The sequence below is a fragment of the Photorhabdus sp. HUG-39 genome (assembly GCF_963878365.1).
Taxonomy (GTDB): Bacteria; Pseudomonadota; Gammaproteobacteria; order Enterobacterales; family Enterobacteriaceae; genus Photorhabdus; species Photorhabdus kayaii.
On record NZ_CAWNWY010000026.1, the window covers coordinates 1 to 57,671 of the forward strand.

49 protein-coding genes (1 of these 49 running past the window's edge) are annotated in these 57,671 nt (G+C 45.0%); 15 read left to right on the forward strand and 34 right to left on the reverse strand.

All coding sequences use genetic code 11. The annotated features are described in order from the left end of the window. Positions 1–166: 166 nt before the first annotated feature. From acnB to AAC155_RS16240, 8 genes are all read right to left on the reverse strand, one after another. Positions 167–2,764 carry a bifunctional aconitate hydratase 2/2-methylisocitrate dehydratase gene (acnB, locus tag AAC155_RS16205; protein ID WP_113043319.1) on the reverse strand — a complete coding sequence of 866 codons (2,598 nt, stop codon included), beginning with the start codon at positions 2,762–2,764 and terminating at the stop codon, positions 167–169. A gap of 464 nt (positions 2,765–3,228) precedes the next feature. Continuing rightward, on the reverse strand, positions 3,229–4,668 hold the full coding sequence (gene lpdA / locus AAC155_RS16210) for a dihydrolipoyl dehydrogenase (RefSeq protein WP_113043320.1): 1,440 nt from the start codon (positions 4,666–4,668) through the stop codon (positions 3,229–3,231). A 206-nt stretch (positions 4,669–4,874) separates the two neighbouring features. Further along, positions 4,875–6,467 (reverse strand): pyruvate dehydrogenase complex dihydrolipoyllysine-residue acetyltransferase, encoded by a 1,593-nt coding sequence (gene aceF / locus AAC155_RS16215; RefSeq protein WP_113043321.1) that lies wholly within the window; start codon positions 6,465–6,467, stop codon positions 4,875–4,877. Between the two features lie 14 nt (positions 6,468–6,481). Further along, positions 6,482–9,145 carry a pyruvate dehydrogenase (acetyl-transferring), homodimeric type gene (aceE, locus tag AAC155_RS16220; protein WP_113043322.1) on the reverse strand — a complete coding sequence of 888 codons (2,664 nt, stop codon included), beginning with the start codon at positions 9,143–9,145 and terminating at the stop codon, positions 6,482–6,484. Between the two features lie 189 nt (positions 9,146–9,334). Next, complete coding sequence (gene pdhR / locus AAC155_RS16225; protein WP_036777528.1) at positions 9,335–10,099, reverse strand: pyruvate dehydrogenase complex transcriptional repressor PdhR; 765 nt, start codon at positions 10,097–10,099, stop codon at positions 9,335–9,337. Between the two features lie 1,045 nt (positions 10,100–11,144). Continuing rightward, on the reverse strand, positions 11,145–11,417 hold the full coding sequence (locus AAC155_RS16230; RefSeq protein ID WP_113043324.1) for a lipoprotein: 273 nt from the start codon (positions 11,415–11,417) through the stop codon (positions 11,145–11,147). A 345-nt stretch (positions 11,418–11,762) separates the two neighbouring features. Further along, a complete protein-coding gene (locus AAC155_RS16235; protein ID WP_112876763.1) occupies positions 11,763–11,984 on the reverse strand; it encodes a helix-turn-helix domain-containing protein in 222 nt (73 codons plus the stop codon). Between the two features lie 8 nt (positions 11,985–11,992). Continuing rightward, positions 11,993–12,571, reverse strand: coding sequence for a hypothetical protein (locus AAC155_RS16240; protein ID WP_113043325.1), 579 nt, complete (start codon positions 12,569–12,571; stop codon positions 11,993–11,995). Positions 12,572–13,595: 1,024 nt separating this feature from the next. Between AAC155_RS16240 and AAC155_RS16245 the strand changes: the two genes are divergently transcribed. The 7 genes from AAC155_RS16245 (at position 13,596) to AAC155_RS16275 (ending at position 21,162) form a co-directional block, all read left to right on the forward strand. Next, positions 13,596–14,162 (forward strand): fimbrial protein, encoded by a 567-nt coding sequence (locus AAC155_RS16245; protein ID WP_113043326.1) that lies wholly within the window; start codon positions 13,596–13,598, stop codon positions 14,160–14,162. A 100-nt stretch (positions 14,163–14,262) separates the two neighbouring features. Continuing rightward, positions 14,263–14,982, forward strand: coding sequence for a fimbrial biogenesis chaperone (locus AAC155_RS16250; protein WP_113043327.1), 720 nt, complete (start codon positions 14,263–14,265; stop codon positions 14,980–14,982). Beyond that, positions 14,982–15,554, forward strand: a complete 573-nt coding sequence (locus tag AAC155_RS16255) for a fimbrial protein (RefSeq protein ID WP_113043328.1) — start codon at positions 14,982–14,984, stop codon at positions 15,552–15,554. Before AAC155_RS16250 ends, AAC155_RS16255 begins: the two co-directional genes overlap by 1 nt. A 102-nt stretch (positions 15,555–15,656) precedes the next feature. Beyond that, a complete protein-coding gene (locus AAC155_RS16260) occupies positions 15,657–16,322 on the forward strand; it encodes a fimbrial biogenesis chaperone (protein ID WP_229015590.1) in 666 nt (221 codons plus the stop codon). Between the two features lie 75 nt (positions 16,323–16,397). Next, entirely contained in the window at positions 16,398–17,135 is a 738-nt protein-coding gene (locus AAC155_RS16265) for a fimbrial biogenesis chaperone (protein WP_223121465.1), read from the forward strand. A gap of 83 nt (positions 17,136–17,218) precedes the next feature. Further along, a complete protein-coding gene (locus AAC155_RS16270) occupies positions 17,219–19,861 on the forward strand; it encodes a fimbria/pilus outer membrane usher protein (protein ID WP_113043331.1) in 2,643 nt (880 codons plus the stop codon). Between the two features lie 146 nt (positions 19,862–20,007). Then, complete coding sequence (locus AAC155_RS16275) at positions 20,008–21,162, forward strand: hypothetical protein (RefSeq protein WP_113043332.1); 1,155 nt, start codon at positions 20,008–20,010, stop codon at positions 21,160–21,162. Positions 21,163–21,424: 262 nt separating this feature from the next. Here AAC155_RS16275 and ampE read toward each other — a convergent pair whose 3' ends face one another. Continuing rightward, the gene (gene ampE / locus AAC155_RS16280) at positions 21,425–22,279 is read right to left on the reverse strand and encodes a beta-lactamase regulator AmpE (RefSeq protein ID WP_113043333.1); all 855 of its coding nucleotides are present in this window, start codon (positions 22,277–22,279) and stop codon (positions 21,425–21,427) included. A 511-nt stretch (positions 22,280–22,790) separates the two neighbouring features. On the opposite strand from ampE, the gene nadC reads away from it, so the two are divergent. From nadC to yacG, 7 genes are all read left to right on the forward strand, one after another. Then, positions 22,791–23,681 carry a carboxylating nicotinate-nucleotide diphosphorylase gene (gene nadC, locus AAC155_RS16285; protein ID WP_113043334.1) on the forward strand — a complete coding sequence of 297 codons (891 nt, stop codon included), beginning with the start codon at positions 22,791–22,793 and terminating at the stop codon, positions 23,679–23,681. A gap of 197 nt (positions 23,682–23,878) precedes the next feature. After that, complete coding sequence (ppdD, locus tag AAC155_RS16290) at positions 23,879–24,301, forward strand: prepilin peptidase-dependent pilin (protein WP_011147801.1); 423 nt, start codon at positions 23,879–23,881, stop codon at positions 24,299–24,301. 41 nt (positions 24,302–24,342) lie between these two features. After that, positions 24,343–25,785 carry a type II secretion system protein GspE gene (gspE, locus tag AAC155_RS16295; RefSeq protein WP_113043335.1) on the forward strand — a complete coding sequence of 481 codons (1,443 nt, stop codon included), beginning with the start codon at positions 24,343–24,345 and terminating at the stop codon, positions 25,783–25,785. Between the two features lie 2 nt (positions 25,786–25,787). After that, positions 25,788–26,987 carry a protein transport protein HofC gene (gene hofC / locus AAC155_RS16300; RefSeq protein ID WP_112895349.1) on the forward strand — a complete coding sequence of 400 codons (1,200 nt, stop codon included), beginning with the start codon at positions 25,788–25,790 and terminating at the stop codon, positions 26,985–26,987. 103 nt (positions 26,988–27,090) lie between these two features. Further along, a complete protein-coding gene (coaE, locus tag AAC155_RS16305; protein WP_113043336.1) occupies positions 27,091–27,714 on the forward strand; it encodes a dephospho-CoA kinase in 624 nt (207 codons plus the stop codon). Further along, positions 27,707–28,459, forward strand: coding sequence for a cell division protein ZapD (zapD, locus tag AAC155_RS16310; RefSeq protein ID WP_113043365.1), 753 nt, complete (start codon positions 27,707–27,709; stop codon positions 28,457–28,459). The genes coaE and zapD overlap by 8 nt, the downstream gene beginning before the upstream one ends. Before the next feature lie 30 nt (positions 28,460–28,489). Continuing rightward, on the forward strand, positions 28,490–28,687 hold the full coding sequence (gene yacG / locus AAC155_RS16315) for a DNA gyrase inhibitor YacG (RefSeq protein ID WP_113043337.1): 198 nt from the start codon (positions 28,490–28,492) through the stop codon (positions 28,685–28,687). A gap of 38 nt (positions 28,688–28,725) precedes the next feature. Here the strand turns inward: yacG and mutT are convergent, their stop codons facing one another. The 3 genes from mutT to secM form a co-directional block, all read right to left on the reverse strand. Continuing rightward, a complete protein-coding gene (gene mutT / locus AAC155_RS16320) occupies positions 28,726–29,118 on the reverse strand; it encodes an 8-oxo-dGTP diphosphatase MutT (RefSeq protein WP_113043338.1) in 393 nt (130 codons plus the stop codon). Between the two features lie 112 nt (positions 29,119–29,230). Further along, a complete protein-coding gene (gene secA / locus AAC155_RS16325) occupies positions 29,231–31,942 on the reverse strand; it encodes a preprotein translocase subunit SecA (RefSeq protein ID WP_113043339.1) in 2,712 nt (903 codons plus the stop codon). A gap of 83 nt (positions 31,943–32,025) precedes the next feature. Beyond that, positions 32,026–32,550, reverse strand: a complete 525-nt coding sequence (gene secM / locus AAC155_RS16330; RefSeq protein WP_113043340.1) for a secA translation cis-regulator SecM — start codon at positions 32,548–32,550, stop codon at positions 32,026–32,028. A 32-nt stretch (positions 32,551–32,582) separates the two neighbouring features. Here secM and AAC155_RS16335 point away from each other — a divergent pair, with 32 nt between their 5' ends. Next, positions 32,583–33,110: a DUF721 domain-containing protein gene (locus AAC155_RS16335; protein WP_113043341.1), complete on the forward strand. Its 528-nt coding sequence runs from the start codon at positions 32,583–32,585 to the stop codon at positions 33,108–33,110. Between the two features lie 143 nt (positions 33,111–33,253). Here the strand turns inward: AAC155_RS16335 and lpxC are convergent, their stop codons facing one another. The 22 genes from lpxC to AAC155_RS16445 form a co-directional block, all read right to left on the reverse strand. After that, the gene (gene lpxC, locus AAC155_RS16340; protein ID WP_113043342.1) at positions 33,254–34,171 is read right to left on the reverse strand and encodes a UDP-3-O-acyl-N-acetylglucosamine deacetylase; all 918 of its coding nucleotides are present in this window, start codon (positions 34,169–34,171) and stop codon (positions 33,254–33,256) included. 98 nt (positions 34,172–34,269) lie between these two features. Next, positions 34,270–35,430 (reverse strand): cell division protein FtsZ, encoded by a 1,161-nt coding sequence (gene ftsZ / locus AAC155_RS16345; protein WP_113043343.1) that lies wholly within the window; start codon positions 35,428–35,430, stop codon positions 34,270–34,272. A 62-nt stretch (positions 35,431–35,492) separates the two neighbouring features. Next, positions 35,493–36,749: a cell division protein FtsA gene (gene ftsA / locus AAC155_RS16350; RefSeq protein WP_011147813.1), complete on the reverse strand. Its 1,257-nt coding sequence runs from the start codon at positions 36,747–36,749 to the stop codon at positions 35,493–35,495. A gap of 41 nt (positions 36,750–36,790) precedes the next feature. Further along, positions 36,791–37,597, reverse strand: a complete 807-nt coding sequence (gene ftsQ / locus AAC155_RS16355) for a cell division protein FtsQ (protein ID WP_113043344.1) — start codon at positions 37,595–37,597, stop codon at positions 36,791–36,793. A gap of 1 nt (position 37,598) precedes the next feature. Beyond that, positions 37,599–38,519 (reverse strand): D-alanine--D-alanine ligase, encoded by a 921-nt coding sequence (locus tag AAC155_RS16360; RefSeq protein ID WP_113043345.1) that lies wholly within the window; start codon positions 38,517–38,519, stop codon positions 37,599–37,601. After that, on the reverse strand, positions 38,512–39,987 hold the full coding sequence (murC, locus tag AAC155_RS16365) for a UDP-N-acetylmuramate--L-alanine ligase (protein WP_113043366.1): 1,476 nt from the start codon (positions 39,985–39,987) through the stop codon (positions 38,512–38,514). Before murC ends, AAC155_RS16360 begins: the two co-directional genes overlap by 8 nt. Before the next feature lie 55 nt (positions 39,988–40,042). After that, positions 40,043–41,110 (reverse strand): undecaprenyldiphospho-muramoylpentapeptide beta-N-acetylglucosaminyltransferase, encoded by a 1,068-nt coding sequence (gene murG / locus AAC155_RS16370; protein ID WP_113043346.1) that lies wholly within the window; start codon positions 41,108–41,110, stop codon positions 40,043–40,045. Beyond that, entirely contained in the window at positions 41,107–42,300 is a 1,194-nt protein-coding gene (gene ftsW / locus AAC155_RS16375; RefSeq protein ID WP_113043347.1) for a cell division protein FtsW, read from the reverse strand. Before ftsW ends, murG begins: the two co-directional genes overlap by 4 nt. Beyond that, complete coding sequence (gene murD, locus AAC155_RS16380) at positions 42,300–43,610, reverse strand: UDP-N-acetylmuramoyl-L-alanine--D-glutamate ligase (protein ID WP_113043348.1); 1,311 nt, start codon at positions 43,608–43,610, stop codon at positions 42,300–42,302. Before murD ends, ftsW begins: the two co-directional genes overlap by 1 nt. A 2-nt stretch (positions 43,611–43,612) precedes the next feature. Continuing rightward, positions 43,613–44,695 (reverse strand): phospho-N-acetylmuramoyl-pentapeptide-transferase, encoded by a 1,083-nt coding sequence (gene mraY / locus AAC155_RS16385; protein ID WP_011147820.1) that lies wholly within the window; start codon positions 44,693–44,695, stop codon positions 43,613–43,615. After that, positions 44,689–46,068 carry a UDP-N-acetylmuramoyl-tripeptide--D-alanyl-D-alanine ligase gene (murF, locus tag AAC155_RS16390; protein WP_113043349.1) on the reverse strand — a complete coding sequence of 460 codons (1,380 nt, stop codon included), beginning with the start codon at positions 46,066–46,068 and terminating at the stop codon, positions 44,689–44,691. Before murF ends, mraY begins: the two co-directional genes overlap by 7 nt. Further along, on the reverse strand, positions 46,065–47,552 hold the full coding sequence (murE, locus tag AAC155_RS16395; protein WP_113043350.1) for a UDP-N-acetylmuramoyl-L-alanyl-D-glutamate--2,6-diaminopimelate ligase: 1,488 nt from the start codon (positions 47,550–47,552) through the stop codon (positions 46,065–46,067). Before murE ends, murF begins: the two co-directional genes overlap by 4 nt. Beyond that, positions 47,539–49,308: a peptidoglycan glycosyltransferase FtsI gene (locus tag AAC155_RS16400; RefSeq protein ID WP_113043351.1), complete on the reverse strand. Its 1,770-nt coding sequence runs from the start codon at positions 49,306–49,308 to the stop codon at positions 47,539–47,541. Before AAC155_RS16400 ends, murE begins: the two co-directional genes overlap by 14 nt. A 28-nt stretch (positions 49,309–49,336) precedes the next feature. Next, positions 49,337–49,657, reverse strand: a complete 321-nt coding sequence (gene ftsL / locus AAC155_RS16405) for a cell division protein FtsL (protein ID WP_041380284.1) — start codon at positions 49,655–49,657, stop codon at positions 49,337–49,339. Next, the gene (rsmH, locus tag AAC155_RS16410) at positions 49,654–50,598 is read right to left on the reverse strand and encodes a 16S rRNA (cytosine(1402)-N(4))-methyltransferase RsmH (RefSeq protein ID WP_113043352.1); all 945 of its coding nucleotides are present in this window, start codon (positions 50,596–50,598) and stop codon (positions 49,654–49,656) included. The genes ftsL and rsmH overlap by 4 nt, the downstream gene beginning before the upstream one ends. Positions 50,599–50,600: 2 nt before the next feature. Beyond that, a complete protein-coding gene (gene mraZ, locus AAC155_RS16415; protein ID WP_011147826.1) occupies positions 50,601–51,059 on the reverse strand; it encodes a division/cell wall cluster transcriptional repressor MraZ in 459 nt (152 codons plus the stop codon). A 596-nt stretch (positions 51,060–51,655) separates the two neighbouring features. Further along, complete coding sequence (gene cra / locus AAC155_RS16420) at positions 51,656–52,663, reverse strand: catabolite repressor/activator (RefSeq protein ID WP_113043353.1); 1,008 nt, start codon at positions 52,661–52,663, stop codon at positions 51,656–51,658. A gap of 87 nt (positions 52,664–52,750) precedes the next feature. Continuing rightward, entirely contained in the window at positions 52,751–53,242 is a 492-nt protein-coding gene (gene ilvN, locus AAC155_RS16425) for an acetolactate synthase small subunit (RefSeq protein WP_167405300.1), read from the reverse strand. A gap of 2 nt (positions 53,243–53,244) precedes the next feature. Next, entirely contained in the window at positions 53,245–54,972 is a 1,728-nt protein-coding gene (gene ilvI, locus AAC155_RS16430; protein WP_113043354.1) for an acetolactate synthase 3 large subunit, read from the reverse strand. Positions 54,973–55,642: 670 nt separating this feature from the next. Then, complete coding sequence (locus tag AAC155_RS16435) at positions 55,643–56,209, reverse strand: RBBP9/YdeN family alpha/beta hydrolase (RefSeq protein WP_113043355.1); 567 nt, start codon at positions 56,207–56,209, stop codon at positions 55,643–55,645. 80 nt (positions 56,210–56,289) lie between these two features. Next, a complete protein-coding gene (locus AAC155_RS16440) occupies positions 56,290–56,463 on the reverse strand; it encodes a hypothetical protein (protein WP_158536584.1) in 174 nt (57 codons plus the stop codon). A 26-nt stretch (positions 56,464–56,489) separates the two neighbouring features. Continuing rightward, positions 56,490–57,671, reverse strand: partial view of an AMP-dependent synthetase/ligase gene (locus AAC155_RS16445; protein ID WP_191214919.1) — the 3' portion only. It continues 618 nt past the right edge of the window; the window shows 1,182 of its 1,800 coding nt (coding positions 619–1,800); its start codon lies off the right edge, out of view; the stop codon is at positions 56,490–56,492.

The following is a 57,671-nucleotide window of genomic DNA, read 5'->3' on the forward strand; positions in this document are numbered from 1 at the left end:
GAGAGCGTTTCTGGCGGGAAAGTCTGGAGAGGGGGGGATCTTAACATGGTGGCAAGCTCCGTTGAGTGAACGGAACTTAATTAAAACAAAATGCCGGATAAAAAACCAGCACTTTGTCAATAATCTGAATGGGAGGTTTTTTACCTCCCATTCATTGGTATCGGAATTACACCGCAGTTTGGAAAATCACATCATCCGCTTTTTCAGTGTATTGGTTCAGTTGATCAAAATTGAGATAACGGTAAGTATCTTCCGCAGTCTCATCAACTTTATCCATAAATTGCTGGTACTCTTCCGGTGTAGGTAGGCGTCCCAACAAAGAAGCCACAGCCGCCAGTTCAGCCGATGCCAGGTAAACATTCGCCCCCGTCCCCAGACGATTCGGGAAGTTACGAGTCGAAGTGGAGACCACGGTTACACCGTCAGCAACGCGTGCTTGGTTACCCATACACAAGGAACAGCCAGGAATTTCAACCCGCGCCCCACTCTTACCAAAGATGCTGTAATAACCTTCCTCCGTGAGTTGAGCTGCATCCATTTTCGTTGGTGGAGCAACCCACAAACGAGTGGGTAATTGACCTTTATGTTGATCCAATAATTTACCGGCTGCACGGAAATGACCAATGTTAGTCATACAAGAACCGATAAAAACCTCATCGATTTTACTGTTAGCCACATCAGACAGTAAACGGGCATCATCTGGATCATTCGGTGCGCATAGAATAGGCTCTTTAATTTCAGCCAGATCGATTTCGATAACCGCGGCATATTCTGCATCAGCATCAGCTTCCAACAATTGAGGATCTTTCAGCCAATTCTCCATGCCCGTTACACGACGTTCTAAAGTACGGCGATCACCATAACCTTCAGCAATCATCCATTTCAGCAATACAATATTGGATTGCAGATATTCAATAATCGGTGCTTTATCCAATTTAATGGTACAGCCCGCCGCAGAGCGCTCCGCAGACGCATCCGCCAATTCAAATGCCTGCTCGACTTTCAGATCTGGCAAACCTTCAATTTCGAGGATACGGCCAGAGAAGATGTTTTTCTTACCTTTCTTTTCAACCGTCAGAAGCCCTTGCTGAATCGCATAGTAAGGAATCGCATGAACCAAATCACGCAAAGTAATACCAGGCTGCATCTGCCCTTTAAAACGAACCAGCACAGATTCTGGCATATCCAAAGGCATCACCCCCGTCGCAGCAGCAAACGCTACCAGACCAGAACCAGCCGGGAAGGAAATACCAATCGGGAAACGCGTATGAGAATCACCGCCCGTACCAACGGTATCAGGCAACAGCATACGGTTCAGCCATGAGTGAATAATGCCATCACCCGGACGCAGAGAAACCCCGCCACGATTCATGATGAAATCAGGTAAGGTATGGTGAGTCGTGACGTCAACTGGCTTAGGATAAGCAGCCGTATGGCAGAATGACTGCATTACCAAATCCGCAGAGAAACCCAAACACGCCAGATCTTTCAGTTCGTCACGGGTCATGGGACCAGTTGTATCCTGAGAACCAACAGAGGTCATTTTAGGTTCACAGTATTCACCAGGGCGAATACCCACCGTGCCACATGCCCGACCAACCATTTTCTGAGCCAGGGAGAAACCGCGACTACTTTCTTCAACCGCTTTCGCCTGACGGAAGACATCACTCGGTGGTAAACCAAGAGACTCACGCGCCTTACTGGTCAAACCACGGCCGATAATCAGTGGAATACGGCCCCCCGCACGCACTTCATCCAACAATACATCTGTTTTCAGTTCAAATTCAGCCAGTAACTCATTGGTTTCGTGGTGACGTACTTCCCCTTTATAGGGGTAGATATCAATTACCTCCCCCATATTTAATTTGTTCACGTCCAGCTCAATTGGCAGCGCACCGGCATCTTCCATCGTATTGAAGAAGATTGGCGCAATTTTACCGCCCAGAACAACACCACCACCACGTTTGTTTGGCACAAATGGAATATCATCGCCCATAAACCATAACACTGAATTAGTGGCCGATTTGCGGGAAGAACCTGTACCAACCACATCACCGACATAAGCCAGCGGATAGCCTTTCTTATTCAGCTCTTCAATCTGTTTGATTGGGCCAATAACACCAGCTTGATCCGGGACAATCCCTTCGCGAGCATTTTTCAACATTGCCAGAGCATGCAGAGGAATATCAGGGCGTGACCATGCATCCTGCGCAGGAGATAAGTCGTCAGTGTTTGTTTCACCCGTCACTTTAAATACTGTGACTGTAATTTTTTCTGCCAATTCAGGGCGTTCCAGATACCACTGCGCATCAGCCCAAGATTGCATAATTTGTTTGGCTTGTGGATTACCTGCTTTTGCTTTTTCTTCTACATCATAGAAGTTGTCAAACATCAACAAAGTATGAGAGAGCGCTTTAGCTGCAATTGGGGCCAGTTTTTCATTATCCAGAGCATCAATCAAAGGATGAATATTATAACCACCTTGCATCGTTCCAAGCAGTTCAACCGCCTTTTCTGGCGCGATTAGCGGTGAAATGGTTTCATCTTTCGCAATGGCGGCAAGAAAACCGGCTTTTACATAGGCCGCTTCATCAACGCCAGGGGGAATACGGTTAATCAGCAGATCTAACAGGAAATCTTCTTCACCTTTTGGTGGGCTCTTCAGTAACTCAACCAGCGCCGCCGCTTGTGTCGCGTCCAATGGTTTAGGGACAACACCTTGGGCTGCACGCTCGGTTACGTGCTTGCGGTATTCTTCTAGCACGACTTTCTCCTCGCTCTCATTGTCATTTTATCTACCCGGCTCTGCACCCGCCTTAGAACCTGCCTCACCAGACTATCGTCTTTGCGCAACAATATGTGTTTTCGCAACAAATAGCCCCTCCAGGGACAGGTTGTTAGTTATGGTTCCGGGTGCCAGGTCAGAGGATTGCCGACATAACTTAACAAGTGCAAATCAAGTTATGCCCAGCTTCGGGCGCTCAGCATACCAAAATTTGAATGCGATGTTAATTCGTTCACATAAAAGTAACATTAACTGATAGTAATATTCTGAATTAACAGCAGACAAAACTATTAAAACAGATTATTCCGCTGATTTTTGCCAGTAGCACCCACAAAAGCCATACTTTTTATACTGTACTTTTCCAAACAGGTCATACTAGATAAAAAAACGGCTTTCAATAAATGAAAGCCGCTTCGGTGAATTACATTAATCGATTTAAGAAATTACTTCTTTTTCTTTGCCTTCGCATTCGGCAAATCAGTAATACTGCCTTCAAAGACTTCAGCAGCCAGACCTACCGATTCATGCAATGTTGGGTGAGCATGGATGGTCAATGCGATATCTTCCGCATCACAACCCATTTCAATTGCCAGACCGATTTCACCCAACAATTCACCACCGTTAGTACCCACAATAGCACCACCGATAATACGATTACTTTCTTTATCGAAAATCAGTTTGGTCATACCATCAGCACAATCAGAAGCAATTGCGCGGCCAGAAGCTGCCCATGGGAAAGTAGCCGTTTCATAGCTAATGCCTTTCTCTTTCGCTTCTTTCTCAGTCAGGCCAACCCATGCAACTTCGGGTTCAGTGTAAGCAATGGATGGAATCACTTTTGGATCAAAGTAGTGTTTCTTACCAGAAATAACTTCCGCCGCAACGTGACCTTCATGAACACCTTTATGCGCCAACATAGGCTGACCAACGATGTCACCAATAGCAAAGATGTGCGGTACATTGGTGCGCATTTGCTTATCAACGTGGATAAAGCCGCGGTCGTCAACGTCGACACCCGCTTTACCTGCATCCAGCATTTTACCGTTAGGTACACGACCGATAGCAACCAGAACCGCGTCATAACGCTGTGGTTCTGTCGGTGCGTTTTTGCCTTCCATCGTGACGTAGATACCATCTTCTTTGGCTTCTACTACGGTAACTTTGGTTTCCAGCATCAGATTGAATTGTTTGCTGATACGTTTGGTAAAGACTTTCACCACATCTTTATCAGCCGCAGGAATAACCTGATCCAACATTTCAACAACATCAATCTGAGAACCCAGAGCGTGGTAAACGGTTCCCATTTCCAGACCGATAATACCACCGCCCATGACCAACAAGCGGCCAGGAACTGTTGTCAGCGCCAAAGCATCTGTAGAATCCCAAACGCGCGGGTCATCATGAGGAATAAATGGCAGTTGGATAGGACGGGAGCCCGCGGCAATAATGGCGTTATCAAAATTAATCGTTGTTGCGCCACCTTCACCTTCACCTTCACCTTCAACAACCAGCGTGTTCGCCCCTGTAAACTTACCAACACCATTAACCACTTTAACTTTACGGCCTTTAGCCATACCAGCCAAACCACCGGTTAGCTGATTAATAACTTTTTCTTTCCAAACACGGACTTTTTCGATGTCAGTTTTGGGTTCACCAAAAACGATGCCATGATCTGCCAACGCTTTAGCTTCCTCAATCACTTTTGCTACATGCAGCAATGCTTTGGAAGGGATACAACCAACGTTAAGACAAACACCACCTAAGGTAGAGTAACGTTCCACCAGAACGGTTTCCAAACCTAAATCCGCGCAACGAAAAGCAGCAGAATACCCTGCTGGACCTGCCCCAAGTACCACTACTTGGGCTTTAATTTCAGTACTCATCATGACCTCTTAATTGTTTGTCCGGCGGGTCAGGCGCCAAAAACGATATATTCCACCGGGACCTACACACCGCGAGCAGTTTACAGAATTGTTAATAACCTGAAAAGTGCGTTAACGTGACAGAACTCGCAACAAACTCACCAGATGTAAGCTGTCTCTCTGTCACCGCAATAACAATCAGGCCGGCACATGGCCGGCCTTTGAGATTACATCACCAGACGGCGGATATCGCTCATCGCATGATTAATAAATGTGATGAAACGCGCACCATCAGCACCATCGATCACACGGTGATCGAAAGAGAGTGACAGAGGTAGCATCAGGCGTGGAACAAACTCTTTACCATTCCATACCGGCTTCATTGATGAGCGGGATACGCCCAGGATAGCCACTTCTGGTGCATTAACGATTGGCGTAAATGCTGTGCCACCGATACCACCCAGGCTTGAAATAGTGAAGCATCCCCCCTGCATATCAGATGCAGTCAGTTTGCCTGCACGCGCTTTCTTAGATATCTCAGTCAGCTCGCGGGACAATTCGATGATGCCCTTCTTATTAACATCACGGAACACTGGAACCACCAGACCATTAGGTGTATCCACGGCCACACCAATGTTGATGTATTTTTTCAGCGTCAGTTTCTGACCATCTTCCGAGATAGAGCTGTTAAAGCGCGGCATCTCTTCCAGCGCTTTTGCTACCGCTTTCAGGATGAATACCAATGGCGTGATCTTCACACCAAGCTGTTTCTTCTCAGCTTCCTGATTCTGCTGCTTACGGAAGTTTTCAACTTCAGTAATATCCGTTTCGTCGAACTGTGTAACATGTGGGATCATCACCCAGTTACGGCTCAGGTTAGCGCCAGAGATTTTCTGAATACGACCCAGCTCAACTTCTTCAATTTCACCAAATTTACTGAAATCCACTTTCGGCCAAGGCAACATACCCGGCAGACCACCACCGGCTGATGCAGGAGCAGATTCTGCACGTTTAACCGCGTCTTTCACGTAAGCCTGAACATCTTCACGCAGAACACGGCCTTTACGCCCTGTACCTTTCACTTTAGCCAGGTTAACGCCGAATTCACGCGCCAGACGACGGATCACCGGCGTTGCATGAACATAAGCACTATTTTCAGCGAAATCATTTTTATCTTCTTCCGCGAAGCTTCTGCTAGCAATAACCGGTGCTGCCGCTTTCTCTGGTTCAGCCGCTGGCGCAGAGGCAGCCGGAGCAGCAGGCGCTGCACCCGCAACTTCAAAGACCATAATCATAGAATCGGTTTTCACTTTATCACCGACCTTGATTTGAATTTCTTTAACGATACCTGCGAATGGCGCGGGGACTTCCATAGAGGCTTTATCGCCTTCTACGGTGATCAGCGATTGTTCAGCTTCCACCGCATCGCCAACTTTCACCATCACTTCGGTAACTTCGACTTCATCGCCGCCGATATCCGGTACATGAACATTCATAGCCGCAGAAGCTGCTGGTTCTGGCTCTGCCATACGCGAAGACAATGTTATCGCTGCTGGCTCTTCCGCTGGCGCAGCTGCTACAGCACCTTCCGCGGAATCAAAAATCATAATCAGTTTGTCGGTTTCAACTTTATCGCCAACCGCAATGATGATCTCTTTAACAACACCCGCCTGAGGGGATGGAACTTCCATAGAAGCCTTATCACCTTCCACGGTGATCAGCGATTGTTCAGCTTCCACTGTATCGCCAACTTTCACCATGATTTCGGTGACTTCAACTTCATCCGCACCGATATCCGGTACCTTAATTTCGATAGCCATTGATTCTTTACCTCTTATGCCAGACGCGGGTTAACTTTTTCTGGGTTAATGTTGTATTTTTTGATTGCTTCTTCCACAACACTCACATCGATTTCGCCGCGCTTAGCCAATTCACCCAAAGCAGCAACCACCACGTAAGAAGCATCAACTTCAAAATGATGACGCAGGTTTTCACGGCTATCGGAACGACCGAAACCGTCAGTACCCAATACGCGGAATTCGCTTGCAGGGATGAAGTTACGAATTTGTTCTGCGAACAGCTTCATATAGTCAGTAGAAGCCACTGCCGGTGCTTCATTCATGATCTGAGCAACATAAGGTACACGTGGCGTTTCTGTTGGATGCAACATGTTCCAACGTTCACAATCCTGACCATCACGAGCCAGCTCAGTGAATGAAGTCACGCTGTACACATCAGAACCCACACCATAATCGTTAGCCAGAATCTGCGCTGCTTCACGCACATGACGCAGAATAGAACCTGAACCTAATAGCTGAACTTTACCTTTGCTACCTTCCAAGCTTTCCAGCTTGTAGATACCTTTACGGATACCTTCTTCCGCGCCTTGTGGCATCGCCGGCATGTGGTAGTTTTCGTTCAACGTGGTGATGTAGTAGTAAATATTCTCTTGTTTCTCACCATACATACGCTCCAAACCATCATGCATAATCACAGCAACTTCATAAGCAAATGCCGGATCATAAGAGATGCAGTTAGGGATAGTCAGAGACTGAATATGGCTGTGACCATCTTCGTGTTGCAGACCTTCGCCATTCAGGGTTGTACGACCAGAAGTACCACCAATCAGGAAGCCACGAGCCTGTTGGTCGCCAGCTGCCCAGCACAGGTCGCCAATACGTTGGAACCCGAACATAGAGTAGTAGATGTAGAACGGAATCATTGGCAGGTTATTGGTGCTATAAGACGTTGCTGCCGCCAGCCATGATGAACCGGCACCCAGTTCATTGATGCCTTCTTGTAGAATCTGACCTTTGGCGTCTTCTTTATAGTAAGCAACCTGCTCACGGTCCTGCGGAGTATATTGCTGGCCATTAGGGCTGTAGATACCGATTTGACGGAACAGACCTTCCATACCAAAAGTACGCGCTTCATCGGCAATGATTGGAACCAGACGATCTTTGATTGATTTGTTTTTCAACATCACGTTCAAAGCACGAACGAAAGCAATAGTGGTAGAAATTTCTTTGTTTTGTTCTTCCAGCAACGCACCAAAATCTTCCAGCGTTGGCAGTTCCAGTTTCTCTTCAAAATGAGTACGACGGCTTGGCAAATAGCCACCAAGCGCTGCACGACGCTCATGCAGGTATTTGTATTCTTCAGAATCTTTATCGAAAGTTACATATGGCAGGTTTTCGATTTGCTCATCAGCAACAGGGACATTGAAACGATCACGGAAATGGCGAACGCCTTCCATATTCATCTTCTTAACCTGATGAGCGATATTTTTACCTTCCGCCGTATCACCCATACCGTAACCTTTGATAGTCTGAGCCAGGATAACCGTTGGTTTGCCGGTAGTTTCCTGCGCTTTTTTCAAAGCAGCAAAGACTTTCTTAGGATCATGACCACCACGGTTCAACGCCCAAATCTGGTCATCGGTCATATCTTTGACTAATTCAGCGGTCTCTGGGTAACGACCAAAGAAATGCTGACGCACATAAGCGCCATCTTTGGATTTGAACGTCTGGTAATCACCGTCCAGCGTTTCGTTCATCAGTTGGAGCAATTTACCGCTGGTATCTTTACGCAACAGTTCATCCCAACGATCGCCCCAAAGCACTTTAATAACCTGCCAACCTGCGCCATCAAAAATGCCTTCCAGCTCATTAACGATTTTGCCATTACCCGTAACTGGACCATCCAGACGTTGCAGGTTACAGTTGATAACAAATACCAGGTTATCCAGTTTTTCACGGGTGGCGATAGTGATCGCCCCTTTGGATTCTGGCTCATCCATTTCACCGTCGCCCAAGAAGGCATAAACGGTCTGCTTGGAGGTATCTTTCAGACCACGGTGTTCCAGATATTTCAGGAATTTAGCCTGATAAATCGCACCGATTGGCCCCAATCCCATTGAAACGGTTGGGAACTGCCAGAATTCAGGCATCAATTTTGGATGCGGATAAGAAGAGAGACCGTTGCCATGAATTTCCTGACGGAAATTATTCATCTGCCCTTCAGTTAAACGACCTTCAAGGAAAGCACGAGCGTAGACGCCTGGAGAGATGTGGCCTTGGAAATAAACCAAGTCACCGCCGTCATTTTCATTACGGGCACGGAAGAAATGGTTGAAACAAACTTCATACATGGTTGCTGAAGACTGGAATGAAGCCATGTGACCACCCAATTCCAGATCTTTTTTGGATGCCCGCAACACGGTCATCACAGCATTCCAACGAATAGCAGAGCGAATACGGCGCTCCAAATCCAGATTGCCAGGGTAAGCAGGCTCATCCTCAACAGCAATGGTATTGATATAATCGCGGTTAGCAGCACCGGCTGCAACATTCACGCCACCTTTACGTGCTTCGTTCAGTACCTGATCAATCAAGAACTGGGCACGATCAACACCCTCTTCACGGATGACCGATTCGATCGCCTGTAACCAGTCGCGAGTTTCGATCGGATCCACGTCATTTTTCAAAATGTCTGACATGGTGTATTCCTTATCTGTTATCTGTTTCTAATGATTGTTTTGGAGCCTACCTTCCCGTCATACCCTTTGACGTTCAGCCGGTCATGACTGGAAGATAGGCCCTCACTGTTGTTGCCGCTAGCGCCCTCAGTAAAGGGACTCAACTTAGCTGTGCAGACGCAGCAAACTACAAGATCTACACAGCTAATTTTATTCCTGATGTTGTTGAAGACGTCGTAATGATCGCTCACGGCGAGTGTGCTCGCGGCTGAGATCCAATAAGACATCTTCAATAAAAGCTAAATGGCGATGAGATGCCTCACGGGCTTTCTCTGGTTGCCTCGCCATTATTGCTTCAAAAATCTTCGCCCGATGATCGCTGACAGCCGTCAGCATTTCCCGGCGGGTATACAAAAACTCAAAATTCTGCCGGATATTTTGTTCCAGCATAGGCGCCATACAACGTAATAAATGAAGGAGAACCACATTATGCGCGGCTTCGGCAACGACAAGCTGATATTGCAAAACAGCTTCGGATTCAGCATTGACATCACCACTTTCCTGAGCTTGTTGAATAACAAGGTGATATTGCCGAATACGCTCAAAATCTTCGTCAGTTCCACGCAGTGCCGCGTAATAGGCAGCAACACCTTCCAAAGCATGGCGGGTTTCAAGGAGGTCAAATTGAGATTCTGGGTGACCAGCCAGTAACTGTGCCAGCGGATCACTGAAACTTTGCCAAAGGTTACTCTGAACAAACGTTCCCCCACCCTGACGGCGAAAAAGAAAACCTTTAGCTTCTAACCGTTGAATGGCTTCGCGCAGTGAAGGACGTGACACATCAAACTGTTTCGCCAACTCACGTTCAGGCGGCAACTTCTCCCCTGGACGCACGGATCCTTCCAGGATGAGATGCTCAAGACGCTGCTCTATGACATCTGATAGTTTTGGTTGGCGGATTTTACTATAAGCCATATTTATTATAAGTCAGTTAGAACCTATCTCATGAGGCTATTTTGTTTGTTGTTTCGGTCTTTACCGAAGTCAATTGGTAATACCAATTTAAACCACCGGGCCATAAAAGTAACAAAGTATTCACCAACTGTCTATAAAGACCTTTTGCTAAATCAGAAAAACCTGCAAATTTTAACAATTTTTTTTAAAAATTAGTAAAAGCTGATAACCAGTAGGTTAATAAACATCCTAAGATAATATTTTAACCAACCTTTTTAAACATACAAATGGGCATATTGAATCGTTACAGCAATAAAATAGTTGAATCTTTATTAAAAAGATATAGCTACCAAATCATCACCTGTTGATTTTAAATACAAATGCATACCATCAGGTTATAAATGTAGCTCAAATCAATAAAACCGAGAGGTTAAAACCAACGATTAGAAAGGAATAATGACAAAATGTGAGGAACCACCAGCAACAGCTCCACATAACTCCTGCTGATGGAAAAAATGAACTATACCCTATGGATTTCAAGATGCATCGCGACGGCAAAGGAGTGAATCCCCGGTCACATAGCGAACTATGTGACCGGGGTGAGCGAGTGCAGCCAACAAAGAGGCAACTTGAAAGATGACGGGTATATATTAAAACCAATAGCGCGTCACTTCATTCCATCCTTTTTTATACATACAGGATGAAATTATCCAACGTCTTGACGATTCATTTTTATCCCAACGCTTAACTTCAGTTTTCGGCACAGTAATGTAATGATTACAGGATTTATCTTCGTCCTTGTCTTTATCTTTACAGGAAAAACGTTTTGTCTCGAAAGAATGAATAACTTCGCTGGTCCAGTCTGATGGTAATTGAGAATAACCCAATGCTTTACATTCAGCATAATCCCTATCTCTTTCATACTGAGTTGCGCCTGGTTTTTCCCACGATGTACACCCCGCCAATACAGTAAATAAGGTAAATAAAAGGATAACAGCTATTTTTCTTATAAAATTCATATAACAATACCTTAATTAAAAATAAAGAAATAACCAAAGAAATTAAATTAGAATTTAAAAGTCCCCCCAATACGGTAACTCTTATCTTCAAAAGATGGCTGTCCACCAGACTGTATAATTTGTCTATCTTGGTTTGAGATATCTCTGTAAATATCAGGAATAGAATGTATATTATCTACTTTAACTTCACTGCCTGAAACTATATCCGTGACATTACATTCAAAATAACCACAGGTTGAAATATAGCTATCAGTAAGCCGTGGCATGGAACATCCCGTAACTACAAATATTGATAATAAAGCAATGAGAAATTTATTCATTCTTAATATCCTTAACTTGCTGTATATTTTATAAAAATTTAACTTAAATGAAAAACCATATAAAAAGAGAGATCATTTCTTATGATCGAGTAAATAATATCTACATATGCATTTTATCTTTCTGGCATTCCACGGAATATCAGAACAATATCCCTCCAGAGAGAAATATATATTCTTATCGCTAGGAAAAACCTGCTTTATTGGTGAACCATTAACACCAAAGAGTAACAGGCTAGATAAAAAACATGAAATAATTAATATTTTCATGTATTTAAAACTGGCTAATGAATATAAAGTTCTATCTTATAAGATACCAAAAGACATACAATGACTTTATTTTTTATATTAACGGCTATCCTCTCCATCTTCCACATATTCCAATATATCTCCAGGTTGACACTGCAAATGCCTACAAATTTTTTCCAGCGTCTCGATACGAATACCTTTTATTTTGCCATTTTTCAGTAATGATAAATTTTGCTCAGTAATACCAATAATGGCAGCTAATTCTTTAGACTTTACTTTCCTTTTCGCTAAGATCACATCCAACCTTATTATAATACTCATGATGATTCTCAGATAAAATAACGTTGCTCATCGCTTATCTTCTTAGATTCACGCATAATTAAGCTAAATATCAGAAGGAATACACCAAACATAATAATAAACAGAGATTCTGAATTAACTCCAAACGAAAAACTAAATACCCGTTGCCCTTGCACTAAATCCACAGATAACGCCATCCCCTGTAACATATTAATCACAGGGTAGAGAAGTTGCTCTAGAATCATCAGGAAACCAATAATAAATGAAGCGGAAATATTACGGTTACTCCATATTTCACCTTTAGCAAACCGGAAAAACAGAATGCCAATTAATATATAAGATGACGTTGATATAATCCGAGGTATCGTATCCAGCGAGATATAAAGCACCTGACTTAATAAAGATTGCTTAAATCCTTTTGCAGTCAATGCCGGCATAAGATCACTATACGCCTGAAGAACAGCCTGGCGAGTGGCATCATGCCATAACGACCAAGACGCAATATGGAACCCAATATCACCAATTACCATAATGGAAGCAATAATAATAGCCAGAAAGCTGAGTAGCTTGATTCTGGGATTAGTTACAAACTCCTGTTTATCACACATCTTGTGTCATTCCATATACATGTTTAACTAAACTGTCGCTAAAGTACTTTAAAAGTTATCGTATGACAATAATTTTTTATCACTAAATAGACAGACCACCCTTCAAAGTCATCGATAAATCATAGCGATAATCATTGAAAACTATCATTAATTTATTGATAGAAAAAGAAAAAAGTCATCATTTACCTGAAGCAGTGAACAGTAAGCAGTATATGTTACTTGGTCACTGTTTTATCACCCCGCCATCACATGGTTTACCGCGATAGTTTGTTGTGAAGATTGTATGACAAACACAGAACGGTTTACTCCGGGTGCCTTTCAAAGCTCAATATGTCTACACAATGCCGTGTCAATTTCAATACAGAGTGAATCGAAGATAATGGCTCAAAACGAACCTGATATCAGGTTTTAACCAATCCCCTCAACACTGAAAATCAATAAGAATAATTAATGAAAATTAATAAGAATAATTAATGTAATGCTTTTGCGATGCTGGAGATTCGTGTTTCTGCGCAAGGGTAAGAAGGTGTAAGAACGAGGAAAAACCTTACTCAAAGTAGTGGTGTGGCTTTCAATGACATCAGTTTCTGATATGGGACATAAAACCGAACATTTAGAGTTATTTTGTTCGGTTATCTTCAACCGCCGGGGCAGTATACGGAAAATTTCATCACTTAAAAGAGATTTTTTGTATTTTTTTGTAAAAAATTACTCAATTTTTTGATTTCAAAAAGAAATTATTTCTTTCGTTATGGATATTGCGCCCATTTAAAGCTCATTTTTTAATCAACTTAATATTCATTTTCTTATGCAAAAGGCTGAAACTCTGAAACCAAATGGTATAAGCCAGAAGTGATTTCATAAGGTGAATATTTATATTCATATATTTCATTAAGTTAATAACTGAACAAAATAACTCTAAATGACCAGTAAACGCACCGCCTTGGCGGTCCGATTGTTTAATCTGTCATGGTGTTGTTTTAGGCAAAATGTACTCAGCAGATGTAGATAAGGAATAGATGAAATGAAAAAGCAAATTTTGAAGACTTGTGTGGCAGCAGCACTGTGCCTGGGGGGGATGTCGCAGGCTATGGCAGCTAATGTTGGTGATGGTGCAGGTAATACCCTGACAGTAAACTCTCAAGTGAGCGCAGGGACTTGTGAGTTTGACACAATGTCTCCGGTCAATCTTACGGCTCTGACATCAGCCTTGAGTAGTGCTGCTAATAAGGAAGTAGTAGGTGAGAAAGATGTCCAGATTAAAGTGAAAGGCTGCCCTGGTAATCAAAAATGGAAGAGCGATAGCGCCATTAAACAAGTTAGTTTGACAGTTAGCGGTACAGCACAAGGAAACGACTACTTTCAGCTTAAAGAGGGTAGTACTGCAATCACTGATTATGCGGTTAGCCTGAAGGCTGATAGTGCAGAAGTGAAACCAAACACAGTAATTGACCTAAAAAATAACGGTGCGCTAGCTGATGCTGCTGATAATGCCATCACGCTTAAGGCAGGGCTGGTTAAGCTTGGTACAGGTGTGGTAGCCGCAAAAAGCTCCTCTGCGACCCTGACTGTAGCAATAGCCTATCAATAATCAACGCCGTTAGGCACTAGGAACACATAGCAGTGGAATTGGACAAGGAGGTCCAATTCTTACTTACGCAATACCAAAACAGACACATTCAGGTGACTCAGTGAAAAAATTCATGACAGCAATGATGGTGGCCAGTTTATTAGGCGGCACGGTCACCGCCGCGCAGGCTGGAGGGGTAAGTATTGATGCCACCCGCATTATCTACCCAGCGGACCGTCACGCCGCCACCGCTTCACTGCGCAACAGCAGTAAAGAAACCGTCTATTTAATGCAAGTAGCGGTCAATACCGCTCCTGAGCAGAAGAAGGCCGCTCCGTTTGTAATAACACCGCCCCTGTTTCGTATGGAGCCCGGCAGCCAGAATCAGGTCCGTATCATCAAAACTGGTCAGGCCCTGCCGACCGACCGTGAATCCCTGTTCTGGTTTACTGCGAAGGCCATCCCATTAAGTACTGAATCCGAGAAACATTCCCGCCAGAGTGTCTCCGGCGGAATACAGTTTGCTCTGGCCCACACAATTAAATTGATGTATCGCCCGTCAGGGCTGCCAGTTGCACCGGAGAAAGGATTTGGTTCACTGCGCTTCAAACCGACAGCCGAGGGGATAACGGTCACGAATCCGTCACCCTATTACATCACCTTCGCCTCCTTAAAAGTGGGCGGCCAAGAGCTGATGACGCAGAAACAGAAAGAGAGCATGGTCTCACCGTTCTCTGCCTTGTTTTTCCCCCTCAAAGGCGTGAATTACCCGGCCAAAGTGAGCTGGACAGTGATTAATGACCTCGGTGGAGGATCATCCTATCAAGGGGAGATACCGTAATGTTAAAACCGTGGACTCTTATCGGACGGACAGCACTGGCCGGTCTGCTCTGTACCATCCCCCTGCCCGGGGGAGCAAGCCCCAACACAGCAGAGCTAACGCTGGCCCTGACGCTGGAACAGCCAACCTGCGAACTCAACGTACAGACCTCCCATGTCGAGTTTTCATCCATACCGCTTAATGAAGTTAAGCGCAGTGCGGAACATATCGCAGCGGCGGACAACAAGCCTGTGACGCTGGCGTTGTCAGGTTGTGCGGGATCAGCCAGAGCGGGCCGTACCCCGGCGATTAAAATAGCCGGCCCCACGCCGGAAAATCACCCGACGTTATTTCGGGATAAATCGTCCTCTGTGGTGGAAAACGTGGGTTTTGGCCTGCGCTATCAATCACCGGAAGGCGGGCTGGGAAGCTACCTGAAAAATGGCGATTATGTGGATTTGGCATCACCGGGTAACGCCGTTAAAGACGGTCAAATTACCTTCCAGATGGATATGCGGCATGAATCCGGTACGGCGGTCCCCACCCCCGGTGAGCTGACCGCGCACATTCAATTTCAATTTGACTATCACTGAGTGTCGCTCAGGTAACAGGTTTCAGGAGGCGTTGTGGAAACAGGTCGGATGCGCACAACGCGGTACAGGCTGGCACCACTACTATTCTGTCTAGGGTTAGGCATGGCCGGCACAGAACCCTGTCAGGCAGCCGGTATCAGCCTGAATAAAACCCGGGTGATTTTTACCCAAGGGGCGCGGGCACAGACGCTGACGGTGGTTAACACCACACTTCAGACGTGGCTGGTGCAGGTAAGGATCACGGGCGATCAGGAGAAAACCGCACCGGCGTTTGTGGTGACGCCGCCGCTGTTCAGGCTGGAGGCCAACAGTCAGAACAGTTTGCGTATTTTGCCGACTTTTCATCTGCCTCCCTTTCCGGCGGATCGGGAATCGCTCGGGTATGTCCAGATGAATGCTATCCCCGCCGCCCATCCGATGGCGAATGAGCACGCTCGGGATCAGGCGTCGATGAGCGTGGGAATGCGGATTAAGTTTTTCTGGCGACCGCATGGCCTGCCGATGTTGCCGGAACAGGCGTATGGGCAGTTGCGCTTTCAGTCGCAACCCGATGGCATTAAGGCGTGCAATCCCACGCCCTATTTCCTGTCGCTGGACAGCCTCACGCTGGACGGACAGACGCTCGATCTGAATCGCTATCCCTCCATGATAGCGCCGCAGGATTGTGTGACCTATGTCGGACAGGCAGGCAAAAAAGCGGTGAGCTGGTCGATGATTAATGATTACGGCGGGGCTTCAAACCTGTTTACCGCCAACGTGGCGGGTTAAATTCGCCCTTGTTTTATCCAGAGGTGGAAAGTGAAGAGAGTCAGTAACGGGAACAGGCAAGCACACGCGGGATCAATGATTTACCCTTTCTGTTTCGCCCTGCTGCTGGGCGGCCTGTTAAAGGCGCAGGCGGCGGAGGATCCGGGGTTATCGTTCTCCCCGATGCAGTTATCGTATGTCGCTAAAGACAGCCCCGGCGGGGTGACCCTCAGTATGACCAACCATACGGCGCAGGGCTATCTGGTACAGGGATTTGTCAGCCCGATGGACCCCGATACCGGTCGCTTTGACACCCAAACCGGGCGGGTTCCCCCTTTTGTTGTCCTGCCGCCGTTAAAGCGGATTGAGGCCGGCGGGAAATTCTCGTTCCGTATTCGCCAGCTTGGCGGGCAGTTACCGCCGGATCGGGAATCGGCCTTTGTGGTCTCGTTGCGGGCTATCCCCGGCGTCGCCGTACCGGACACGCGCGTGCCTGAGCGCCAGACCGGCAAGAACTCGCAGGTGCAGGTCGCTTTACAGATGAATATCCGGCTGTTTTATCGCCCTAAAGGCGTCCCCGCCCGGGATAACGCCAAGGTGGCAAAACAGGTGAAATTTTCCCTTCAGGGGACGCAGTTGCGAGTGGAAAATCCCACACCCTATTTTCTGGCCTTTTCGGTCCTGAAAATGGGCACACAGTATGCGGATGACCACACCCGCCAGACGATGGTGCCCCCGAAAGGCATACAAACCTATTCGTTTACCGCCGGGGGACAAGGGCCACTAATCTGGCGTTTTCCCGGCGACAATCAGGATCGCCACGTCCCGTTATAAACCCGCCGCATCGGCGGACGGTATACCGGCAAAGCGACCTCAATATCAACAGCACAGGCTTAAATTAGAAGCAGAGATGAGCTATGGCAATAAACACTTTATTTCCGTCTGCACTGCGGACGGGTAACCAGCGTGCGCCCGGTCAACCGGGCAGTTTCCGGCCGCGGCCGGTATACCTATGCCTGCTGTGTTCACTGACGGCAACGGCCCTGCCCGCCTCAGCGCGGGAATACTTTAATCCGGCGTTCCTGATGGGCGCTGACGGTGAACGCAGTCATGTCGATCTCTCGGCGTATGAAAACGCGGGCTATGTCGCCCCCGGGCGCTATCTGGTGGATGTCTACATGAACCAGAATCGGGTGGACAGCCGCGAGATTGAATTCAGGCAGGTTAACGGCCATCTCCAGCCGGTATTAACCGTCGCACAACTGGAAGGGTATGGGGTCAATACCCGCGGATTACCGGCTTTTCAGGGTAAAGCAGACGACAGCCTCATCACCGATCTGACGAAACAGATCCCGCACGCCCGCGCCACACTGGATTTCGCCCGTTTGCGTCTGGATCTCAGTGTCCCGCAGGTCGCCATGCAACCCCACTATTCCGGGATGGTTGATCCGTCTCTGTGGGATAACGGGATCCCGGCCTTTTTAATGAATTACACTGTCAACGGTTCGGAAGGACGTTATGACGGTCAGGGAAACTGGGGAGGATCACGTTCCCGTAATCTGTTTGCTTCTTTTCGTAACGGGTTGAATCTGGGAGCGTGGCGTCTGCGCAGCACGCAAACTTACAGCTACAATCGTCAGCGCAACGAGGGCACCTCCGGTTTTTCCACGCCGGCACAGACCCAATGGCAGGTGAGTAGTACCTATCTGCAACGTGATATCCCCTCACTGCGCAGTGAGTTCACGGCGGGTGAAACCTATACCGGTGGCGACATTTTTGACAGTATCCCGTTTCGTGGTATGAAACTGGCTTCGGAGGAGGCGATGTTACCCGACAGTCAGCGCGGTTTTGCCCCGGAGATAACCGGTGTGGCGAACGCCAATGCGCAGGTGACGGTATCCCAGAATGGCAATATCGTGTATCAAACCACGGTGGCGCCGGGGCCGTTTCGTTTCACCGACCTCTATACCACTGGAAGTGCGGGCGATCTGACGGTGACCGTCAAAGAGGAAAATGGCCGTACCCGTATTTCTACAATAGCCTCGTCGTCCCTGCCGGTGATGCAACGTCCCGGGGGCGTTAAATATGAATTGACGACCGGTCAATATCACGGTGGTAACCTCACCAATGGCAGTCGTTCCCCAATATTTGCTATGAGCACCCTGGTCTATGGTTTACCCCACAGTATCACCCTATACGGCGGGGGACTGGTCGCTGGCAACTACCAGTCGAGTGTATTAGGTACCGGCGTTTCGTTGGGGACATTCGGCGCCCTGTCTGCGGATGTGACGCTGGCCCATACACAGTTGCAGGAGAGCAAGGATCAGGAAGAAAGCGGGCAATTCGGCCAGTCTTATCGCGTGAAATATTCCAAGAACCTAATCAGTACCGGCACCGGCATTGATCTGGCTGCCTACCGCTATTCCACTCAGCATTACTACAGTTTCAGTGATGCTAACAGCATCGGCTACAACTTGAATGAATATCAGGTGCCGTGGGCGCTTGACCGGCGTCAGAACACCTGGCAGGTGAACCTGCGTCAGACACTAGGACGTTGGGGCAGTCTTTACGCCTCCGGGATGCGCAACGATTATTGGAATGGCCGTACCGACAACAACCTGAGTCTGGGTTACAACGCGATGCTGATGGGGATCAGCTATAACCTGAGTTATCACATTTCTCGTATAAAGGGCGAGGGCCACTGGCCGGAAAACCGTCAGGTGTCATTCAATATGCAGGTCCCACTGAGTCTCTTTGGATCATCACCGGCATTACGGGGCGTTTACACCCGCTATACGGCTTCGCGCGACTCGCAGGGTAACCTCTCTCAACAGACCGGCATCAGTGGCATGTTATGGGATAACCGCCTGAGTTATAACCTCCAACAAGGCTGGGGGCACAGCGGCCAGCAAAACAGTCGGGCCCTGTCGCTGGGTTATCAGGGCAGTCAGGGGAGCGTTAATCTGGGTTACAACGACAACGCAGACAGCCGACACGTCACCTATGGCACGTCCGGCGCTCTTCTGATCCATCCTTACGGGATAACGCTGTCACGCTCGTTGGGAGATACCGCGGTATTAGTTCGCGCACCCGGAGCGAAAGGGGTGACAGTCAGCAACGGCAACGTACAGACCGACTGGCGTGGCTACGCTGTGCTGCCGGGCGGATCGGTCTACCACAAAAACACCATCAATCTGGACCCGTCCACCCTGCCGGAAGGGGTCGATATTGACCAGACCAGCCGCAACGTTTACCCGACCAAAGGCGCGGTGACGCTGGCCAATTATCAAGTTCGTTTAGGTAGCCAGTTGCTGTTGACCCTGACACATCATGGCAAGCCCGTGCCCTTTGGCGCCACCGCGACGCTGGCAGGAAACGCAACCCAAGCCGGCAGCGGCATTGTGGGCGATAACGGCCGGGTTTATCTGAGCGGCATGCCGTCCGCCGGTCATGTGAAAGTCAAGTGGGGAAACGAGGCAAATCAGCAATGCACCACCCGTTATCAGGTGTCGTCCGATACCCCCGGAAAACTGGTGCAGGCCGATGCCGTGTGTCTATAAGCGTAACCTTCATATGGGCAACCTGACCGGTGTGCCCGATGAGATATCACCTGTCTCACTTTTACGTCCGGGGCGCCACCAAAAGCGAAGTTAGCCCCGACAGTGAAAGAGCGAGGTGAACAGATGAATAATTTGGAGAGAGAAGGATGTTAAAAACTGAACGTTTGTGGGGCGGTCATACAGGAAACCCCGTCCCAACCATCATGGGGCTGGGGGTGTCACTGCTCTTTTTATTGACCGCATTACCCCTCCAGGCGGCCGAGACTTATCAGGATTGCGAAACAGAACTGGTGAATAAGGTTAGCAATGTAACCGTCACCGGCTATGCCATGATGCCGAACAACAAAGATAAGCGTGATTATTCACGGGATGAAATAGTGGGATATACCACCAGTGGCCCTCTTGACTGGTCGACAACCTGTCGCGTCCCCACCGGGACCCAGTTTATGGCCTACACCTTAGGATCGGGGACCAGCTCATTGATCTCTTCGTCATCACCGGGTAGCGTCCGGGTAGGAAAGGCTGGCGACTTTATGGTTGATATCGGGCAATCTTCACTCTCTTGCCAGACACATGGTTCACCCAATACTTATCAATCAACCAGTCTGGTCAAAGGGAATGCTGGCGTTAACCTTCCCTGCGTCCCGGATGCCAACGGTCTGGTTGATATCAGTGTCCGCTCGGTGACCGGAGCCATTTACCCGGACAGTGACGGGAATTTCAATGCAAAACCGGCTGGAAGTTATTTGTCAGTGGGCGCGATCGGCTGGACTCCTGCGACCATATCGGGCTCTAACGGCATGTTGAAACCCCTGTGGACTACAGTCATCCTTTCATCCGTTAAAAAGCCGTCCACCTGTGCGGTTGTTCTTACTCCGTCATCGGTGGATTGGGGAACAGTGAAAAGAGCCGGTAAACAGGTGGGAGATCCACTTGAGTTAGCAAGGCAGATAGGGATAAGCAGCACCTGTTCCGGCGATGATGATGTATTTCAAAATTCACGCCTGCTTTACCGGATCGATGGGCCGTTTGTGCCGGGGAAACCAAATGCCTTGGCCTCGTCAATAGAGGATGTCGCCTTCATGTTTACTGATGCGGCCAACAAACCCTTATCACTCAGTACCGGGCACCGAAGTGAAGGGCAAAATGCAAGATACGTTAAACAAGGGGACGATAGTTATACGGCATCGACGCAAGTGTCTGTGGTACCGATTCTGTTGAAGACTGACGGTGCCGGAGGGCTAGCCAGAGCCGTCGCGGTCATTTCCGTATGGTCGGATGTTAACTTCGTCGCCCCATAGGCTTAGTTATTACTCTTGTTGCAGCGCCTACCGGCGCTGCAACAAGCTAGCCGACAACCCTAGATAAGTTAAATGACTCCTTATATACCCGTCATCTTTCAAGTTGCCTCTTTGTTGGCTGCACTCGCTCACCCCGGTCACATCGTTATCTATGCTCCCGGGGATTCGCTCCTTTGCCGTCGCGATGCATCTTGAAATCCATAGGGTATAGAGTGATTAATTTGATGAAACTTCGACAAATCAGAGTCATTAAGACAACGAATCAAACCAATGCCCCATAAATCGTCAGTAAAGCAACGACAACAATGATAGAAAAAGTCACCTTTTTCGCCAATATCACCGCTGCAACAGGCGTTTGAATTGAATCAAGATGAGGCTCGCGACTTAATGAAAACTGAGCAAGCTGACAGAGCACTTTATATTGTGAAGTTCTTAAATCACTAAGAGAAGCAACCCACGCCGGTAAAGCCCGTTCACCATGCCCTAATAAAGCATAGGCAACACCCGCCAGACGAGCAGGAACCCAATCCAACCAATGCAACAAGCTATCAACACCAGATTGCGCACGCTGAACCGAAGTACCATATTGCGCTAACCATCCCTGATAAGCTCTCAAAAAGCCATATCCCATCAAAACAACCGGACCTAATTTACCCGCTACAATCAACCAAAAAATCGGCGCCAGATAATAGCGAAAATTTATCCATAACAACGCATTTTGTATCTCTCGCAACATATTCTCTTTGCTGGCATCAGAGGGTAAACCATGAATAATTACGAGACGCGTAAGATATTCCCTTTGTTGTTCCCTATCATCCTGATGAACAGTACGAAAATATTCACGATAGTCATGCCGTAAGCGCCCCGCTCCAATGCACAGCAAACAAATGAACACCCATAACACCAGTTCAAGAACACCGAACATAAAATCATTTAATATTTCAATCAGTAACCATGTTATCAGCATGACTGCTAACGTCATCAAAAGACTTTTCCATAACGAAAAGGATTTCATACCGGTAAATAATGGCTCAAGACGGTGCTCCAATTGCCAATGGTCACCCATTTTAAAAACTCGTTCCCACGCCAACACTAACAACAGTATAAAGAGAGTCATTCTTTCTGCTCCTGTAACAATTGCTGGTAATGTGTCCAATCGAAATAAAGTCCCAGATCAATTTTTCTTCCCAGAACAACATCATTATAGCCAGTGATATGCTCTTTTATATCCAGCCCTTCCTATACCCGTCATCTTTCAAGTTACCTCTTTGTTGGCTGCACTCACTCACCCCGGTCACATAGTTATCTATGCTCCCGGGGATTCGCTCCCTTGCCGCCGCGATGCATCTTGAAATCCATAGGGTATATATCCGGGTCTACCTATAAGCCATTGTGTCAGTACAACAAAGCTTTCCCGGAGACAAACTAATACGATGAATAACCAATAAAACAGTTGCTCACCTGTGGGCACAAATCGTGTGAAAGAATTTTTCTAACTCAATTCATCATGCAACCACATTTTTTCTTTTCCTTAATCTAGATGATAAAACCAAGATAGTAGTTGTTCACTACACAACAGGGTAGCATGTTAAGACCATCAATATTGTTATCACCTCTGGAGCTTTTTAATGACAAAACAAAATTGCAATACGGATCAGCGCCGTTCTGTTCTTATGGAACACTTGCAAAACGATATTCCTGCCAGTGTAACCCTCGCACTAAAAGAAGATCTGGGTGGAAATACAAATTTCACCTCTGATATTACCGGCCAATTAATTCCCGCAGATAAACAAGCCACCGCTGTCATTATCACTCGGGAAGATGGCATTTTCTGTGGACAACAATGGTTGAATGAAGTTTTTACTCAATTAGGCGACCAAATCTCCATTGAATGGTTAGTCAAAGATAGTGATGCGATTACAGCTAACCAAAAACTTTGCATATTACGAGGCCCAGCACAGATATTACTGACCGGTGAACGCACCGCCCTTAACTTTATTCAAACTCTCTCTGGCGTTGCAACGGAAGTCCGTCATTATGTTCACTGTCTTACCGGTTTAAAAACTCAATTACTTGATACACGCAAAACGCTACCAGGATTACGCACCGCCTTAAAATATGCTGTACTTTGTGGAGGTGGTAATAATCACCGCCTCGGATTATTTGATGCTTTCCTTATTAAAGAAAACCATATTATTGCCAATGGCTCTATTAAACAGGCAGTAGATAAAGCTCGTTATTCTCACCCTAATGTCCCTGTTGAAGTCGAAGTAGAAACGCTAGATGAACTCATTCTGGCACTCAAAGCTAATGTTGATATTATTATGCTAGATAATTTTACTATTCCAATGATGAAAGAAGCCGTCGCTATCACATCAAGTAAAGTCGCTTTAGAAGTATCCGGTAATATCACCCTGGATACTTTGCGCAGCTATGCTGAAACAGGCATCGATTTTATTTCTGTTGGAGCACTCACCAAACATATTAGAGCATTAGATCTCTCCATGCGCTTTAATTAGCAATAATAATATTGATGGTGGTGTAAATCAGCAATGAGTAACTAGCAAATTTGCGAACACCACCGTAAATATTTTTGCAAACCTTGCAATCCAAAAATTCTTTTTCGAGTCAATTCCATAACCTTCATATATCCTATTTCATTTTTTTCTCTTTCCTTCATTCTCTATATCGCAATACCACAACACGGAGAAAAAATATGAAACAACAAGGATTTACTTTAATGGAGATCATGGTTGCTATTGCTATCATTTCCATCTTAAGTGCCATTGGTATTCCTAGTTATCAAGGATATATCCAGAAAGCCGCTTTAACAGATATACTACAAAATATTGTACCTTATAAATCAGGGATAGAACTTTGCGGTTTTGAAACTGAAGATTTCAATGGTTGCAATGCAGGAGCAGTGTCAATTCCAAAAGAACATAACAGCAGATATATCGATAACATTTCAGTTAAAAATGGGGAAGTTACCATTAACGGTAAACAGAGTCTTAAAAACCTCAGCGTTACATTAAAGCCGACACAAAATACACAAACAGGTATAATTAAATGGAATATTAAATGTGAATCGACAAACAATTCATTAAAAAGTCGTTGTCAGGAAATATTTGAATTTTAATTCATTACTCTTATCAATACACATTTACCCAGGAAACAACAATGAACTCACTTTCAGCAACGGAAAATACATTAATGGAAAAAGAAATTCATGATATTTGTCAACGCCACCAATCTGTTGTGATAAAAAAAGATGATAATACGATAACAATTGCCAGCAGCGAATTACCCAATGATGATTTATTATCAGCATTACGCTTTATTTCCGGATGTATTGTTAATGTAGAAATTTGGCCACTGGCAAGGATCGAATCAGTATTACATCAAAATATTTCACTGAGTCATGCACCAGAGGAAGAATCCTCTCTATTACCACTTAAAGCTGATATCAATACAGATGAAAATGATGCCCCCGTCATTCAACTTATTAATCAAACTTTATTAACTGCAATTCAACGGCGTGCATCCGATATTCATTTTGAACCCTTCCAACAGGGTTATCGTATCCGTATCCGGGTTGATGGCGCATTACACCTCTTGTCTTCGCCATCTCATCAAATGAATGCAAGCATTGCCGCACGCCTTAAAATAATGGCGAAATTGAATATTGCTGAAAAACGGTTACCTCAAGATGGACAATTTGATTGGTCTGACACCCGACACAACTATGCTATCCGTATGGCAACTTTGCCAACCATACACGGAGAAAAAGTTGTGCTTAGAATATTAAATACAATGCAGCAATTATCGTTAGATCAATTAGGTATTCCTGACCCATTATTAAATCAGCTCCGACAAAAACTCGCATTACCACAAGGAATGATTTTAGTGACTGGTCCAACGGGTAGTGGGAAAACCGTAACTTTATATAGCTGCTTACAATATCTGGATCAGAATAAAAAGAATATTTGTAGTGTAGAAGATCCCGTCGAGATCCCACTGAATGGCATTAATCAGACACAAACTAATAGCAAAATCGAGCTCAATTTTGCCAAAGTATTACGGGCACTATTGCGCCAAGATCCTGATGTCATTATGGTAGGAGAAATACGTGATGGCGAAACAGCCGAAATTTCAGTAAAAGCGGCACAAACAGGTCATTTGGTTCTTTCCACATTGCATACTAATTCAACCATAGATACATTATCGCGCCTACAAAATCTGGGTATTTCAGGTTATATGGCTGCTTCTTGTATCAAATTAATTATCGCCCAACGACTTGTCAGAAAATTATGTCTTCATTGCCGCAAGCAACAAACAGAAGAAACCATTATTAATATTGAAAATAATTCTCTATTCATTAAGCAATGGTTAGCAGTTGGTTGTGAGCATTGTTTCTCCGGTTATTATGGCCGAACGGCTATTTATGAATTCTTAGAAATAACTTATGATATTCAACAAATATTATCAGAACAGAATCCTAAAAATGTGCAAAAAACCATTATGGCTCAAAGAAAAGACACTTTACTTTCATCCGGTATTTTATTAGTGGAACAAGGTATCACGACATTAGAAGAAATTTATCAAGTCACAGGTCAGGAATAGTAATGAAAATCCATTATCTTTATAATTGGCAAGCAGTGAACAACAAAGGCGAAATATCAAAAGGGAAATCACTATGTGATAACAGGAAAGTTTTATATCATCAGCTTATTCATTCTGGATTGCAACCTTATAATATAAAATGTGAAAAATTGATATTTTATCATCAACAACAAATTGCCTACCGTTTGAATTTCATTCGTCAATTGGCAACACTATTATCATCAGGAATGCCATTACTGAATTGCCTCAACATTCTTATTCGAGAATGTGCTCATCCATTATGGCACTGTGTATTATTAGATATTAGCAAGAAAATTACCCGTGGAGAATCATTTTCCTCCTCATTAAAAAATTATCCATTTCTATTCCCACCTTTATTTTGTCAACTTATTTCTGTTGGTGAATTAACCGGGCAATTAGAAGTCTGCTGTCAATTATTGGTTAAACAACAGGAGCAACAAGATAAGTTACAGAAGAAAATAGCAAAAGCACTGCGTTATCCTCTGATTATTACCATTGTTGCCAGCATCATTATTTTATTGATGCTTATTTTTGTTTTACCTGAATTTGAACATATTTATCATTCATTTGATGCACAGCTTCCTCTGCTCACCCGCAGTTTATTAATCACTTCCAACTGGCTGATTCAATATGGTGGCTATGGTGTTATTGGATTAATTATACTGTTTCTATTTTATCTACAATTACGTCAACGCCATACAATATGGATTACTCGTGAAAAAAATCTAATGTTACGTTTACCCGTTATTGCAAAATTAATTAGTTGTCAGCAATTAGGACAACTTTTCCATATTCTGTTTATGACACAAAAAGCCGGCCTAACACTCACCGCAGGGTTAGACAGTGCTATTGCATCAATAAATCATCCGGTATTTCTGCAAGCGACTAAATTCTTACGAGCTCAAATTAATCAAGGGGTACCAATGAGCGAAACACTGAAACAACAATCTTGTTTTCCTGCTCTGTGTCAGCAGTTTGTCAGTGTTGGTGAAGAATCTGGCAATCTGGAGCTATTATTAGGCAATCTCGCTAATTGGTACCAACAACAAGCATTGGAGATTTCTGATAATATGACCCAGTTACTAGAACCAATACTTATAGTCATAATAGCAATTATTGTCGGTACGCTATTGCTCGCAATGTATTTACCCATTTTTCAACTGGGTACAATACTCACCTAAAGACTCACCTAAAGCAAAAATGATTCTGTCGCTTTGTCTCTAGGTCATCTGCCCCCTTTCGGTTACAATCCCGAAATAGTATCAAGTAATATTAAGGGATAGGATGACTTATATTATTGCACTCACAGGTGGGATTGGCAGCGGTAAAACCACCATCGCCAATGCTTTTGCAGCGCTTGGTGTTCCTCTTGTTGACGCAGATATTATTGCCAGAGAAGTCGTTGCTCCTGGAACACCTGCCTTACAAACCATTTCAGAACACTTTGGTCATGACATATTGACACCCGATGGTAACCTTAACCGAGCACTGTTACGCCAGAAAATATTCACAAACAATCAAGAAAAACAGTGGGTTAATCAACTTCTTCACCCTCTAATACATCAAGAAACCCGACGGCAATTAGAACAGATAACGGCACCTTATGTTATTTGGGTTATTCCATTATTAGTCGAAAATAATTTAAGGCATTTGGCCGATCGGATTTTAGTCGTTGACGTTTCACCTGAATTACAAATCAGCCGGGTAGCCACTCGTGATGGCATTAGCAACCAACAGGTTGAAAATATTTTAGCTGCCCAGGCATCCCGTAGCGAGAGGCTGGCTTATGCCGATGACATTATCTCAAATCATGATAACGTACAGGCAATTGCTCCTCGTGTTGCCGAACTACATCAACAATATTTAAAGTTAGCTGGATCAGCCAAGCAGGATAATCATGATAAGTGACACAACTTCTACAATCATTTTTGAACACCCTCTGAATGAAAAAATGCGGGCATGGTTGAGAATTGAATCTTCTCTGCAACAACTCACCAGTCAACGCCATCTAGACTCACTAGCAAGCAGCCTCGCCTTCTTCCGCACTGTGACTGAGCTACTTGAAGTACTAGAACGTGGGGAAGTACGTTCTGAATTGCTAAAAGAATTAGAACGCCAACAGGCAAAATTAAAACAATGGGCTGAAATACCCGATGTTGATATTAATATCGTCAATAGCTTCAGATTAAAATTGAAAGAGCGAGCTATCGCATTAAGTAAAGCTCCACGGCTGGGGCAATCCCTTAAAGAAGATAAAATTATCAGCCTGGTGCGCCAGCGTCTCAGTATTCCCAGTGGCTGCTGTGGTTTTGATCTACCCACCCTACATCTATGGCTTCACTTACCACAATCAGAAAGAGATAAAATGGTCGCATTCTGGATTGATAGTTTGCTACCTCTCCAACAAGCCCTGGAAAGTATTTTAGAACTCATCCGCCAATCTGCTATTTTTCGTTCAGAAATCAGTAAAAACGGTTTCCATCAGAATACAGCAGAAGGCGCAGATTTACTAAGATTACGTTTGCCATTAACACCTTTATTGTTTCCCCAAATTTCCGGTCATAAGACCCGCTTTGCTATCCGTTTTTTACCATTAGATAGTGAAAAAGGCTCCGTGCCAACTCATTTACCATTTGAATTGGCATGCTGTTAATATTACGAACTAATTATCAGGAAAATTATTATGTCTGAATTACTCACGATTGAATGTCCAACATGTGGTAAGACTGTGGTTTGGGGAAAAATAAGCCCATATCGCCCATTTTGCAGTAAACGCTGTCAATTAATTGACTTAGGCCAGTGGGCAAATGAAGAGAAACGGATACCAAGCCAAAATGAAAACTCCGATAGTGATGATTGGAGTGGACAACCTGAGCAATAATAAATAGCCGCGTTATTAATAATGCGGCTATTGACAACTCAAGCGGTAAGTAATGCAACAATGCTACGATTAGCAGGCGGGAATTCATCAGCAATTAAATCTTTCTGTAATACCCACCGAGAAAGTTGCTCTTCTTTACCGAAAGGTTCATTTTCCCATTCATCCACCAAGAAGAAATACAGGGTAATCAACCTGTCAGGAAAATCATGTTCAACCGTTTTTACCAGCTCATAATGAGTAACTGTAATACCAATTTCTTCCTGTAACTCACGTATTAAAGCCTGTTCAGGCGTTTCTTCTTTCTCAACTTTCCCACCAGGGAATTCCCAGAAACCACCCATATGGACATCAGCATGACGCTGAGTAATAAAAATTTCATGTTGCGTATTTCTGATAATCCCAGCGGCTATATGCAGGTGTTTCTTTTCCATATTACCCTTACTTCTTCATCTATTCTTTTTGATTGCTCAACAACCAAATGCTATATCCAACGTTGCTCACTTAAAACTAACAGTAAAAAGGCGGTTTCCCGCCTTTTCATTGTTACTGCAAGCGCCCGTGGCAATGTTTATATTTTCTACCCGATCCACAAGGACAAGGATCATTACGGCCTACTTTACGAGCTCCACTGGCAATCTGAGCTTCTGTTGTAGACATCAATGCGCCTTTTTCAACCTCATGGCTTAATTGCTGTTGCCTTGCCAAGCGTTCAGCTTCCGCCCGGCGCTGCTGCTCCAATGCCTCTACTTCTTCCGGCAATCTCACTTGAACTTTGCTCAATGTACTAATCACTTCATATTTCAGCGATTCCAGCATGTTTGCAAACATAGCGAAAGATTCACGTTTATATTCCTGTTTTGGATCTTTCTGAGCATAACCACGGAGATGGATCCCCTGACGTAGGTAATCCATTGCTGCCAGATGCTCTTTCCACAACATATCCAGAGTCTGTAACATGATACCTTTTTCGAAATTACGCATCATTTCAATGCCAACAATCTCTTCTTTACGTCTATAGACTTCAACAGCCTGTTCAAGGATACGCTCACGCAACGTCTCTTCGTGTAACTCAGGCTCTTTATCCAACCACTCTTTGATCGGCAACTCTAAATCGAAATCAGTCACTAAACGTTGCTGCAAACCTTCCACATCCCACATCTCTTCCAGAGATTGAGGGGGAATATAAGCATCGATGGTTGCTTTAAATACATCTTCACGAATGCTACCAATGGTTTCACTAACATCACTCACATCCAGTAAGTCGTTACGCTGAGTATAAATAGCACGGCGCTGATCGTTAGCAACATCATCGTATTCTAACAATTGCTTACGTATATCGAAGTTACGGCTCTCCACTTTACGTTGAGCATTAGCAATGGCTTTAGTTACCCACGGATGTTCAATCGCCTCACCCGGTTTCATACCCAGTTTACGCATCATGCCAGTGACACGATCAGAGGCAAAAATACGCATCAGTGAGTCTTCCATTGATAAATAGAAACGGGATGATCCCGCATCCCCTTGACGCCCGGAACGCCCGCGTAACTGATTATCAATACGACGAGACTCATGACGCTCCGTACCGATAATATGCAAACCACCCGCCGCCAGAACCATGTCATGACGCTCCTGCCATGCGGCTTTAATCTCTTCAATCTGAGCTTCTGTGGACTCTGTCAGTTTAGCAATTTCTGCCTGCCAACTACCGCCTAGCACAATATCTGTACCACGACCCGCCATATTAGTTGCAATGGTTACCGTACTCGCTTGACCAGCCTGAGCAATAATGTCCGCTTCCATTGCATGAAATTTGGCGTTAAGTACGTTGTGCTCGATACCCGCGTTAGTCAGTTCACGGGAAACCAGTTCAGATTTTTCAATAGAAATAGTTCCCACCAATACAGGTTGCCCCTTGCTGGTACGTTCTCGGATATCTTCAATGATAGCTTCAATTTTTTCAGCTTCGGTCATATAAACCAGATCTGGCAAATCATTACGGATCATTGGACGGTTTGTCGGAACCACAATGGTATCAAGCTTATAAATAGAGCTAAACTCAAACGCTTCTGTATCTGCCGTACCGGTCATACCCGCCAGTTTTTCATACAACCGGAAGTAGTTTTGGAAGGTAATTGAAGCTAACGTTTGGTTTTCATTCTGAATTTCTACACCCTCTTTAGCTTCAACAGCCTGATGCAATCCATCAGACCAGCGACGCCCCTGCATAGTACGGCCCGTATGCTCATCAACAATAATGACTTCACCATCTTTCACGATATAGTCAACATCACGGGTAAACAGCACATGGGCACGTAGTGCGGCTGTAACATGGTGCATTAACATGATATTGGTTGGCGAATATAGGGATTCACCTTCTTCCATCAAGTTGGCTTCTGCCAGTAATTGTTCAATCAAAACTAAACCGCGTTCCGTCAAGTTAGCCTGACGGGACTTTTCGTCGACAGAAAAATGGCCTTCTCCCTGGAAAGTCTCTGAATCCTCTTTTTCCTGACGAATCAATTTAGGGATCAACTTATTGACTTTGATATAAAACTCAGAACTATCTTCAGCAGGGCCAGAGATAATCAATGGCGTCCGCGCTTCGTCAATCAGAATGGAGTCAACTTCATCCACTAGCGCGTAATGTAGCTTACGCTGAACACGCTCTTCCGGGCTAAATGCCATGTTGTCACGAAGATAGTCAAAGCCATATTCGTTGTTAGTACCATAGGTAATATCCGCAGCATATGCCTGGCGTTTAACGGGTGCCGGCATACCTGGCAGGTTAATACCAACACTCAATCCCAGAAATTCAAACAATGGGCGGTTATTTTCGGCATCACGCTGCGCCAGATAATCATTCACTGTGACTACGTGAACACCATGCCCAGTTAATGCATTCAAATAAGCAGGCAAAGTCGCTGTCAGTGTTTTACCTTCACCAGTGCGCATCTCCGCAATGCAACGTTCATTCAGAACCATACCACCCAGTAACTGAACGTCGAAATGACGCATAGCAAACACGCGCTTACTTGCTTCACGTACTGTTGCAAACGCTTCAGGTAACAGATTTTCCAGCGATTCGCCTTTTTCCAAACGGGCACGGAATTCGACTGTTTTACCCTTCAATTCATCATCAGACAATTTTTCAAACTCTGGCTCCATGCGGTTGATGACATCAACAACTTTACGCATACGACGCAGTGTACGGTCATTACGACTACCAAAAACCTTTGTTAATAATTTAATCAGCATAATCAATTACATCTCAGATAAGGCCGTTATCTCGCAGCCAGCAAATAGTTATTTATTTCGAAAATTTGTAAAAAAACGAAGATTCAGAGGTAAGCAGTAGGACCTGCACGGATACCTTGGGCTTTAGCAATCCAAAACGTCGGAGTATAAGAAGATTGTGATGCAACATTCAGGAACGGTATATCTAAAACTGGTTCAGGTGGCTTAGGTTCCCGAATTAATAGTGTATTCAGGGTTTCCAGAACAAGCTGCTGAATACTGGAAGAACTTAACCGGATACTTTGTTTTGCTGTTTCATCGCTCATAGGTTGCGAAACAGAAAAAGCAAAAGAAAGCTGTCTGATCACGTTACGTACAGCATGTTGTTGCCAGTAATTAACGCCATTGGCTGGCTGGTGTTGAACATTCTGCAATGAGAATAGATTATCAAAAGCCGATAAAGCCTGATTTTGCCAACTCTGGCTAGGCGAGGTATTAGCTTGTGAAATATTATCGGGAACACCCGCTAAAATGGTAGGAACGCCAATACTTGCCGCAACCACCCCTAATAACAGATGTGACCAGAAATAACGTCTGCCAAATTGTCGCCAAAGATTTAGAATACCCATTAATCCTTCATCATACCGGAGCTACTTTCATTATGCGCGATAGCCGCCCACAATCATTAGATGTTCTTTTTGAAGACGCCGCCGCCGTTGAGAAAAGCCCGCTTCATGTTATCCAGCAACGTGCCTTCGCTTTGTTAAAACTTAACCGTGCCGTTGTCAGCTTGCTTCCCGCACAATTACATCCGTGGTGCCGGGTCGCTAATTATCGCAAACAAATTCTGGTACTGGAAGCAGGAAACGCCAGTTGGATGACCAGATTGCGTTACGAGCTGCCAACGCTGCTTTCTACACTAAGAAGCGAAATTCTACCATCATTGTCATCTATCGACATCAGGATTAACCCATCACTCATGATTAAGCATGGCAATAGTGCGCAGAGCTTCGCAAAAACGATGAGCGATGAGCATAAAACTTTACCGACACGTCAGTTAAGTCAAGAGAGTGCGAAAGAATTAATAATGCTAGCGAACCGTAGTCCAAAAAAGCTGAAGGAAAGATTAGAACGACTAGCTGCACTGGCCGGAGAGAGTGCCAGTACAGCTAAAACGACTAAGCGATAACGCTAAATAAATTTAAGTGCTAACGCTGATAAGTGCTAACGCTGAATAGTGTTGACGCCGAGTAAAAAACATCAGCGAGAACAAAACCACTGATAACATAACCCACTGATATATCATTGAATTATTATCAGCATACTAGAGAGTTATGCCATTACAGTTGATGGAGCACGAAAAGCCAATGGCATTTCAGCTTCATCTTCGAAAGTAGTCAGCTCCCATGCACTTTCTTGCGCCAGAACTGCCTGCAATAGTTTATTGTTCAACGCATGACCAGATTTGAACGCAGTAAATGCGCCAATGATGTTATAGCCACACATAAACAGATCACCAATTGCATCCAGCATTTTATGGCGAACAAATTCGTCTTCAAAACGCAAGCCATCTTCATTAAGCACACGATAGTCATCAACAACAATCGCACAATCAAAGCTGCCACCTAAACACAACCCTTTAGATTGTAAGTACTCAATATCACGCATAAAGCCAAATGTACGTGCACGACTGATTTGACGAACAAACGCTTCTGCCGAGAAATCCAGACAGTAACTTTGAGTGCTTGAATCAATCGCAGGGTGATTGAAATCAATAGTGAAATCCAAGCTGAAACCATTATAAGGTGCCATCTCTGCCCACTTATCCCCCTCCTCCACACGCACGGTTTCCTTAATACGCAGGAATTTTTTAGATGTGTTCAGCTCTTCAATACCCGCATCCAGCAGCAGGAAAACAAACGGGCTGGCACTACCATCCATAATGGGAATTTCTGGCGCATCAACTTCGATAATAATATTATCGATACCTAACCCCGCAAGCGCTGCATTCAGGTGCTCAACCGTTGAGATTCGCACGTCATGCTCATTTACCAGGCAAGTACAAAGCATAGTATCACGCACGGATTTTGCATCTGCCGGAAAATCAACCGGTGGATTCAAGTCAGTGCGGCGATAGATGACCCCGGTGTTAGCCGGTGCTGGGCGCATTGTTAGCGTGACTTTTTTGCCGGTATGTAGACCGACACCAGTCGCCTGAACAATACGTTTAAGTGTCCTTTGTTTGATCATCGTTTTATCTCGCAATGTTATCCATCCTGCCAACCACTATACACTATGATTGGCGGGCAAGTTTAGCACAAAAAGCGGAGAATCCAATTTTTTAGCTATTAATCGGCCTGTTTACGCAAAAATGCAGGAATATCCAAATAATCGGGCTCCTTGCTAGTTTGTACGTTTTGGTCATTCACCACTTTTGCTGCTGGTTTATTTTCTTCAGACAATGAAGACATACCGCCAGGCATTTGCTGATGACGGTGTTCCATTACACTTGACTGAGAAGACTTATTGGTAACCAACGTAATTTCAGGGCGTTTATCCATACCAATACCCGTGGCAACCACAGTCACACGCAACTCATCATTCATGTCTGGATCTAAAGAAGTACCGATCACGACGGTTGCATTATCAGATGCAAATGCACGGATCGTGTTACCCACTGTTTCGAACTCATCCAAACGCAGATCAAAGCCAGCAGTAATGTTAACCAGAACACCACGAGCGCCTGACAAGTCGATATCTTCCAGCAATGGGCTGGATATCGCCATCTCAGCAGCTTCTTCCGCACGATCTTCACCCTGCGCAATACCGGAACCCATCATAGCGTAGCCCATTTCGGACATCACGGTACGCACATCAGCAAAGTCAACATTCATTAGACCTGGACGCGTGATCAGTTCAGCGATACCCTGAACCGCCCCTTTCAAAACATCATTAGCTGCGCCGAAAGCGTCCAGTAGTGAAATGCCGCGGCCAAGTACTTTTAACAGTTTGTCGTTAGGGATAGTAATCAATGAATCCACATGCTTGGACAATTCAGTGATCCCTTGTTCGGCAAACGCCATACGTTTCTTACCTTCGAAATTGAAAGGCTTAGTCACCACAGCAACTGTCAAAATTCCCAGCTCTTTTGCAATCTCAGCCACCACAGGCGCGGCGCCAGTACCGGTACCACCGCCCATACCGGCAGCGATAAATACCATATCCGCACCATCAAGCGCAGTACGCAATGCATCCCGATCTTCTTGAGCAGCAGTACGACCAACTTCCGGGTTTGCACCCGCCCCCAAACCTTTAGTAATACCATTACCAATCTGGATAGTCTGGCCGACAGCAGTTTTACGCAATGCCTGAGCATCCGTATTTACTGCAAAGAATTCAACACCTTCGATGCGTTCACGCACCATGTGCTCAACAGCGTTACCGCCGCCGCCGCCGACGCCGATGACCTTAATCACCGCGTCATTGGTTAATTCTATTGGTTCAAACATAGTTTCTCTCCGCTTTATGCCTTTATATCGAGACTAAAAATAGATGTAGTCTCTGTATAAAATTAAAACTCTTTTTTCAGCCAGCTACTGACTCTCTTAAACCAACGGCTCACTGAAACATGTTTTTCAATATCCGCATCACCATTAAGATGAGAGGCTTTTCCGTAATGCAGCAACCCTACCGCTGTTGAATAATAGGGTTGCTGCGCATAGTCCGTCAGACCAGTAATATTAAGAGGTTGACCGATACGCACCTGAGCATGGAACACACGCTGAGCGCATTCAGCCAAACCATCAATCTGAGCACCACCGCCAGTCAAGACAATACCCGCAGCCAGATGGTGTTTAACCCCCTGCTGGCGTAACTGTTCCTGCAATCGCAAGATTTCATCATTCACTAAATTCAGTAATTCGATGTAACGCGGCTCAATGACTTCAGCCAACGTCTGACGCTGTAAGCTACGTGGTGGGCGTCCACCGACACTAGGTACCTCCACACTTTCATCTTTGCTGACCAACGAACCTAGCGCACAACCGTGGCGTACTTTTATCGTTTCCGCATCGCTTGGTGGCGTACCAAAGGCATAAGCAATATCACTGGTGACAACGTTACCGGCATAAGGAATAACTTTGGTATGACGCAGCGCTCCGCCGGTATACACCGCAATATCCATCGTCCCTCCGCCAATATCTACCACGCAAACGCCCAATTCACGCTCGTCTTCGGTCAAAACAGCATAGCTGGCAGCCAACCCGGAAAAAATAAGCTGATCGACTTTCAAGCCACAGCGTTCAACGGCTTTTGCAATATTCTTCGCCATATCATTATGACAGGTAATCAAGTGAACTTTCGCCTGCATACGCACACCGGAAAGCCCCACCGGATTTTTAATGCCTTCCTGATAATCGATAGCATATTCTTGCGGAATAACATGCAGTATTCGGTATTCATCACGTACACGAACTGATTTGGCAGTATGAACAACATTGTCCACATCTTCCTGAGTAACTTCCTCTTCGGAAATAGGAACCATCCCGATTTCATTCTGACAACTGATATGTTTTCCAGATAACGCCAGATAAACAGAGGAAATTTGACAATCTGCCATCAATTCAGCCTGATCGATAGCCCGCTGTACACATTTAACAACCGACTCTAGGTCGTTTACACCGCCTTTATCCATACCGCGGGATGGACAGCTTCCCACCCCGATAATATTAACCATACCATCGGGCAGAATTTCACCAACAAGGGCAGATACCTTTGCTGTGCCAATCTCTAGGCCAACTACTAATTTTCTGTCCGTCGATTTGATCATCGTTGTTCTGCCTGCCTCATATAATTATTGCCAGTAATTGTTTATTGCCCTTTGACCGGAGCATTAGGATCACCCATTGGTAAAGATGCCCAACCTACCGCGGCACCACTGTCATAACGCAAATCCACATAATCTACCCTTTTCTCTGTGTTCTGCTGTAACAGCGGATAAAGCTCGATAAAACGTTTAATACGGCCTGTTGCATCCATTCTTCCCAGCTTTAGCTGGATACCATTATCCAGAGTCAGTTGCCAGGAACGACGCGCAGTCATTGCCGCCGCTTTTAATTTCAGTTTATTGGCAGCGAGAAGTTTAGCCATGGCTCGGTAACCATCAAGTACTTCTTTTTCACTGCCTTGTGGGCCATAAAGCATCGGGAAATACCCTTTAGCTCCCCATTCAGCCGGAATGCTGAATACCTGACCTTCGGCATCCAGCATCTGTGTGTCATTCCAGCGCACATAAGGGATATATTCTACCAGATGAATTCTCAGTTCATCAGGCCACTGTTTGCGGACAGTGACTTGCCTTATCCACGGCATCCGTTCAATTTGTTGCTGAATGATATTCACATCCTGCGTCATGAAAGTTCCCGGTTGCCCTAATGACAAAATTGCTTGCCGGATATCATCGTTGGTAGTGTAGTGACGCTCACCCGTTACCACCAATTTTGAAATAGGCAATCTGTTAGCATCTTTCATCCAGTTAAGGACGGCCAAACCTCCCCAAATAATGGTCCCAAGTACCATCAGGAAGAAGATAAGCCCTGCCAGATAAGAGCCGTTACTAGGACGGGAACTGCTATTTTCATTATCCCGTCCCCTCACTTTCAGGGCCGCTTGAGACATATCAATCAGCCAACTCCAAAATCTTTACCACCAACTGTGAAAAACTTAATCCAGCCTGACGCGCAGCCATCGGCACCAAGCTGTGACTGGTCATCCCCGGAGAGGTATTCACTTCCAACAGATAGAAATCACCATCAGTATCCATCATGACATCAACTCGCCCCCAACCACTGCATCCAACTGACTGATAAGCTTTAAGCGCCAGTTCTGTCAATTGCTGCTCTTTTTCATCACTTAAGCCACTTGGACAAAAATATTGTGTTTCTTCAGACCAATATTTTGCATCATAGTCATAAAAAACAGCAGCGGGTTGAATACGAATAGAAGGTAAAGCCGCATCACCAAGGATGGCTACTGTGTATTCCGGGCCGTTCAACCATTTTTCTACCAGCAAGTCAACGTCATAACGAAACGCTGCCTCTAATGCGCCACGCAACTCTGAAATCTCATCAACCTTAGTCATACCAACACTGGAACCTTCCAGACTTGGCTTAACAATTAATGGCAAACCTAAATCTGCTACATATTCTTGGAGTTGAGAATCAGTCAATCGTTCAAATTGCTGAGAATTAATTGAAACATATGGCGAAACAGTCAACCCAATTCCCTGCCATAACTGTTTTGTACGCAATTTATCCATTGACAGTGCAGAGGCCATCACGCCACTACCGGTATAGGGTAACTGCAAAAATTCCAATACACCTTGCAAAGTACCGTCTTCCCCACCACGCCCATGAAGCGCGATAAAGACTTTCTCAAATCCAGCTTCTTTAAGTTGAGTCACAGGAAAATCTTTTGTATCAACTGGATATGCATCAATACCCGCTTCTCTCAATCCAGCCAACACGGCTTGTCCCGATAACAGCGAAACTTCACGCTCAGCGGAAGTTCCGCCCAACAGTACCGCGACTTTCTCAGCCATTGTGTTTTTCCTCATTCAAAGATGGCTGTAATTTCGTTTCAGCCAGATTACGCGCTATTTTGCCTATATTGCCGGCCCCTTGAACCAGAATTAAATCATTACCATCCAGCACCTGTGCCAATGCAGCGGTCACCTTTGCCGGATCAGAGACCAAAATCGGATCTAACTTACCGCGGCTACGGATAGTACGGCACAACGAACGACTATCTGCCCCCGGAATAACCACTTCACCCGCAGAGTAAACATCCAACATCAGCAATACATCTACCTGATTCAATACATTGGCAAAGTCATCGTACAAATCACGGGTACGGGTATAACGATGAGGTTGAAATATCATCACAATCCGTTTATCCGGCCAGCCCGCGCGAGCGGCTTTAATGGTTGCATCCACTTCCGTTGGATGATGACCATAATCATCAACCAACATCGCACTGCCACCTTTGCCGTTAACATGTTCCAGAGGAAAATTCCCCAAAAAATCAAAACGGCGCCCGGTTCCCTGAAAACCTGCCAACGCAGCCAAAATATCACTGCCAGAAATCCCTTCCTCAGTCGCAACAGCCACTGCTGCCGCCGCATTCAGCGCATTATGGCGGCCCGGTGCATTCAATACGACTTTCAGATCTGCCATATCTTGACGACTAACAGTAAAATATCCCTGAGCACCTTTTTGCTGATAATGGGTGATACGTACGTCCGCGTCCTCACTAAAACCATACGTCGTGATATAGCGCCCAACACGAGGAATTAACTCTTTGGCAACCGGATCATCAATGCACATGACTGCACGCCCGTAAAAAGGTAGGTTGTGCAAGAAGTTGATAAACGTCTGTTTCAAGTTTTCGAAGTCACCATGATAGGTATCCATATGGTCTGCTTCGATATTCGTAATGACCGCCACCATCGGCTGCAAATGCAAGAAAGAAGCATCACTTTCGTCAGCTTCCGCAATTAAATAACGGCTACTGCCAAGACGAGCATGCGTTCCTGCTGCTTTAACTAAACCACCATTAACAAAAGTGGGATCTAAACCAGCCTGTGCATAGATGCTAGAAATCATCGCTGTTGTTGTCGTTTTACCGTGAGTCCCGGCAATAGCAATACCATGACGGTAGCGCATCAGTTCTGCCAACATCTCTGCTCTGCGAATAACCGGAATTCGGGCCTCACGAGCAGCAACAATTTCCGGGTTATCCGCCAAGATTGCGCTTGAAGCCACAACAACACTGGCATCCAGTATATTTTCAGGACGATGATTAAAATAAATCTGAGCGCCCAACTTAGTCAGTTGACGAGTTACCGGGTTTGGTGCCAAATCAGATCCACTAATCTGATAACCTTCATTAGCCAACACTTCGGCGATCCCCCCCATGCCAGCACCACCAATGCCAACAAAGTGGATGTGCCTGACTTTTCTCATCTCAGGCACGAAAACTCTTAATTTCGCCAGTTGTTGTGTATTCACGTTTTCTTCTTCACTATATATGTTTGCTTCACCGCCCCTTTTAAGGCGGTCTAAATCATTTTTTTGCCGCATCGATTAATGCCGCCGATACTCGCTCAGTTGCATCAACAATTGCTGCTGAACGGGCTTTTACCGCCATTTCCAGCAATTGTGGCCGTTGCCATTGAGTTAATAATTCGATTACTGCATCAACCGTAAATTGGGGTTGCTCCAATATTCTTGCTGCGCCAACCTTTTCTAGAGGTAACGCATTCCAGTATTGCTGACGATCTTTATGCTGAAATGGCACAAAAATCCCAGGTAATCCCGCCGCTGACACTTCACTAACCGTCAACGCGCCAGAACGACAAATCACCACATCAGCCCAAGCATAAGCTTGTGCCATATCGTCAATAAATTCAGTAATCTTATGTTCGCATTTAACTGAATTGTCATAGGCATTCTGAACACTCTCTTTAGCCCCTTTGCCTGTCTGATGCCAAAGAGTAATTTTATCACCCATACGGGCAGCAATTTCAGGCATTGCCTGGTTAAGAATTCTCGCCCCCTGACTGCCACCAACAACCAGAACTCGAATCGGACCTTCACGCCCTGCCAAACGTTGTTCAGGTACAGGCAGTGTCAACACATCTTCGCGAACAGGATTGCCAACAACGGGCGCTTTTGGAAATGCGCCGGGAAATGCTTGTAAAACAGTCGTAGCGATTTTAGCCAGCCACCGGTTTGTCAGCCCGGCAATACCATTCTGTTCATGCAATACAACCGGAACACCGCACATCCACGCAGCAACGCCGCCGGGACCAGAAACATATCCCCCCATGCCAAGCACGACATCTGGCTGATAGCGACGCATAATCGCCTTTGCCTGACGGATTGCTTTGAAAATTCGGACCGGGGCAGCCAACAATGCTTTGATCCCTTTACCTCGCAGACCAGAAATCTGAATAAATTCAATATCAATGCCATGTTTTGGCACTAAATCGGCTTCCATACGATCCGCTGTTCCCAACCAGAGAACGTCCCAGCCCTGGTCTTTTAAATGATGAGCTACAGCCAGACCCGGGAAGACATGTCCTCCAGTTCCACCTGCCATCACCATCAAACGCCGGGTTTTGCCACTCATCGGGGGCTCCTTACAAACGCTTGAGCTTTTGCCAAGCGTGTTTCAAAATCAATTCTTAATAGCAATACGATAGCTGTCGACATAATCAGCAAACTTGAACCACCGTAACTAATCAAAGGTAAAGTCAAACCTTTAGTCGGTAACATACCTGCGGCGGCCCCAACGTTAACCAGAGCTTGGAAACTAAACCAAATACCCACCGAACAAGCCAGAAAACCCGAAAAACGCTGATCCATTTGTAATGCGCGGCGACCTATCGTCATTGCGCGAAAAGCGACGAAGAATATCATTAACAACACCAAAACCACACCTACGTAACCTAATTCTTCTGCCAAAACAGAGAAAATAAAGTCAGTATGTGCTTCCGGCAGGTATTCCAGTTTCTGTACTGAATTTCCTAGTCCTTGCCCTAAAAACTCCCCTCGACCAAAAGCCATCAAAGATTGCGTTAATTGATAACCTTTGCCGTATGGATCTTCCCAAGGGTCCAGAAAGGAAGTTACACGGCGTATACGGTAAGGTTCAGCAATGATTAACAAAACCACCGCGAATACCCCTGAACCAATAATTGCTAGAAACTGCCATAATTTTGCCCCGGCCAGAAATAGCATTGCCAACGTTGTTACAAACAGTACAACCACTGTTCCCAAGTCAGGTTGAGCCAGAAGTAACACTGCTAACACGACCATCACGCCCATTGGCTTACAGAATCCCCAAAAGTTATTCCGCACTTCTTCTACTTTGCGCACCAAATAACTGGCGAGATAGCAAAATAGAGAAAGTTTCGATAACTCAGCAGGTTGAATTCTCAAAGGCCCAATGGCAATCCAACGCGATGCACCATTTACTGAATTTCCCACCACCAGGACAACCAGCAACAAAATAATGGAAATAAGCAGCATCAGATTGCTATAGCGTTGCCAGAAATCCATCGAGATACGCAATGTAATCAATGACAACCCGAAAGCCAGCAAGAGATAAATCGCATCACGCTTAGCAAACAGAAACGGATCTTCTGCAAGACGCTGCCCAACCGGCATCGATGCTGATGTCACCATAACAAAGCCGATAATTCCTAATCCGAGTGTCAGCCAAACCAGTGTGCGATCATACAACACCATATTGGTGGCATCAGTTTCACGGCCACCAATAACCCAGTCTTTTAATCTACTGAATCCCGGAATAGACATCAGCCCAACTCCTTTGCCAAGCGGGTAAACTCATGACCACGCTGTTCAAAATTACGGAACTGATCAAGGCTTGCACAAGCAGGAGATAACAGCACCATGTCACCAGCCACCAGACGCGGAGCAATATCACGTATCGCCTGTTCCATAGTTTCAGTCAATATCGCTATTTCCGGGCGGAGTTGAGCCAACTGTTTTCCATCCCTACCAAAGCAGTAAAGCTGAACTTTATTCCCGCTCAGGAAAGGTTTAAGCGGAGAAAAATCTGCCGACTTACCATCACCACCTAATAGCAAATAAAGCGAGCCCTCCAGGTTCAGACCATCAAGTGCCGCCACCGTACTGCCAACATTGGTCGCCTTAGAATCGTTAATCCAACGCACCCCGTTGTTCAGACGAACAAGCTGGAAACGGTGGTCAAGTCCCGGATAAACCGTCAATGTTGCCAAACTGGCTTCACGAGGAATACCAACCGCATCAGCTAAAGCCAATGCAACCAACCCATTGACGTAGTTATGTCGTCCAGTCAGCTTAATTTCATTTGTCGCCAGCAGTGATTGGTTGTGAACTTTCAAAAAGGCATTTTCACTATCAAGCTGGTAGTCACCACAATCGACACCAAAGCTGACACAACGGCTATCCATACCCGTTTCAGGCAGTGTCAGGGGATCTTGAGCATTCACAATGCATCTTTTCGCCTGACGATAAATCCTCAGTTTAGCCGCCCGGTACTGAGATACCCCCTGAGGATAACGATCCATATGGTCCTCAGTCACATTAAGCACAGCGGCGGCTGTTGCGTTCAGGCTATATGTAGTTTCCAACTGGAAACTGGAGAGCTCTAAGACATAAAGCTGACAAGATTTCTTCAACAATTCTAATGCAGGTAGGCCAATATTACCGCCAACACCCACCTGCCAATTAGCCGCTTTCGCCATTTCACCGACAAGACTGGTAACGGTACTTTTACCATTAGAACCCGTAATAGCGACTATCGGGGCTGTTGCTTCACGGCAAAACAACTCGATATCACCAACAATTTCAATACCTGCATTAGCCGCAGCCTGCAATTCCGCCGTTGCCAAAGCAACGCCTGGGCTTACAACAATCAAGTCAGTATCCATCAACCAGCCAACATTCAGGCTTCCACTGTGACACTCAACACCAGCGGGCAGTTTATCCTTGCCGGGTGGTACCGCACGAGTATCTATCACACGAGGGATCACCCCTCGTGCCATAAAAAAGTCAACACAGGAGAGACCCGTCAGCCCCAACCCGATAATGACGACTTTTTTACCCAAATAATCTGCCATGATTAACGTACCTTCAATGTTGCCAAGCCAATCAGCACTAGCATCAGAGAAATAATCCAAAAACGCACAATAACACGCGGTTCTGGCCAGCCTTTCAATTCATAATGATGGTGAATAGGTGCCATACGGAAAATACGCTGCCCGCGCAGTTTAAAAGAACCCACCTGTAAAATAACTGACAGGGTTTCCACCACAAATACACCGCCCATAATCACCAGTAGAAACTCTTGGCGTAGCAACACAGCAATCGTCCCCAGTGCACCACCTAATGCCAAAGAGCCCACATCTCCCATGAAAACCTGAGCCGGATAAGTGTTGAACCACAAGAAACCTAGTCCTGCGCCAACAATCGCAGTACAGACGATAACCAGCTCACCAGCATGGCTCAGATAAGGGATATGCAGATAGTTAGCAAAATTGACATTACCTGTCGCCCATGCCACTAAAGCAAAACCAGCGGCAACAAAAACGGTTGGCATAATTGCCAAACCATCCAATCCGTCAGTCAAATTCACTGCATTACTGGTTCCGACAATCACAAAGTAGGTCAACAGAATATAAAGCACACCCAGTTGCGGCATCACATCTTTAAAGAATGGCACGACCAATTGTGTTGCCGGAGTATCTTTACCGAAACTGTACATTGCAAACGCTACCCCCAATGCCAGGACGGACTGCCAGAAATACTTCCAACGGGCAATCAACCCCTTAGTATCTTTGCGCACAACTTTGCGGTAATCATCCACGAAACCAACAATGCCGTAACCAATCAGCACAATCAGCACGCACCAAACATAGGGGTTATTCAAGCGCACCCACAACAGTGTAGAAATCGTAATTGAAAGTAAAATCAGCAAACCACCCATCGTCGGCGTACCACGTTTGCTAAAGTGAGATTCCGGCCCATCATTGCGAACAACCTGCCCAATTTGTAATTTTTGCAGAAAGGCGATCATACGCGGCCCCATCCACAATGCGATAGCCAAAGCAGTCAGCAGGCTGACGATAGCCCTAAACGTCAAGTAAGAAAAGACGTTAAAGCCGGAGTGATATTTGACCAAATATTCGGCCAGCCAAACTAACATGTAAAGCTCTCCTGTAATGCGTGGACAACATCTTCCATTGTGGTATTACGCGAACCTTTAACTAACACTGAAAAGACTTTGTGTTGTTGTAATAGTGGAACTAATGTTGCGATCAATGCAGCTTTATCCGCAAAATGCTGACCACAACCGCTCGCTTCACTAACATGAATACTTAATTCGCCCACACTGAACACACTATCGATACCGCTAGAAGCTGCGGTTTCACCAATCTGACGATGGTAATCTGCTGACTGTTCACCCAATGCCCCTATATCGCCAACAACTAGTACTCGGTAACCCGGCATCTGTGATAACACCTGAACTGCAACGGTCATTGAACCGACATTGGCGTTATAAGTATCATCAAGCAGCAATTTTCCTTCTGCCAGATTGATTGGAAACAACCGCCCTGGTACCGCTTTCAGCTCAGACAAGCCCAAACGGATATCTCGCAGGGTTGCGCCAACAGAAATGGCTAACGCACTGGCCGCTAACGCATTGGCGATATTGTGTTTTCCAGGCAACGGCAAATTGATTTCTGTGCTACCAATAGGCGTATGCAGACAAAAATCCGTAGTCAGTTGTTTAACCTGAACATCTGTAGCGTAAAAATCAGCACCTGATGCTTGTTGCATGGAAAAACGCTGTACTGTTTTGTCGCCAATAACCTGCTGCCAGTGAGTCCAATCATTGCTTTCCATATTGATAATGGCCGTACCTTTCTCTGAAAGACCGGTAAAAATCTCGCCCTTAGCTTTTGCAATACTCGCCAGAGAGCCAAAATCCGCTAAGTGCGCAGCAAACAGGTTATTAATTAACGCTGTTTCTGGCAGGGTCATTTTTGCGGTATAGGCAATTTCACCAACATGACTTGCACCTAATTCAACCACAGCAAACTCATGTTGTTCTGTCAGCCTGAACAATGTCAGCGGCACACCGATATCATTATTCAGATTACCTGCGGTATAGAGCGTGTCACCACATTGGCGCAAAATCGCGGCGGTCATCTCTTTTACCGATGTTTTGCCGGACGAACCCGTCAACGCAACAACACGGGCATTACTCCGCTGGCGAACCCAACTCGCTAATTTACCCATGGCTAAACGAGTATCTTTAACCACTACCTGTGGAAAGTTAATATCCAATACGCGGCTGACAAGCAAAGCACTGGCACCAGCTTTGGCTGCATCAGCACAAAAATCATGAGCATCAAAACGCTCACCTTTCAAGGCAATAAACAAACTGCCATTTCCAACCTGACGGCTGTTAGTAGTCACATCACTAATACAAATATTTGCTGCCTGCTGCTCAGTAACCTGATTCAATACGCCATCCGTTACTTGTGCCAGTTGTTGCAGAGTAAGGGAAATCATGCAATCACCCCCAGTAACCGAGCAACAGTCAACCGGTCTGAGTAATCCAAGCGACGATGGCCTACCAATTGATAATCTTCATGGCCTTTACCCGCTATCAATACAACATCATCTGCTTTTGCCTGCATAATAGCGTTGGTTACCGCTTCAACACGGCCATGAATCGTTATCGCACCTCCCGGATCAAGAAAACCCGTTAAGATGTCAGTAACAATTGCCTGTGGCTCTTCATTGCGCGGATTATCATCTGTAACAATCACATAATCGGCCCACTGTTCTGCAACGCCCCCCATCAATGGGCGTTTACCTTTATCACGATCACCACCACAACCAAAAACGCACCAAAGTTTACCCTTACAATGTAAACGTGCGGCTATCAAAGCTTTCTCCAGCGCATCAGGTGTGTGAGCATAATCAACGACGACAACGGGTTTATCCGGTGCCGAGAATACTTCCATTCGTCCACAGACAGGTTCCAGGCAGGAAGCTGTTGCAAGCAGTTTTTCCAGCGGATAATCCAGAGCTAATAAGGTGGAAAGCGCCAACAACAGGTTGCTGACATTAAATGCTCCCATCAGGGCACTATCAATTGTACCGCCTCCCCAACTGGACTCGAAGGTAATGGATACCCCTTTATCGTGATACTTTATTTCACGCGCCGCTAACCAACGCCCCTGCCAATTTTCCGGCAGACAGTTTTCCATCGTCACAGCAACCGCTTGCGGTAAACGGGACAACCATTTCAATCCAATATCATCATCAGCATTAATGATTTGTTGTTTCACATTATGCGTGGAAAACAGCAACCATTTAGCTGCTTCGTAGTGCGCCATATCACCATGATAATCAAGATGATCACGGCTCAAGTTGGTAAACACTGCCGCTTCAAACGGCAACGCAGCTACACGCCCCTGAACCAGTCCATGAGAAGAGACTTCCATTGCCGCAAAAGTCGCCCCTTGCCGAACAAGTTGTTGCAAATCCAGTTGAATATCAACAGCCGAGCCTGTGGTATTTTCACTTGGCGCCACATGCCCCAGTAAACCATTACCGACAGTTCCCATCACGGCACTGGTTTCCCCCAATCCGTGACTCCACTGAGCAAGTAATTGGGTAGTGGTTGTTTTACCATTGGTTCCGGTTACACCAATCAAGTGCAACTTATCACCAGGGTGACAATAAAACTCACCAGTTAACTGTGACAACTTATTATTCAAATCGTTCACATAAACAACCGGAACACCGTGCATAATCTGTACGGTTCCGCTATTGGCCTCGCCCTGGGCTTCTGCAATAACCGCCGCAACCCCTTGTGCGATGGCTTGAGGAATGTAGTCTCGACCATCTGCCTGGTGCCCTTTAATGGCAACAAACAGATCTCCGGCAGCCGATTTACGGCTGTCCAATGTCATTTCGCGTAACGCACGCACTGGGGCGTCAATACCCAATGGCGCAAGTAAATCGCGTAGATTACGATCTGCCACCTGTATCCTCTTTCTTATTAATCACAAATTCGTTTTTATCACCTGCCGCCAAAGCATCTGGCTCCACATTCATGATGCGTAGAACACCCCCCATGATGGTGCCAAATACTGGCGCAGAAACCGCACCACCGTAATACTTACCTGCCTGTGGCTCATTAATAATCACAACCAGAGCAAACCTTGGGTTACTTGCAGGGGCAACCCCTGCGGCGTAAGAGATATATCGATTAATGTACTTGCCATCCGGCCCGACTTTCTTCGCAGTACCCGTTTTGATTGCAATCCGATAACCTTTTATTGCGGCCGTTACTCCGCCGCCACCGGGCAAAGCCACACTTTCCATCATATGAACGACCGTACGCATAATTGGCTCAGGAAAGACTCTGGTGCCTGGTACGGGTGGATCAACTTTGGTAATCGACAGGGGACGATAGATACCCATGCTGCCAATCGTTGCATAGACCCGTGCTAACTGTAATGGCGTAACCATCAACCCGTAGCCGTAAGAAAAGGTAGCCCTATCAAGATCTGACCACCGTTGTCTGTTTATTGGATATAAGCCACTGCTTTCTCCGACCAACCCCAGATTGGTCGGTTTTCCCAACCCAAAACGAGAATAAACATCCACTAACTCTGTCGCAGGCATCGCTAACGCCAGCTTAGAAACACCAACGTTACTTGATTTTTGTAAGATACCAGTGATAGATAATTCAGAATAACGGCCTACGTCTCTAATTTCCTTGCCGCTAATCCTATAAGGTATTGTATTAATAACGGTATTTTCTTTGACAATACCATCATTCAGCGCAGCCATGACCACCATAGGCTTAACAGTGGAACCTGGCTCTAAAATATCGGTGATAGCACGGTTACGCATTACTTCTTTGGGCGTATTGATACGATTATTTGGGTTATAAGATGGGCTGTTTGCCATTGCCAGCACTTCTCCGGTATTAACATCTACTAATACTGCTGTACCGGATTCTGCTTTATTAAAGGCCACCGCATTGGTTAATTCGCGATAAACCAGCGCCTGTAAACGTTCATCAATACTCAATACCAGATTGTGTGCCGCCAGACTATCCACAGATGAAATATCTTCGATGACACGGCCAAAGCGATCTTTACGTACAGTCCGCTCACCCGGTTGCCCCGTCAACCAACGATCAAAACTTTTTTCTACGCCTTCAATACCCTGACCATCAACGTTGGTCACGCCAATAATATGTGCCGTTACCTGACCTGACGGATAATAACGCCGGGATTCCTGACGCAAATAAATTCCCGGTAATTTCAGTTTATGAATATAATCGCCAACTGATGGGTTAACCTGACGCGCTAAATAAACAAAACGGCCTTTTGGATTAACGCTAACTTTGTCAATAAGCTGTTCAAGAGGCAAATTAATAGCATCAGATAAAGCTTTCCAGCGGGTATCACCCGTAATTCCCCCTTGTTCAAATACCTCTTTCGGATCTGCCCAAACAGCATTTACTGGAACGCTAACAGCCAGAGGTCGGCCCATTCGGTCACTGATCATACCGCGAGCGGTAGGGACTGATTGCACGCGCAGGGAACGTAAATCACCTTCTTTAACCAGTTGATCAGGATTGATGACCTGCAAATAAGTCACTCTCAGCAATAAGGCAATTAAAGCTACAGCAATCCCCCCGCATAACAAAGCAAAACGCCAGCTAACAAAACTGGCTTTTTTATCTTCTTGCCTTTTTAACTTCACGGGGCGTGCTGCTTTCATCTCTTACCTTTTTAATAATTAAATTAACTCACTGTGAAACAACAATGTTTTCCTGAGCAGGGTTAACATGCTGCATATGCATTTTTTCAACAGCTATCCTCTCAACCCGGCTGTGATCACCCAAAGCATTTTCTTCGAGGATCAAATTGCGCCACTCGATATCTAATGCATCACGTTCCACCACCAGATGCTCTCTTTCAGCCGTCAACAAGCGAGTTTCATGTGCAGTAGTTACAACAACTATGGCCGAAACCAGTACAACAACTAGAAGAATTAACGGTATCTTGGCATTCTTGAGCAAATCGCTGCCGATAATACCGGTTAATCCGTGACGTTCACCTGCCATTATTCACTAACTTTTTCAGCAAAACGCAAAACAGAACTACGAGCCCGTGGGTTATTAGCCACTTCTTCCTCTGGAGGTTTCATCTTGCCAATCGGTTTCAAGCTACGCCCGCCTCGTGCTTTCAGTTGCTCTTCTGTGAGTGGCAATCCTGCCGGTACTTGTGGCCCTCGACTATTCTGACGAATAAATCGTTTAACAATACGATCTTCCAGCGAATGGAAACTAATCACTGAAAGTCTCCCCTGCGGTGCAAGCACTTGTAATGCCCCCTCCAGCGCCTGCTCAATCTCTTCCAGCTCACTGTTGATATAAATCCTAATAGCCTGGAAACTCCTGGTTGCTGGATGCTTATGTTTTTCTTTTACCGGGCTGGCCTGAGCAATCAAATCGGCTAGCGCTTTTGTTCGGGTAATTGGCTCTTCCTGATTGCGTGCCACAATGGCTCTGGCAATGCGTTTGGCGAAACGCTCTTCACCAAATGTTTTCAATACCCAAGCAATATCATCTGCTGTTGCGTTCATCAGCCATTCTGCTGCTGACTGCCCGCGAGTCGGGTCCATCCGCATATCTAGCGGCCCATCACGCATAAAAGAAAAACCGCGTTCCGGATCATCCAACTGGGGCGAAGAAACACCTAAATCCAGTAATACACCATCAATTTTGCCGATTAGCCCGGCTTTTTCTGTATAGTGAGCCAATTTAGAAAATGGCCCATGTACAATTGAAAAACGTGGATCTGTAATCGTTTTCGCCACTTCAATCGCCTGAGGATCTCGATCAATGGCAATTAAGCGGCCTGCCGTCCCCAATTGCGACAAAATCAGACGTGAATGCCCTCCACGGCCAAATGTGCCATCAATATAGATGCCATTTTCACGAATATTCAGTCCGTTGACTGCTTCATCCAACAATACGCTGGTATGTTTAAAATGACTATTTGCCATATTTATAGTGATAATTCCTGTAGCCGTACTGATAAAGGTTCCTGTGTGGATTGCTCAGCTGCAATATCATCTTTAACCTGTTGATACCAAGCCTGTTCATCCCACAGTTCAAATTTGTTGAACTGACCAACCAGCATGACCTCTTTGACTAGCCCTGCATGCTGACGCAATGTATTAGCTAACAAAAGACGTCCTGCACTATCCATCTGGCATTCACTGGCATGACCTAAAAGTAAACGTTGCACCCGACGCTCCGCCGGATTCATGCTGGATAAGCGAGAAAGTTTTTCTTCAATAATCTCCCATTCAGATAATGTATAAAGCAACAAGCATGGTTGATGAAGGTCAATGGTACAAACCATTTGCCCTTGTGATTCCTCATTTAGCATAGCCCGGTATCGGGTAGGTACGGTGAGCCGCCCCTTGCTATCGAGATTTATCTGCGTTGCTCCACGAAACATCCTCAGGTCGCCCCTGGTGATCAAAAATTACCACTTTATCCCACTAATCCCCACAATAAGGAGTTTACGGATGGGATGAAAACCTTGTCAAGCCAGAGCCGATGCGCTTTAGCTATATTTGATGGCAGGATTTTGGCTGTTGGGAGGCATAATTATTAAATTTAGCAATATCAATAATAATTAACACCATGATAATTCTGAATAATTTTACAAGCACAGGGAGAATAAATGTTTACGGCAAAATAATGAAAAAATAGTTGTGTGATTAATTTATTTACATAATTTACATTTCATTACTATTTAACCACCGTGCAGCAATGTTTATCATTCTATTCGATGCATTCAACACTCAAACTAACTAGCAACAAAAAGCCACAAGATAAATATTATTAAAATCAATTTAATATATAAAAGACGGTAAAAAAACGGGAGTAAATAGACAAATCCCAAACTCAAATAAGCGCTGTTCCATGCGCTTCTTCCTACTGAATAATTTATGTATGAACGAAATTGCTATTTGCTCGCGCTAAAACACCTCTTTTAAGACAGATCTGACAACCAAAACCCCCCATCAGAAAATTAATGAGGGGTTTTTATCATATTTTCCGACTCAGGCTTCCTCGCCGACATAAGTCACGATGTATCCGTGTGATACCTGGCCCTGGCTTCTGCTTTTCATCCAGACTTGCTAACACCAGTTCCAATACCCGTTCAGCAATTTCACGATGACGCTGCGCTACAGAAAGCACTGGACATTCAAGGAAATCCAGTAATTCATGATCACCAAAAGTCGCAATAACCAATTGATTTGGTAAACGGCCGCTGTGTTTTAGCGTAACATCCATGACTCCCTGTAACAGGGCAAAAGAGGTGGTGAACAACGCTTGTGGCATTGGATGAGTTTCTAACCATGTGGTGAACACTTCAGCAGCCGCATCACGCTCATAGCTGTTTGAGTAAAGATACATCACTTTACGAGGGTCATCTTTCCATGCTTCACGGAACCCCTGTTCACGCAGAAAACTGACTGATAATTCAGGTAATGCACCGAGATAAAGCACAGATTCAGCAGAGAATTGACGAAATTCTTGCGCCAACATCTTTGCATCTTCAAAATCATCACCCACTACGCTGATAAAGTGTTCATTTTCGAGTGCCCGATCGAGAGCAATAATAGGCAAAGAACGATTTGCCCAGCGTTGATAAAAAGGATGCTCCGGCGGTAATGCGGTAGAAACAATAATTGCATCCACCTGACGTTGTAGCAGGTGTTCAACACAGCGCATTTCATTATCAGGTTGGTCTTCCGAACAGGCTATCAATAACTGATAGCCACGCTGACGAGCCTGACGTTCCAAATAATTAGCAATACGGGTATAGCTGGTATTTTCTAAATCTGGAATAACCAAACCAATAGAACGGGTACGTCCTGCACGGAGACCGGCTGCCACAGCATTAGGATGGTAATTATGCTCTCTGACCACTGCCATCACTTTTTCTACCGTTTTATCACTGACACGGTATTGCTTGGCTTTACCATTAATTACATAACTGGCCGTTGTGCGTGAAACACCTGCAAGGCGGGCGATTTCATCCAGTTTCACATTAACTCCTTCATAGACCCCAAAAAGGCCCTACTTTATCGCAGAGCCTGATAAATGTATGCACATAGCCCCGCAGTTTGCGATTTTTCATCGCATAATTTTATCCCCACGAGAGACACCGACAATACCCGAACGAGCAACTTCAACAATTTCAGCAACATCCCGAACAGCATCGAGAAAGGCATCCAATTTATCGCTGGTTCCCACCAACTGTACGGTATATAAGGTCGAAGTCACATCAACGATCTGCCCACGGAAGATGTCAGTACTGCGTTTGATCTCTTCACGTCCATATCCACTGGCCTGCAATTTGACTAGCATAATCTCACGCTCTACATGAGAACCCGGTGCCAACTCGCTGACTCGTAACACATCCACCAACTTGTGCAACTGTTTTTCAATCTGTTCAAGTACCCTTGCATCGCCCTTAGTCTGAATTGTCATCCGCGATAATGTCGGATCATCAGTTGGGGCGACAGTTAAACTTTCAATGTTGTAGCCACGTTGGGAAAACAGACCAACAACCCGGGACAAAGCCCCTGATTCGTTTTCAAGTAATACAGATAAAATCCGGCGCATAATCAGGTTCTCTCCGTTTTGCTTAACCACATCTCATCCATTGCTCCTCCACGGATCTGCATAGGATATACATGTTCAGTTTCATCCACAGTGATATCAACAAATACCAGCCGCTGATTTTCAGTCACCTCTTTCAAGGCTTCGGCCAATTTACTTTCCAATTCATCATAACGTTGAATAGAAATGCCAACATGACCGTAAGCCTCAGCCAATTTGACAAAATCAGGCAAGGATTCCATATAAGATTGAGAGTGACGACCGGCATAAATCATATCTTGCCATTGTCTTATCATCCCCAAGAAACGATTATTCAAGTTCAGAACCAGTACCGGCAACCCATATTGCAACGCGGTAGACAACTCCTGAATATTCATCTGAATACTGCCATCCCCCGTAACACAGACTACCGTCGCTTCCGGTTTCACCAATTTAACGCCCAAAGCAGCCGGTAAACCAAATCCCATCGTTCCCAAACCACCGGAACTGATCCAACGCCTTGGTTTATCAAATGGGTAATGCAATGCAACAAACATCTGATGCTGCCCAACATCTGAAGTGACGTAAGCTTCACCCTTCGTCAGACGATAGAGAACCTCGATAGCCGCTTGTGGTTTAATTTTTTCACCACTGCGATCAAAACTGAGACATTTACGGCTACGCCATTGCTGAATAGATAACCACCAATCTTTTAGCGCATCGGGATCTTGTGTATCTTCTACTGTCTCCAGCAACGCCAGCATTTGCCTAAGCACCTGTTTAGCATCACCGACAATAGGTACATCTGCGGAAACCGTCTTCGAAATTGATGTTGGATCAATATCAATATGTAATACCGTTGCTTCCGGGCAATATTTTTCCAGATTATTGGTTGTACGATCATCAAAACGTACACCGACAGCAAAAATGACATCTGAATTATGGATTGCTTTGTTAGCTTCGAATGTACCATGCATACCGAGCATGCCCAGGCTTTGCAGATGAGTTGCAGGGAAACTGCCTAATCCCATCAAGGAGCTCACAACAGGGATATTGAATTTTTCTGCCAATACCAGTAATTCTGCTGAACAATCTGCGTTAATCACCCCTCCGCCTACATATATGACGGGTTTTTTCGCATTCAATAATTTGCTTAATGCTCGCTTAATCTGCCCTTTGTGTCCTTGAATCGTTGGATTATAAGAACGCATACTTATCTGATCAGGATAAATATAGGGTAATTTTACTGCCGGATTTACCGTATCTTTCGGTAAATCAATAACGACGGGTCCCGGACGACCACTGGAAGCTAGATAGAAGGCTTTTTTCAGTACCTTCGGAATATCCTCTGCTTTTTTCACTAAAAAACTGTGTTTTACGATCGGGCGGGATATCCCTACCATGTCACATTCCTGGAATGCATCATTACCAATCAACGAACTGGCGACTTGACCGGACAATACAACCATTGGAATTGAATCCATATAAGCTGTGGCAATACCGGTAATGGCATTAGTTGCTCCTGGACCGGAGGTGATCAATACCACACCAACCTTCCCGGTAGAACGAGCATAACCATCAGCCATATGAACTGCCCCCTGCTCATGACGTACCAGGATATGCTCAATGCCCCCAACCGTATGCAGGGCATCGTAAATATCCAGTACTGCCCCCCCCGGATAACCGAATATATGCTTAACGCCCTGATCAATTAACGATCGGACGACCATTTCAGCTCCTGATAACATCTCCATAGGTTTTCCTCCAGGCTCTGTTTGCAAGTTAATAAATCGGAAGTTCCTTCCACTTTTATTTTAGTAAGACGAATGGCCTCTCAGCGATATATTGATGCTGAGTTAATTAACATAACGCTAGAAACGGGTGTTAGCAATGTGAGTAAAGGCAGAATAGCAACTTTCTGACAATTCCAAATGTCTCCTGCAAGCGTTATCTTACTATCAAGAAGCTAAAGATAAGTAGAATATGATTGGCTATACCTAAAAAGAACGACAACGTATAGGTATTATCCAGTATATATACGATAAAAAACTAAAAAGCAGTTTTCAAAATCGTTTAAGTCACCGAAGTATGAAGCTGACAAAGGAAATGCAGACAAATGCCTCAAATAATTTGACCGTCATTTCCTCGTTTCTGAATAACTATTGTGAATAATTCATTCAGGTAAAACCCATTTACCCCATTTTAATTAGAGAACACGATAAAATCCTTTATTTTTTCTAGAAAACTAATTCCATATATTCAATACTTACCTGGATATATAAATATTTATTTTCATTATTAAATAACCCGACATAATAATCAGTAAAATGACGATTTAAAATAAAAGAAAATTATATTAATTAAAATAGCCAAGTTATGAATATAAGTAAACTTGGCATATCTACAAAACAACAAGACATTTATTTACAACATTGAATTATCTTTTAATATCTTTTCTAGCTGAGGAAAAACAGTAAAGCCGTCGCGATCTAAAAAGTGCCCACCATCGGAGAAACCATATAATTCAGTCCGGAGCTGCTGACTTAAATTTAATGTAAACTGTGGCGATACAATCTCATCATTAAGCGATAATATTGCTATCCGTTGGTTTATTTTCTGTCTGAGCGAGCTAAAATCCAGCTCCTCTTCAGTAAATGTACTTAATTCAGGTAAGGTTGATAGTTTTTCATAAAATCCTGAAATTAGTACAACTCCCCCAATATTTACATTATCAGGTAAAGATGAGATATAACGGAGTGTAGCAATGCAACCCAAACTATGTCCAAAAAAAAGTGTTCTTTCGTTAGGACTGGAAATGCTCTCCTGCAATTTTTCTTGCCATAAATGGGGAAAAGGAGCATGAGATTCAGGCAGTTCCGGCACAATAACATTAATATTTAACTTTTCATACTGATCTTTAAGCCAAGGAAACCAATGGTGATCAGGGGTTGCTGAAAGACCATGAACAATAACGACATTATTGAAATTCATCAATTCACCTAATTATACAAAGTGTATTTTATTTACTATACAGACTTTAAATTATCTTATCCATATATACCCGTCATCTTTCAAGTTGCCTCTTTGTTAGCTGCACTCACCCCAGTCACATCGTTATCTATGCTCCCGGAGATTCGCTCCCTTGCCGTCGCGATGCATCTTGAAATCTGGGTATTTTCAGAAAAAACCCAAAGCGGGATATTACTACAATATCCCTCATACTTTCCCTGAATAACTGGTAACACTAACTCTTTGTATAAAATCCCGAAAATCAATCTTGATACATAGATTCAATCTCTTTATAGTAACGCTGCATAATAATTTTCCTCCTCAATTTCAGTGTTGGAGTTAATTCACCCGTTTCCATTGAAAATGGTTTTGGCAGTAATATGAAACGCTTTACCTGATCGAAGTGAGCAAAGTTTTTCTGCACCTCTTTCAAGCGTTGCTCAAACATTTCGATAATCTGACTATGGCGTAGTAATTCAACCCGGTCATGATATTTGAGATTAATTGACCTTGCATACTCTTCCAATGCTTCATAACAAGGCACGATAAGAGCGGATACAAATTTACGGGCATCAGCAATAACAGCCACATGCTCAATAAAACGATCTTGCCCTAGCGTGCTTTCAATCATTTGAGGAGCAATATATTTCCCATTCGATGTTTTCATCAAATCTTTCAGACGTTCAGTAATGAACAAATTACCATTTTCATCCAACTTACCAGCATCACCTGTACGCAACCAACCGTCTTGAGTAAATGCCTTGGTGGTTTCTTGCTGATTATTGAAATAGCCTTTCATCACAATTGGGCCACGCACTTGTATCTCATCTTCTCCACTGATACGGACGTCAATGCCAGGCAAGGGTTTACCAATAGAACCAAATATATAACCTTGCTCTTCCCAACAGGAAACCGTGGCACAAGTCTCTGTCATACCATAGCCATATTTGATATTTATCCCAACAGCGAGAAAGAACAAGATAATCGTTTCGTCCAGACGTGCGCCAGCCGCAGGTAAAAACCGAACTCTGCCCCCCAATACATTTCGCAATTTACTCAACACCAATTTATCAGCCAGTCGATGCATTACTGTTGACCAAAGGCAGCTTTTTTTACTTTGCAAATTACGTAAAAACTGACGCTCACCACATTTAATCGCCCAATTAAAAAGTTTTCTTCGATGCCAAGGAGCCCTAGAAACCTTTTCAAAAACCGCACTATAAATTTTTTCGTAAAATCTCGGCACTGCACACATCACTGTCGGGCGGATATCCGCCATAGCTTGACGAACAAAATTAGTGTCGGTCAGATAAACATTTTGTGCTCCTACATGCATGACATAGAAACTCCATGCGCGTTCAAAGACATGGGATAACGGCAGAAAACTCAAAGAAACGTCCTGATCAGTTAATGTCAAGATATGATCATGTGAATACAACTGATA

Bases quoted from the DNA above. Each gene is read 5' to 3' on its own strand.
- lpdA (WP_113043320.1), bottom strand. From the start codon at position 4,668: ATGAGTACTGAAATTAAAGCCCAAGTAGTGGTACTTGGGGCAGGTCCA.
- aceF (WP_113043321.1), bottom strand. From the start codon at position 6,467: ATGGCTATCGAAATTAAGGTACCGGATATCGGTGCGGATGAAGTTGAA.
- aceE (WP_113043322.1), bottom strand. From the start codon at position 9,145: ATGTCAGACATTTTGAAAAATGACGTGGATCCGATCGAAACTCGCGAC.
- pdhR (WP_036777528.1), bottom strand. From the start codon at position 10,099: ATGGCTTATAGTAAAATCCGCCAACCAAAACTATCAGATGTCATAGAG.
- AAC155_RS16230 (WP_113043324.1), bottom strand. From the start codon at position 11,417: ATGAATAAATTTCTCATTGCTTTATTATCAATATTTGTAGTTACGGGA.
- AAC155_RS16235 (WP_112876763.1), bottom strand. From the start codon at position 11,984: ATGAGTATTATAATAAGGTTGGATGTGATCTTAGCGAAAAGGAAAGTA.
- AAC155_RS16240 (WP_113043325.1), bottom strand. From the start codon at position 12,571: ATGTGTGATAAACAGGAGTTTGTAACTAATCCCAGAATCAAGCTACTC.
- AAC155_RS16245 (WP_113043326.1), top strand. From the start codon at position 13,596: ATGAAAAAGCAAATTTTGAAGACTTGTGTGGCAGCAGCACTGTGCCTG.
- AAC155_RS16255 (WP_113043328.1), top strand. From the start codon at position 14,982: ATGTTAAAACCGTGGACTCTTATCGGACGGACAGCACTGGCCGGTCTG.
- AAC155_RS16260 (WP_229015590.1), top strand. From the start codon at position 15,657: ATGGCCGGCACAGAACCCTGTCAGGCAGCCGGTATCAGCCTGAATAAA.
- AAC155_RS16265 (WP_223121465.1), top strand. From the start codon at position 16,398: ATGATTTACCCTTTCTGTTTCGCCCTGCTGCTGGGCGGCCTGTTAAAG.
- AAC155_RS16270 (WP_113043331.1), top strand. From the start codon at position 17,219: ATGGCAATAAACACTTTATTTCCGTCTGCACTGCGGACGGGTAACCAG.
- AAC155_RS16275 (WP_113043332.1), top strand. From the start codon at position 20,008: ATGTTAAAAACTGAACGTTTGTGGGGCGGTCATACAGGAAACCCCGTC.
- ampE (WP_113043333.1), bottom strand. From the start codon at position 22,279: ATGACTCTCTTTATACTGTTGTTAGTGTTGGCGTGGGAACGAGTTTTT.
- nadC (WP_113043334.1), top strand. From the start codon at position 22,791: ATGACAAAACAAAATTGCAATACGGATCAGCGCCGTTCTGTTCTTATG.
- ppdD (WP_011147801.1), top strand. From the start codon at position 23,879: ATGAAACAACAAGGATTTACTTTAATGGAGATCATGGTTGCTATTGCT.
- gspE (WP_113043335.1), top strand. From the start codon at position 24,343: ATGAACTCACTTTCAGCAACGGAAAATACATTAATGGAAAAAGAAATT.
- hofC (WP_112895349.1), top strand. From the start codon at position 25,788: ATGAAAATCCATTATCTTTATAATTGGCAAGCAGTGAACAACAAAGGC.
- coaE (WP_113043336.1), top strand. From the start codon at position 27,091: ATGACTTATATTATTGCACTCACAGGTGGGATTGGCAGCGGTAAAACC.
- yacG (WP_113043337.1), top strand. From the start codon at position 28,490: ATGTCTGAATTACTCACGATTGAATGTCCAACATGTGGTAAGACTGTG.
- mutT (WP_113043338.1), bottom strand. From the start codon at position 29,118: ATGGAAAAGAAACACCTGCATATAGCCGCTGGGATTATCAGAAATACG.
- secA (WP_113043339.1), bottom strand. From the start codon at position 31,942: ATGCTGATTAAATTATTAACAAAGGTTTTTGGTAGTCGTAATGACCGT.
- secM (WP_113043340.1), bottom strand. From the start codon at position 32,550: ATGGGTATTCTAAATCTTTGGCGACAATTTGGCAGACGTTATTTCTGG.
- AAC155_RS16335 (WP_113043341.1), top strand. From the start codon at position 32,583: ATGCGCGATAGCCGCCCACAATCATTAGATGTTCTTTTTGAAGACGCC.
- lpxC (WP_113043342.1), bottom strand. From the start codon at position 34,171: ATGATCAAACAAAGGACACTTAAACGTATTGTTCAGGCGACTGGTGTC.
- ftsZ (WP_113043343.1), bottom strand. From the start codon at position 35,430: ATGTTTGAACCAATAGAATTAACCAATGACGCGGTGATTAAGGTCATC.
- ftsA (WP_011147813.1), bottom strand. From the start codon at position 36,749: ATGATCAAATCGACGGACAGAAAATTAGTAGTTGGCCTAGAGATTGGC.
- ftsQ (WP_113043344.1), bottom strand. From the start codon at position 37,597: ATGTCTCAAGCGGCCCTGAAAGTGAGGGGACGGGATAATGAAAATAGC.
- AAC155_RS16360 (WP_113043345.1), bottom strand. From the start codon at position 38,519: ATGGCTGAGAAAGTCGCGGTACTGTTGGGCGGAACTTCCGCTGAGCGT.
- murG (WP_113043346.1), bottom strand. From the start codon at position 41,110: ATGAGTGGCAAAACCCGGCGTTTGATGGTGATGGCAGGTGGAACTGGA.
- ftsW (WP_113043347.1), bottom strand. From the start codon at position 42,300: ATGTCTATTCCGGGATTCAGTAGATTAAAAGACTGGGTTATTGGTGGC.
- murD (WP_113043348.1), bottom strand. From the start codon at position 43,610: ATGGCAGATTATTTGGGTAAAAAAGTCGTCATTATCGGGTTGGGGCTG.
- mraY (WP_011147820.1), bottom strand. From the start codon at position 44,695: ATGTTAGTTTGGCTGGCCGAATATTTGGTCAAATATCACTCCGGCTTT.
- murF (WP_113043349.1), bottom strand. From the start codon at position 46,068: ATGATTTCCCTTACTCTGCAACAACTGGCACAAGTAACGGATGGCGTA.
- AAC155_RS16400 (WP_113043351.1), bottom strand. From the start codon at position 49,308: ATGAAAGCAGCACGCCCCGTGAAGTTAAAAAGGCAAGAAGATAAAAAA.
- rsmH (WP_113043352.1), bottom strand. From the start codon at position 50,598: ATGGCAAATAGTCATTTTAAACATACCAGCGTATTGTTGGATGAAGCA.
- mraZ (WP_011147826.1), bottom strand. From the start codon at position 51,059: ATGTTTCGTGGAGCAACGCAGATAAATCTCGATAGCAAGGGGCGGCTC.
- ilvN (WP_167405300.1), bottom strand. From the start codon at position 53,242: ATGCGCCGGATTTTATCTGTATTACTTGAAAACGAATCAGGGGCTTTG.
- ilvI (WP_113043354.1), bottom strand. From the start codon at position 54,972: ATGGAGATGTTATCAGGAGCTGAAATGGTCGTCCGATCGTTAATTGAT.
- AAC155_RS16435 (WP_113043355.1), bottom strand. From the start codon at position 56,209: ATGAATTTCAATAATGTCGTTATTGTTCATGGTCTTTCAGCAACCCCT.